Origin of the sequence: Octadecabacter sp. B2R22, assembly GCF_018861045.1 — a bacterium.
Classification (GTDB): Bacteria; Pseudomonadota; Alphaproteobacteria; order Rhodobacterales; family Rhodobacteraceae; genus Octadecabacter.
In genome coordinates, this window is record NZ_JAHKQJ010000010.1 from 508,444 (window position 1) to 566,114 (window position 57,671).

The window sequence follows — 57,671 nt, forward strand, 5'->3', positions numbered from 1 at the left end:
GCGACAACGGGTTCACGTCTTATTACCAATGGATGATGGCTGAGTACGGCTTCACAGTTGAACAACGCGAACCCTACACCTTCAACCCTGCGCCTTTTGTGGCGGATGAAACCAAAGCCATGCAGGGCTACCTGTCGTCCGAACCCTACGTGATCGAAAACGAAGCGGGTTTCGTCCCTGACACGTTCCTGATCGCGGATGCTGGGTATTCGACCTACGCCACAACGGTTGAAACTATGGCAGACACCATTGCTGAAAACCCTGAACAGGTTGCTTGTTTCGTCGAAGGTTCGATCACTGGATGGTACAACTACCTTTACAACGATCACTCCGCGGCGGACGCCATGATCATGGAAGCCAATCCTGACATGACCCCTGACAAGATCGAATATGCGATCGGGAAAATGTTGTCCGAAGGTATCGTGGACAGCGGTGATGCGCTCGAACTTGGTATCGGTGCGATGACCGATGAGAAGATCGAAGACTTCTACAACAAGATGGTCGAAGCCGGCGTGATCGAGGCTGGTCTGGATTATTCTGCCGCCTACACAACGCAGTTCGTGAACGCGATGCTGGGCATGGACCTTAGATAAGTCGTCGAACTTAAGATGTCGCGAGCAGGGGCGGGATTTTTCGCCCTTGCTACCCTTCGAGAAAGCAAGACATGTCAGATCATTCCTTAATACCGCCGATGGGGCAGCGCGACGAACTGCTCCGAATGACCGACGTCGACAAGGTCTTTAATGGCAACGTCGAAGCGCTCAAGAACTTGAATCTGACTGTTAATCAGGGCGATTTTATTTCGCTCCTCGGACCATCGGGCTGCGGTAAGTCCACGGCGCTGCGCCTTATTGCAGGCCTGATGCGTCAGACCTCGGGGCAGATAAAATGGAACGGTGGTTTGAATGAGGGCGACCTTGGTGTCGTGTTTCAAGAACCGACCTTGATGCCTTGGGCGACGGTGGAACAAAACGCCTGGCTGCCACACCGCTTGCGCGGCAAGTCCCTTGACGATGTGCGTGGCGATATCATGTGGGCGCTCAAGATGGTGGGGTTGGAAAAGTTCCAAAAATCCTACCCGCGTGAACTGTCTGGTGGCATGAAAATGCGAGTGTCGATTGCACGTGCGCTTGTGACACAGCCACGGTTGATCCTGATGGATGAACCCTTTGCTGCGCTTGATGAAATCACGCGCCACAAGTTGAATAACGACCTTCTGATGTTGCGTGACAAGCTTAAGTGCACCGTCATTTTCGTGACCCATTCGGTTTTTGAATCTGTGTTCCTGTCTGACCGTATCGTCGTTATGGCCGCGCGTCCGGGGCGGGTTTCGGCAGAGGTTTCCGTTGATGCTCCTTATCCACGAACAGAAGAGTTCCGCACCTCGGCGCAATACGCCGAACTATGCCGAAAGGCGTCCGATGCTCTGCATGGTGCGATGAACCAACATGGCGAAAGGGCATCCGCATGAGCGCCCCAGAGATGCACGCAACACAGGCCCCCGTGGTCGATCTAGAAGAACTCCAGCACGCCCGCGCGCAGCGCCGCGACAAAATCGCGAAGTGGTCGTTGCCTATTCTGATGCTCGGGCTTGCGATTTTCCTATGGGACAGAATTGTTGTCTGGAACGAGATCCCACACTACATCCTGCCGGGTCCGGGACTAGTAATTCAGACCTTGATTGAAGATTGGGGCATGTTGTCGGACGCGCTTTGGGTTACTCTTAAAATTACGCTGATGGCCCTTGGTGTGGCCGTTGTTGGCGGTGTCGGCTTGGCGGTTTTGTTTACCCAGTCACGCTACTTTGAAATGGCATTTTACCCTTTCGCAGTCATCTTGCAGGTCACGCCCGTGGTGTCGATTGCACCGCTGATCTTTATCTATGTGGACAGCCGCCTTGCGGGGCTATTGTTGTGCGCGTGGATCGTGGCGTTCTTTCCGATCCTGTCCAACACAACGCTTGGTCTAAATTCGACGGATCACAACTTGCGCGATCTGTATAAAATTTATGGGGCGACCCGCTGGCAGCGTTTGCGGTATCTGCAACTGCCGACCGCACTGCCGTATTTCCTTGGCGGATTGCGGATTGCGGGGGGGCTATCCCTTATCGGGGCCGTTGTCGCCGAGTATGTTGCAGGCACGGGCGGGATCGGATCAGGCCTTGCGTTTCGTATCTTGGAAGCGGGCTATCGTCTCAATATTCCGCGTATGTTCGCGGCACTCATTCTGATCGCGGCAACAGGTGTGGTGATCTTCACTTTTGCTTCCTTACTTAGTCACGCGCTTTTGCACAAATGGCATGAAAGCGCCATCAAACGGGAGAATTAATGGAATTTTGCGTTTTGCCCAGCGGCGCGAAGACCCTTCGAAATGTCACTGTCCCAGCCTGCCTGATCGGGCAAGACGGTGACCTAATAACCACAGACCTGACCATCACGGATGGTTTGATTACATCAACGGACGCTGGGCAACCGGCCGAAACTGTAATCGATATGAAAGGCGCAATGGCTTTGCCGTGCTTTGTCGATATGCATACGCATCTGGACAAGGGGCACATTTGGCCGCGTGCGTCCAACCCTGACGGGTCCTTTATGGGCGCGTTGACGACGGTCCACGCCGACCACGTAAACTGGAGCGCTGACGACGTAGAAGCGCGAATGGATTTCGCCCTTCGGTGTGCCTATGCCCACGGCACTAAGGCTATTCGCACTCATATCGATAGCGCCGATGATCTTGCGGCATCGTCTTTCGAAGTGGTCTTAAAGTTGCAGGAAAAGTGGGCGGGTAAGATCAGCCTTCAGGCCTCCTGCCTCGTGGCGATTGATCGCGTGTTTCGCGAAGACGGCATCTTTCCCGATATTGCTAAAATCGTTGCGGACACGGGAAACATCCTAGGCGCTGTGACGTATCCTGTGCCCGACCTTCAAGACCGATTGAACGACTTTTTCCATTTCGCACAAACCTATGATCTGGACGTTGATTTCCATGTCGATGAAACGAACGATCCGACCTCTGATACCCTGCGCACGATTGCTGAAACGGTTCTCGCTTTGGGGTTCAAGAACAAGGTCACCGTTGGGCACTGCTGTTCGATTTCTGTCATGCCGGATGATGTTGCGCACGAAATTATCGCGTTGGTCGCCAAGGCTGGTCTGCATGTCGTGTCTTTGCCGATGTGCAACATGTATCTGCAAGACCGCGAGGCAGGGCGCACCCCGCGCTGGCGCGGCGTTACGATGGCTCATGAGCTTAAAGCGGCGGGCGTCAACGTGTCCTTCGCATCCGACAACACACGCGACCCGTTCTATGCCTACGGTGATCTCGATATGATTGAAGTCATGCGCGAAGCCACCCGCATTTGCCATCTGGATCACGGACTGAGGGATTGGCCCGCGTCTTTTGTGGCCAACCCTGCTGCGGCCTGCGGTTTAGAGGCGCCAAGTCTGAACGTTGGCGCACCTGCTGATCTGATCCTATGTAACGCGCGATCCTGGACCGAGTTTTTCTCGCGCCCACAGTCTGACCGGATCGTGTTGCGCAACGGTGATCCGATCGACCGTACTCTGCCTTCTTATTCCGAACTCGATCCAATTGTGAGCAAGCCATGACCCCCAATATCGCCGAAGCCAAAGCCAAGTTGTCCCACCTCGATATGGAGGCAAACCCAGCCACTGTGCGCAACAAATCACGTGATTTCTTTTGGTACTCACCGGTTCTCAAGGACGCGATGGATCACCTTGAGGCGGATTTTGTCATCAACGCCAAGTCCGAAGACGAGATCATTGAAATTTTGCGGGTTTGTTATGCCCACGACGTTCCCGTCACCATGCGCGGCGGCGGAACGGGCAACTACGGCCAAGCCATGCCGCTTGCGGGGGGCTGCGTGATTCACGTCACAAAGATGAACAAGATCAAGGAAATCGGCTCGGGCTTTGTCGTGGTCGAACCGGGTGCGATCATCAAAGAACTCGACGATGAGTTGAAAGAGAAAAGCGGACAAGAATTGCGCATGTTCCCGTCCACCTATTCTCAAGCCACAATTGGCGGTTTTATCGCGGGGGGGTCAGGTGGTGTAGGGTCGGCCAACTGGGGCGCGTTGCGTGACATCGGTAATATCAAACGCCTGCGTGTCGTCACCATGGAGGCCGAGCCGCGCGTTCTGGAGTTCACTGGTGAGGAATTGCATCGCGTCTCTCACGCCTATGGCACCAACGGCATCATCACCGAATTGGAACTCCCCCTCGCGCCGGCCTACGAGTGGACAGAACTGTTCGTGCGCTTTGATACTTTCCGCGCAGCGACCGAATTTGCAGGTGCTGTTACCGCGGAGCCGGGCATCCTGATTAAACTCGCGTCAGTTTATGCCGCACCCATCGCGCACGCGTATTTCCAGCGCGTGAAGCCCCATGTCACTGAAGACGATCATCTTGTTGGGCTGATGGCAGCGCCGCACAACATGGACGGGTTGTTGACCTTGCTGGAACGTTTTGAAGGCAGCGGTGTGATCTATCGCTCCGATGATAACACATGGGAACGCAACCCCGGTCCGATGTATGAATTCGGCTGGAACCACACGACGTTGCGGGCCATGAAGTTTAACAAAGGCCTAACCTATCTGCAGGTGCGTTATGGCGGCGACATCGAGAAAGTCATGGCAGCCTATGAGGCCTTTAAGGGCAAGCTGCACATGCACCTAGAAGTCATGCGCGAAGGGGCGGGGCTGTCGTTTGCTGGGCTGCCGATTGTAGAACCAATGGACAAAGACGCGCTTGATCAATTGGTCGCCGAACATGAAGCGATGGATTGCATGATCTTCAACCCTCATCGTTACACACTTGAAGAAGGCGGGCGGCAATCCACGGACGCACGTCAGCTCGATTTCAAGCGCGAGTCTGACCCCAAGGGCCTTTTGAATCCGGGCAAAATGATCGCGTGGGACGAGCCTGACTTTGATTACGCTGATATGTATTCCTACAAAGGTATCCGCCCAAAACCCGAGGCCACCGAATGACCAGCCCCGCAAGCAAAGGGCGGGTTATGGTCCTGTTCGCTCACCCATGCCCCGAGAGTTTTAATGCGGCCGTGCATGATGTGGTGGTCCAAACCCTGACCAAATCGGGTTGGGAGGTCGACGATTGCGACCTCAACAAGGAAGGATTTCAACCCGTCCTGACGGAGGTCGAACGGCGTGGTTATCACGAAGAGCCCGAAAACATTGAGCCCGTGCGGCCCTATGTTGAACGCGTCAAAGCAGCCGATGCCATTGTTATGGTCTTTCCGGTGTGGAACTTTGGATACCCCGCGATCCTCAAGGGATTCTTGGACCGCGTTTTCCTCCCCGGGATTTCGTTCAAGCTGATTGATGGAAAGGTACGACCGGGTCTGACCAATATCAAAAAACTCTATGCATGCACGACCTACGGTGGGACCCGTTGGCGTGCGATCCAGAACGCCGATCCACCACGTAAAACGGTTACACGGGCGGTTTGGTATGCCTGTGGGATGCCTAAGAAAAAATACATCGGCCTTTACGACATGAACCGCAACAGCGCGGCGAAATTAAAGGCGCATCTAGAGCGGGTTCGTCGTGAGATGGAGGCGTTTTGAGCAATGAAAGCATTGGTTGTCTACAGTCATCCTCGCGAAGGGTCCTTTAACGCAGCGATCCGTGATCTGGTGATTTCGCGGCTGGAGGAACACGGCGTCGAGTATCGCCTTCGTGATCTTTACGCCGAAGGGTTCGATCCAACGATGTCGGCACACGATCACGAAATTTACGAAACCGTGCCCGAAAATCGTGCGCGCGTTGATCGCGATTGCACTGATCTGGAATGGTGCGATGCGCTGATCTTCGTCTATCCGACATGGTGGTATGGGATGCCCGCGATGCTTAAGGGCTGGTTGGATCGTGTAATGGTCCCCGGTGTGTCATTTATCCTGCCTGAAACGGTTGCTGGAGACATCAAACCCGGGCTGACGCATATCAACAAGTTGGGCGTTTTCACGACCTGCGGCGCATCACGTTTGTTGACATTTTTCGTCGGCTCACCGGGCAAACGTACTCTTATGCGCGGCGTCCGTCTGTTGCTGGCCAAACGCGCCAAAACAAAGTTCGCGGCTCATTTCTTGATGGATAGTTCCACCCCTGAAAGCCGCGCCGTACATCTTGATCTGGTCAAAACCCGTCTTGATAAACTTATAACTGCCTAAACCAGAGGACCCGTGACATGGATATTCCTGTATTGGATTGGAACCGCTTCACCAGTGGAGATGACGCTGAGGGCTTTGCCGCTGATCTTGGGGAAGCGTGCCGTGAGACAGGTTTCTTTGTTCTAACTGGGCACGGGATTTCCAAAGATCTGATCGCCGATGTCTTTACCGTCGCGGATCGTTTCTTTGCGCTGCCACCGGAAGAAAAAGCCGAAATCGCCATTTCCAAGAACCCGCACAATCGCGGTTGGGCGCAGCAGGGCAGTGAAGCCCTCGATGAGGCGTCGGGCCTCAAGGATCGCAAAGAAGCTTTCAACGTCGGGCTTGATTTGCCGGTCGACGACCCGCGCGTGATCGCAGGCGAGCCGTTTCGCGGTGTGAACGTCTGGCCGGACCTTGATGGGTTCCGGAGCATCATGCTCGACTATTACGAATGTGCGCTTGATCTTGGCAGGGGATTACACCGCGCGTTTGAGGCTGACCTTGGCCTGCCGCAGGACTATTTTGAACCACACTTCACAGAACCGATGGCGACGTTGCGCGTGCTGTCCTATCCCGCCGCGCCGGATGGCGAAGGGATCGGGGCAGGGGCCCATACCGATTACGGATCGGTAACGTTGCTGATGACGGACGGTGTCGCGGGGCTCCAAGTCAAGCCGCGCGGCGGGGATTGGATGGACGTGCCCCACATCAAAGGGGCTTTTGTCGTGAACATCGGCGATTGCCTTATGCGGTGGTCCAATGACCTCTATGTCTCGACCCCGCACCGCGTTTTGCCCCCGAAAACCGCCCGCCGATCTATAGCATTTTTTCTTGATCCCAACCCAGAGAGCATCATCACCGCATTGCCGGGCACAGGGGCTGCCAAATACGCCCCGATCACCGGAGCCGACTATCTGCGATCCCGACTTGATGCGACCTACACACCGGAGCCCACCCAATGAGACGACTTGATTGGTCTGAGTATCGAACAACTGAATTTGCCGATTTCGATCCCGAGAAAACCATCGTCATCCTGCCCACTGCGGCGATCGAACAGCATGGACCGCACCTTCCTGTTGGGGTGGACACTTTCATCAACGAAGGCATGTTGGCGCAGCTACGCACGACCCTTCCTGATGATATCACGGTGTTGATCCTGCCAGTTCAGGCGGTTGGGAAATCCAATGAACATATCCACGCCAAAGGCACGCTGACTTACACCGCCAAGACCGCCCTTGATGCGTGGACAGAAATTGGGCTGTCGGTGGCCCGTGCTGGTCTCAAGAAGATGGTCATCGTCAATTCACACGGTGGAAATCTTGATCTGATCTCTATTCTTGGGCGCGAATTGCGGGTGCATTCTGGGATGATGGTCGTGAAATGCCAGTGGGGCAATTTCGGCAAACCTGAGGGGATGTTTTCTGAACAAGAGAACGCGTACGGCATTCATGGCGGCGACTATGAGACCTCGCTGATGTTGCATTTTAAACCGCATCTTGTGGATATGACCCAAGCCAAAGATTTCAGATCGAGCGCAGAGACAGCGCCCATTTCTCCGATTGGTCCGGTGAACTTGGCGTGGGTGTCCAAGGACCTTAATGAAGCAGGTACCGTCGGAGAAGCGCACCTTGCGACAGCTCAAAAGGGCGCGACCGTTTGCGAGTTACAAGTCGCGGGTTTTGTTGAGATGCTGGGTCAACTGCGCGACCTGCCGACCGACGGATATGCGCCAACAATTCCGACGATAAACGGCGTGTGACCTAACCAAAACCACGCCTTTACCCCGCGTTGCGACCTGCCGCGCGGCCAGAGAATATGCAGCCGCCCAAGAATGTGCCCTCAAGCGAGTTGTATCCGTGGTATCCGCCTCCGCCAAAACCTGCGGCTTCGCCAGCAGCATAAAGACCAGCAATCGGATTGCCTGACGCGTCGATCATTTGACTGTCTAGGTTGGTTTGCAAACCACCCAAGGTTTTGCGCGTGATGAGGTTTAGGCGTACAGCGATCAGCGGACCGTTGTCCCCATCAAGGAACTTATGCGGCTTGGCGGTGCGGATGAGTTTGTCGCCACGGTAATGGCGCGCCGCTTGAATGGCGGTGATCTGTGGGTCCTTGGAAAACGGGTTGTCCACTTGGGCATCGCGGGCTTCGATCTGGGCACGTAGGTGTGCTTCGTCAATCAGGGCATCCTCGGTTAACCCATTCATTCCTTTGACGAGATCGGCCAGAGTGTCGGCGACAACGAAATCCGCGCCGTGCTCTTTGAAGGCTTCAACCGGAGCGGTGGCAGATTTGCCTGAAAGGATGCGTTCTTTAAGAACCTTGGACCATTTGGCCGATGTCAGATCAGGGTTCTGTTCTGAGCCAGACAGCGCGAATTCCTTCTTGATGACCTTTTGGGTCAGGACGAACCAACTATAGTCAAAACCCGTATCTAGGATCGCCTTGAACGTTCCATTGGTGTCAAAACCGGGCATGGCAGGCGGCGCAAAACGATTGCCGCGCGCATCAAACCACATGGACGATGGCCCCGGCAAAATTCGAATGCCATGGGCAGGCCAGATCGGATCCCAGTTCTTGACGCCTTCGGTGTAGAACCACAGACGATCGCGGTTGATAACGTGGCCGCCTGCGTCCTCTGCGATGCCGATCATGCGACCGTCTACATGGGCCGGCACGCCGGACAGCATGTTTTTAGGGGCGGGGCCAAGGCGCTCAGTCGGCCAGACTTTGCGGATGAGGTCAAAGTTGCCACCGATACCGCCAGAGGCCACAATCACCGCATCTGCATCGACGCGGAAGTCCCCCACAGTGTCTCGATTGGTTTGCGCACCCTGTTGCGCCTCATCGGGTGCCAATGTGGTGCCGCTGACACCCACGGCGGCTCCGTCTTGCATTTCCAAACGATCAACTTGATGGCGGTAAAGATAGGTCAGGCGGCCCGCAGCGGCGTGTTCATTGCAGCGCCGGATGAAGTGCTCAAGAACGCCCGGACCCGTGCCCCATGTGATGTGAAAACGCGGCACGGAATTGCCATGCCCCATTGCGTCTGATCCGCCCCGTTCGGCCCAACCTACGACAGGGAACCAGCGTAGGCCCATCTTGTGCAGCCAAGGGCGCATTTCACCGGCGGCAAAGTCCAGATAGGCAGACGCCCATTGGCGGGGGTAATCATCCTCGGGTCGGTCAAACTGCGCCGAGCCCATCCAATCGTTCAACGCCAGATCGTGGCTGTCTTTGATGCCCATTCGCCGCTGTTCGGGCGTGTCGATCATGAACAACCCGCCAAGCGACCAATGCGCCTGACCGCCCAGATTTTGCGGGCCTTCTTGGTCCACAATCACGACCTGTTTGCCACGATCCCCAAGTTCAGCTGCGGCCGCCAGACCTGACAGGCCCCCGCCGACGATAACAACATCTGTTTTCATGATTTACGGCTCCGAAGCCAAAGGACAAAAGGAATGGCGGTGACATACATGATGACACCGTAAAGTGCGGACGGCAGCCCTATGGTCGGGATGCCACCTGATACACCAACGATAAGCGGGGCGAGGGTGATACCAAGGCTGCCGTTCTGAATGCCGACTTCAATGGAAATGGTTTTGCGTTCAGCCCAAGTCAGTCCCAAGGCCCCCGCGATCAACAGCCCAGCAAGCATCGTGACTACGTTCAAAGACAACAGTGCTGGCCCCAACTTAGCTACGTTTTCCGTCAATAGAGTCCAGTTCGATGCGATGGCGGCAAGGATGATCAGGACGAACAGAACAGATGCAAGTTTGATCAAAACGGGTTCGATACGATCCGCAAGTGGCGTCGCGAAATGGCGCAGAACCATGCCCAGAATAACCGGTAGCATGGTCAGCAAAAACATCGCCAAGGCCAGTGTCGTTACGGAAATTTCGGGGGCATCTTCACCCATGAAATGCACAACCGCCCATCCGATCATCACGGGAACAGTGAAAATAGACACCAAAGATATCAGGGCTGTCAGTGACACAGACAGGGCAACATCCCCCTTCGCGAGCCGCGTCACGACATTGGACGTCACGCCGCCCGGACAGAGCGCAATGAGCATCACACCTGCTGCCAATGCACCGGTCAAACCAAACGTGAGGATAACGAGATAGGCCACGACAGGCAGTAGCACGAGCTGACACAGCGCCCCTACAGCAAAGACCCAGCCCCGTTCCGCCACGCGGTGAAAATCAGCCAGCGTGAGCCCTATCCCGAGACTGAACATGATGATCGCCAGCGACAGCGGCAGAACAACGTTTACAAGAATATCCATGATCCCCTCCCAAGGTCACAAGGCTGTAAAGCCACCACAGCGCAGGTGGTAAATCAAGGGAGCGGGTGGTGTTACGGAACGTTAAGGCTGCCGTTAAAGCAAACTTTCAAGGTGGCTATGCATTTTTGTTGAGTTTCATCCATTGATCGAGATTCTCGATTTGGTCGCTGGTCATACGCAGCCCCAGTCGGGTGCGGCGCCATACGACGTCTACAGCTTGCTGCGCGTATTCGCGATCCATGAGCCATAGGACCTCGCGCTCGGTCAAAGTAGCGCCAAACAACTCCCCCAGATCAGCGGCGGACGTGGCGTTGCCCAGCATGACGCGTGCGTCGGTGCCATAGGCCTTGATCAAACGCTGCGCCCAAGCGGCATCCAGGAACGGATATTCTGTTCGAAGAGCCGTAATTAATGTCTCAACACCGTCGACGGGGAAGTCTCCGCCGGGGAGAGGTACGCCAGCGGTCCAGTCTTTGGTTGCCTGCGGGAAGTAGGGTTCGAATTTGGACAAGACGTTTTCAGCCAGTTTGCGGAACGTGGTGATTTTGCCGCCAAAGACGTTGACCACGGGCGCGCCGCCGTCTGCGTCGTTCAAAGACAAAACGTAGTCACGGGTCGCAGCGGTGGCTGATTTCGCACCATCGTCATAAAGTGGGCGAACACCGGAATAACTCCAGACGATGTCATTTCTTGTGATTGGTTTCTTGAAATAATTGGACGCAAAGGCACAAAGGTAATCGGCTTCTTCGTCCGTGCAGTCTGGTTCATCAAATGCCGAACCGTGTTCTGCGTCGGTGGTGCCGATCAGGGTGAAATCCGTCTCGTAGGGGATTGCAAAGATGATGCGCCCGTCTTCCCCCTGAAAGAAGTAGGCCTTGTCATGATCAAACAGCCGCTTGGTGACGATATGGCTGCCGCGCACCAATCGCACGCCTTCCGAACTGGTTATGTCCAGCGATTGATCAATCACATCACCAACCCACGGTCCGCTGGCGTTAACGAGAGCTTTGGCCGTGACTTCGAAAGTGTTGCCAGTTTGGTGATCAAGCAACGAGATTTTCCAGAGGCCGTCCACCCGATCCGCTGTGATGACTTCGGTTCGGGTCATGATCTTCGCACCGCGAGCTTCGGCATCGCGCGCATTCAACACGACGAGCCGCGAGTCTTCTATCCAGCAGTCTGAATACTCGTAAGCTTTTTCGAACTTGTCTTGAAGCGGCAGGCCGGTGGCGTCGCTCCTTAGGTTTATTGAGCTTGTGCCTGGAAGGATCTGTCGCCCTCCAAGCGTGTCATAAAGGAACAGCCCGAACCGAATAAGCCATGCAGGACGGCGGCCTTTCATCCATGGCATGAAGGTATTGAGAAGCTTGGACGTCGGCGTTTCGCTTTCAAATCGCATGTCTTTATGGACAGGCAACACGAAGCGCATAGGCCAGCTAATATGTGGCATCGCCTTTAAAAGTGTCTCACGTTCTTTTAGGGCTTTGGCAACGAGGCCAAATTCAAAGAACTCAAGATAGCGCAAGCCGCCATGAAACAGTTTTGTCGATGCAGATGAGGTCGCAGAAGCGAGGTCGTTCATCTCTGCCAAGCCGACAGACAGGCCACGTCCGGCCGCGTCTCGCGCGACCCCGCATCCGTTGATGCCGCCGCCAATGACAAAGAGGTCATAAGTGGGGAGGGTGTTGTTGGTGTCAGGCATAGCATGATCCTAGAACTTGAGTCGCGGGAAGGGAACATTTTCGCGCTAAAGCGTCAAGAAAATGCTTGCGAATTTGTTCGTTTAGGCTTTTATGGCTGCTAATCCATTTAGTTTGTAATAAAAGCGAACATTTTTATCGCCGCTCGATGCAAAGTCGAACATTTGAATCCCCAGTCTTGGATCACCAATGTCCCAATCTTTCCGCCAGCAAGAAATCCAAGAGATCGCCAGACGAGATGGTAAGGTGATTGTCGAAGACCTCGCGGCGCATTTTGGGGTGACGGTGCAGACGATCCGTCGAGATTTGACCGATATGGCCGAAGAAGGGACATTGGACCGTGTCCATGGCGGGGCGCTGTACCCATCAGGCGTTTCCAACATCGAATATGAGGAACGCCGCGATCTCAATCAGGATGCAAAATCCAGAATGGCGCGGGCCTGTGCGCGTGCTATTCCGGACGGTGTTTCGGTGTTTATCAACATTGGGACCAGCACCGAAGCGGTTGCAAACGAACTCTTGTCGCACAGCAATCTTTTGGTTGTGACGAATAATCTTAATGTGGCGAATAGGCTGACGGCCAATCCCGATAGCGAAGTCGTCGTTACGGGGGGATCGTTGCGACGAACCGATGGTGGATTGGTCGGGGCGTTGGCGACGCGAACGATTGAGCAATTCAAATTTGATTATGCGGTGATAGGGTGCTCAGCCGTGGATGAGGACGGCGACCTGTTGGATTTTGACATGCAAGAAGTCAGCGTCAGCCAAGCGATCATCAAGCAATCCCGCAAGGTTTTGCTTGTTGCCGATCACAGCAAAATCCTGCGCAGCGCCCCAGCGCGTATCGGATCACTGCGCGAAATTGATGCCTGTTATACAGACCGCCCGTTTCCTGGGGTTCTGAAGCGCAAATGCGATGAATGGGGCACGCAGGTCGTCGTTGCGGGGTAGACCCCCCGTTGCGTTAGGCCGGTTGGGTAAAGCTAAATTGTGACACTTGCCGGTAGACATCGTCTGGATGCAGTTCAGCGGATGGAAATAACGGATTGTGCGGCGCGTCGGGCCATAACTGCGGTTCAATCGCTAAGCCTGAACGCGGGCCGTAGGTTGTCCCGATTAGTCCGGCAGCATTGGCACCGCCAATACCCTGCCCATCATAGATCTGTAGGCCGGGTTCGGTTGTCGCCACCAGCATCGTAACTCGTCCGTCTGCGCCTGTCAGCTCGGCTGCAGGATGGAGGTCGCGCCTTTGGTCCGATAGGCAAAAATTGTGGTCTAACCCATTCGAAGGCTCAACCGACCTGCCTGATCTGAAATCAAAGCGAGTATTAATGACGTCCGCGATGTCTCCTGTTGGGATACCATCCGGCTCAACGGTTAAATACTCGCCCGCCAATACACGAAGCCGATGGCCATCGATGGTTCGCCCGCCATCCAGATTGAAGTAACTGTGATGGGCGAAACTGCACAGGGTCGTTGCGGTTGTGGTCGCTGTGATTTCGATCTCAAGGGTTTGGGCTGGCAGAATTCGGTAGATCGCTTGCACGTCCATCGAACCGGGAAACCCCATGTGGCCATCGGCAAGGCGGGTTTCGAATTGCACATGGGTTGACGAGTGTTCCGCGACTTCCCAATTCAGTGTTGCCGTTCCATCATGCCCGCCGTGAATGTGGTGGCCTTCGGTTGTGTTGCGATCCATCAGGTGGGGCTGACCTGCGATATCTGCCACGCCCCCCTTTAGACGATTGGCAAATCGGCCAACTGTTGCACCAAAGTAATTGGGGTTCTTCAAGTAGGGTTGCAGGCTGGGGTACCCAAGCACCAACGGGCTGTTGTGCCCCGCAAGCCGTAAATCTTGCAAGGTTGCACCCTGTGATATCAGACAGGCGCGAAGCCCGTCGCGTTCAATAGAGATGCGTTGCACCTCCGACCCGTCGGCCGCGACGCCAAAGACCTCAACGTTGGTCACGGCAGATTTGGTGCGGTCTGTCGCACAACTCCAGCGGGCTCAATGGATATCCCGTCAACGGTGACGGGGTGGGCGTTATAATTGAACCAGAACCGCTCAGCGCCGCAATCGCGGATCCGCACGCCGTCAGGTAGGGTAACTGTTGTAACGCCAGCGGCTGCGCAAACATTGCCAATCACCCGCTGAAGGCCCGCGAGGTCCAACCACGCGCCGAGGTACGTGACGGCCCCGTTGGACATTGCGACAGCCGCGCCGTTTTCAGTACTTTCAACGATGGTTGCGGTTCCTTCCAAGGCTTCCATGTAGCAGTGGGAATTGCCGCCACCTTTTAATGGGATCGGCAGGTCGGGCCGCAGGCTTTCGACGTAGGAGACCGTGACGTCCAAATTAGGAATGCTGGGGGGCAGGGGGATTGGAATTGCCATATTCGCATCGCGCGCGCCGCTACGTGGTCCGATAAGGACTTGTGCGCTTGATCCCGTTAGGGCCGCTTTCAAGTCATCGCTCATGTGCATCAAGCCCGGCGCGAGGATCACTTTGTATCCAGCAAAGTCAGCGCTATCTGCGCGTAGGATATCCACCGATAGGCCAAGGCTGCGTAGGGCGCGGTAGGTGTCAAAAACCAGCCCGAAATAGCTGAGTCCCTCACCGTGTGGTTGGGTTGCCCATGCGAAATCGGCGTCATAGTCAAAGATCAGGGCGATTGGGGCTGGGGATTGGACTACGTCTGGCGCGTCTTTCAATTCCGCGGCGACCTGCATGGCCTCGCCCATTGCTGGTGCATCCGCACTATCAGGGCGCAACATCCCTGCATGCATCTGTTCCTGTGCAAATGGGGCCTGACGCCAGCGGAAATAGCAAACCGCTTCGGCACCGTGCGCAAAGGCTTCCCATGACCACAGGCGGACCATGCCTGGTAGCGGCGCGGGGTTATAAGGCGCCCAGTTCACGGGGCCGGGCTGCTGTTCCATGACCCACCAACGCCCCTTACCGACGGCGCGATACAGATCGTGGTGCAATGCCTGAAAATCTGGATCGCCTTGCCGCGCGAAAGTGCGCTGGCGTTCCGCATCTGCGCCGACGCGATCTTCTAGAAAGCCCAGTGGATAGCTGTCCCACGTCGCGATTTCGAGGTCGTCACCAACTTTGAAATGGTCGAAATCCGTGATCCGGCCCATGTAGTTATGTGAAATTGGAGCACCAGAATGAGCGCGTATGATATCGGTTTGTATCCGATTGAACGCCACAACTTGATCGGAGCTAAACCGCCGAAAGGCCAAAGCGTGTGACGGGTTGGGTTCAGTGACCGTCAGGTTGGGTAAATCGATCTGATCGAAGCGGTCGTAGTCCATCGACCAAAACACATTCCCCCACGCCAAATTAAGCGCTGCGATATCGCCATTGAACTGCGTATGAAGCCACCCCTGAAATGCAACACGGGCCGCATCGCTGTATGAAATGGTGGTGTCGTGGCAACCGTATTCGTTGTCGGTTTGCCATGCGGTGACATGTGGGTTTTTACCGTATCGTTCTGCCAGTTTAGTAACGATGGTTGCGCAGTCTTTTTTGTACCCTTCGTGGCTAAAACAGTAATGGCGGCGCGACCCGAATTTGCGCGGGCGACCTTCGACATCGACGGCGATCATGTCAGGGTGGCGGTCAATCATCCAACGCGGCGGGGTAGCTGTTGGTGTGCCAAGAACGACCTTCAGGCCAACGGCGCCAAGAACCTCGATCGCGTCATCGAGCCAGCCGAAATCATATTGGCCCGCGACAGGTTCCAGCCGTGACCACGCAAATTCGCCGATGCGAACCCACGTAAGGCCGGCCTCAACCATGCGCCGTGCATCGTCTTCCCAGATGTCGCGGGACCAATGTTCTGGGTAATAGCAAGTGCCTAGAGTTCGTTTCATGTCAGTATCACGCGATGTTCTGGCTGACCTTTCTGGCCGAGCTGTGTGAAAAAGGTTTGGCCCTGTGTATCGGAAGGGGCGTGCATGCCCTCGGCCGCGGTTGTGGCAAAGAGCGTCGTAAAATCTGTTCCGCCGAATGCAGGGCAAGAGACTTGTTCAGCAGGCATGTCGACATGCAGCATTTCACGCCCCTGCTTGTCATAGCAGGTAACGCGGGATGCGCCCCATTGAGCGTTCCACAGGTTGCCGTCGGCATCAACAACGGCCCCGTCCGGATTGCGGCCTTGGGGTGTCAAATCGACATGCAGGGACGGTTTTCCGTCGGGCCAACCATCAGCCCCAAGCGGTTGGCGCATAATTTGGCGGGTGGGGGTGTCCGTGAAATACGCAAATTCACGATCCGGCGAAAAGCAGATCGCATTCGGAATCGTTAGACCGTCAAACAGCGTGCGAAGTTCGCCATTGTACCAGCGATAGATTGCGCCAGCCTTGGGTTGGGCCTGTTTTCCCATCGTTCCAATCCAAAACCCACCCCATGGGTCAGCGCGGCCATCGTTTGAACGTGTCAGCGGGTTTTCGGGTTCGAGCGGGCAGCGTGGTTTGGACGTTCCAGTTTCAATGTCGAATTCGAAAAGCTCGATATCGCTGGCGATCAGAAGGGTATCGTGGTCAATCCAGCCGGCTGCCGACACATGGTGGTCAAATCGCCAAACCATCTCAACGTCATCAACCCGACTAAGAAGCCGCTTATTGTTGATATCAAACCAAAACAGCTGGCCGCGTTCTGGGTGCCAAAGGGGGCCTTCACCCAGCGAACAGGGGCGTGGATCATAGACCGTGGCAGTCATGCCCCAAAAACTTCGTCGTAGGTCTTAACCATGTGCATAGCTCGCTCGCGAACCTCAGCAGCCGTAAATCCCGGCTTGTAGAGCGCACTGCCAATACCAAACCCATCGGCGCCAGCGGCTTTCCAGTCGGCGAAGTTTTCAGGCCCTGCGCCGCCCACGGCAAGAACTTCGGTGCCCGTTGGCAGCACTGCGCGGATCGCTTTGACACCATCAGGTCCGATCAAGGTACCAGGGAAAAACTTCAATCCATCCGCGCCATGACGCAAAGCGGTAAAACATTCGGTCGGTGTCAAAACCCCTGGAAACGACAACATGCCTGCGGCCTTGGTTGCTTCGATCACCTGAGGATTACAATCGGGCGAAACCACGAGTTCACCGCCGGAGTTTTTCAATCGGGTGACATCATCCGTTGTCAGTACAGTGCCAGCCCCGATTAGCGCGTCATTTCCGTAAGCACGTGCCATCTGCTGAATGCTGTCAAAGGGATCGGGGGAATTGAGCGGAACCTCAATCTTGGTGATGCCGCAGTCGATAAGAGTTTCAGCGATTTCCATCGCTTCGTTCGGTTTGATTCCGCGCAGGATCGCGACGATGTTGCGGGTCATTTTTAGGAGTCCTTCCAACTGGCGTATGCGGCTTTGAGGCCAAGAAGCGTCATGTCGTCGCCGGTGTAAATTTCAGAGGGTGCGCCCTGTTGATCAAGGGCGGTTTTATAAAGTTGGGCCAACGTGGGATCGCCGATCAGTGCGATCTCTCGGCCAAGCCAATAGGGTTTCGCACCTGCGAGTTCGAGGCCAATCAATAAGCCAGACAAACTTGATTTTGCGGTGGTCGAGGTCATGTCATTGAGCAGCGTTTCCGCACGCAAACCAAACAGCCGTGCCGCAAGGTTCTGTGGCCTGCTGAGTGTGTCGTCCACAGCGGTTAAAAAGCTGTCGTTGTCCCAACCGTCGCTTTGGGCGGAATGGCGCAAGACAGATTGCTCGGACAAAAGCCCAAACATCTCACCGCTCATGTAGGTTGAGAAACTGACAACCTCGCCAGCACTGATGTGCACCCATTTTGTGTGCGTGCCTGGCAGGCAAAGAACGCCGTCAAAATCGGGGCGCTGGGATAGGAAACCTGCAATCTGTGTTTCTTCACCACGCATAACGTCGGCAGGATTGGACTGCATCATTCCAGGTAAGATAACTGGGGCGATGCGCGGATCATTTGGCGTGACGATCGTCGCCTCCGCGACAGACGGCGGAACGGCTGGGACGGAAACGTATGCGGCTTCTTGCCAACCCTGTCGCGCACCGACCATGCCGCAGCAAATCACGGGTGTTGGGTTATCGCCCAAATAGGGTGCGATCAGGTCCAAGAGGGCCGGTTCAAACTGATCTGGTGTCAGGCTTCCCATACCTTGGTCTGAGCCCAGTTGCGCGATCAAAGCGTCGCCCGCACCAAACACCCAAGCGCGCAGATTGGAAGTTCCCCAATCCACCGCAATCCATGTTGCCGTCTCTGTCATGTGATTTACCCCGTTGTCACAACGCCGCCGTCAACGACAAGCGACTGACCTGTCATCATTCGGCTAGTATTAGACGCCAAAAATAGAACGGCATCCACCATATCCTGCGGCGCAAGCGTGTCTTTAAGACACTGACGATCAAGGTGCCCTGCGAGGGCTTCGGGTGTGACCCACATTTCCTTTTGCTTGTCCGTCAAAACCCACCCCGGCGCGAGAGCGTTAACGCGAATTTTGTCAGGACCGAATTCCCGCGCGAGCGAACGGGTCATCCCGTTGATGCCCGAATTGGCCGTGGTGTAGGACGGGTAACCTGTGTTGCCCATCATGTAACTGATCGAGGTAAAGTTGATGATAGATCCACCACCCGCCGCGCGCATGCCGTCGATCACCGCCTGACAGGCAAAGAAGTATGCCTTGAGGTTGACGGCTTGCGACCAGTCCCAGAATTCTTCGTCGACCTCTGCTGTCGTGTGGCGTTTGTCATTGGCGGCATTGTTAACCAGAACGGTAACAGGGCCATGGGCCTCGGCGGCCTGTGCGATGCAGGATTTCAAACGTGAAATGTCGGTGATATCGCACTGCATATAAAGGGGGCGCACCCCGTGTTTCTGTTCCATTTCATCGGCAAAATCAGTCGCATCAGATCGCTGAACAAATGCCACTTTGGCCCCTTGCGCCATTAGCCCGTCCGTTAGAAACGCACCAATGCCGGAACCGCCACCGGTGATGAAAACACTTTGACCCGCTAGGTCATGAAAGGTTGCTGTTTGGGTCATTAGTGGCTCTCTCTTGTGACGGGGCGCGTGTCTTTTCCAACGAGAAAATCAAGGTCTGCGCCTTGGTCGGCTTGCAACACATGATCAACATACATCTTGGCATAGCCACGTGTGTAGTGGGGTTCTGGGGGCGTCCAAGCGGCGCGGCGTTTCGCCATGTCTGCGTCAGACACGAGAAGTTCGAGGACACCGCCTTTGGCTGAAATGCGGATGCGATCGCCTGTTTGCACGAACGCAAGCGGCCCACCTGCCGTGGCTTCGGGGGCAACGTGCAAAATGACTGTGCCAAATGCTGTGCCGGACATGCGGGCGTCCGACACTCGGATAATGTCGCGAACACCCTTTTTGACCAGCTTGGCTGGCACTGGCATATCGCCGACTTCAGGCATCCCAGGGTATCCCTTGGGGCCGCAGTTCTTCAGGACGAGGATGGTGTTTTCATCGACAGGCAAATCGTCTCGGTCGATATTGGCTTTCAGGTCTTCGATTGTTTCAAATACATAGGCTTCGGCCTCGTGTTCCAGCAGGTGATCTGACGCAGCAGACGGTTTGACGATTGCGCCATTTGGGGCAAGGTTGCCCCGCAAAACACGCAGGCCAGCAGCGGGTTTTAGCGGCTCGTCATAAGCAAAAATCACATCGCGATTAAAGCATTCGGCGTCCTCGTAATAGGTTGAGATGTCTTTGGACATGACCGTATTCGCAGGCCGCAACTTCGCGGATAATTCCTTTAGAACCACGGGAACGCCGCCAGCATAGCAGAAGTCCTCCATCAAGTATTTTCCCGATGGCATGCAATTGACGAGCAAGGGGATTTCCCCGCCGATTTCGAAATCTTCCAGTGTTAGATCAATGCCGACACGACCTGCCAGCGCCAAGAGGTGAATGACCGCATTGGTTGACCCGCCAAGTGCTGCGTTGGCGAGGATGGCATTCTCGAAGCTTTCTTTGGTTACAACGTCTGATAGCTTTACGTCTTCTTCGACCATCTCGACGATGCGTTTTCCGGTGAGGTGTGCCAATGCCATGCGGCGCGCATCCACAGCGGGAAGGGAGCCGTTCATCGGCAGCGCCAGTCCCATCGCTTCGGTCAAGGACGACATCGTTGAGGCCGTGCCCATGGTCATGCAAACGCCCTTGGATCGGCTCATGCCTGCTTCGGTGGCCATGAAATCCTTGAGCGTCATATCGCCCGCTTTGACGTCCATCGCGAATTTGCGTACGTCGGTTCCCGACCCAAGATCGCGGCCTTTCCATTTGCCGTTCAACATAGGACCTGAACTCACCACGATGGTCGGCAAATCGACTGACGCCGCCCCCATTAGCTGCCCCGGAGTTGTCTTGTCGCAGCCGCCAAGCAAAACCACGCCGTCCATCCCGTAAGCGCGGATGGATTCTTCGACGTCCATTGCCAACAGATTGCGAAACAGCATGGCGGTGGGTTTCATCTGTGTTTCACCAAGGCTCATCACAGGGAATTCTACGGGGAACCCGCCGGCTTCCCAAACCCCACGTTTCACGCCTTCGGCCAGTTCACGCAGGCCCGAATTACATGGTGTCAGTTCTGACCATGTGTTGCAGATGCCAATGACAGGTCGCCCATCAAAAGCATGGTCAGGAAACCCTTGGTTCTTCATCCAAGAACGACGAATGAACCCGTCCTTATCGAGCATTCCATACCAGGCGCGGTTGCGGCGGTCTTTGGTCATACCAAGGTTCCTTCGACAACCCACATGGTATCAGGAAAGGACCATGGCAGTGTTAGGCCGTGTGCCATCAGATAGCCGCCACTTAGAACCAGCGGGCCGGACTTCAAGGCTTGATCCCCGCGCGACAATGCTACGGCATCGCTACGGTTGACCAATTCGATGCGATACTTGGCGTCGGGCGTCAGGCGGGTGAGGGGCAGTGGACGCGGTGAAATTTGATCCGATGTCGCTGCTTTACCAGCAAACACTACGAACTTTTCGCCGCCTTCAGACAAATGCTGTTCTGCAACGATGGCGTCATCTGGGCTGTCGAGGCGCAATATATCAGCGCGGTAGGTCCAATCGCGGTTGGTTTTCCACCAGCTGGTGACGTCTTTCAGAACACCGGCTTCCTCGTCCGTCAGTTCCCGTGGGTCCATTTCAAACCCCATATGGCGCTGGGCGGCGACCCAAGCACGGAACCGGATATCCATGATGCGTCCGGAGGTGTGGCATTTGCGCGGACCGACGTGGCTGCCAGTCACAGCCATGGGCAAGAAAATCGCAGCGTTGTGCTGCATCTTCAACCGCTCCAAAGCATCGTTGCTATCGCTGAGCCATACGCGGTGAGTGCGGGATAGAATGCCAAAGTCGATCCGCCCGCCACCAGAGGCACAGCTTTCGATCTCAACATCAGGAAACGCAGCGCGAAGCCGGTCGATCAATTCATATGATCCCCGCGTTTGGGCTGCGTCGGGCATTGGTAGAACGCGGTTGTGGTCCCATTTAATGTATTCGATGTCGTTATCGCGCAGCACCGCACTGATCCGATCAAACAAAAAGTCCCGCACATCTGGCAGTGCCATGTTCAAAGCCATTTGTTGGCGGCCAAGGATTTGATCCTCACTGCCGAGTGCCCAATGCGGATTGGCGCGGAACACGTCTGAGTCTGGGTTGATCATTTCTGGTTCAAACCAGATGCCAAACGTCATACCGAGGCCGTGAATGTGATCAATCAGCGGCGTCAGTCCATCAGGGTATTTGCGTGGGTCAACTTCCCAATCTGACAAGGCTTGGGTGTCGTCATCGCGGTTTCCGAACCAGCCATCGTCCAGCACGAACCGTTCAGCGCCAAGGGCTGCTGCCCGGTCAGCAATGTCTTTCAGTTCGGGAAGATTGTGATTGAAATAGATCGCTTCCCAGCAGTTGTAATGCACAGGCCGGGGGCGGTCAGGATTGGGAAACGTAACGGTCTCATCGCGCAGGTGGCGTTGGAAAGCGACCCCGCACCCGTTGATCCCATCATCCGAAAACACAGCATAGAGCGGTGCAGTCTCAAATCGAGTCTTGGGTTCGGTTTCCATGCGTGCAGCGTGACCGAACTGAATTTGGCGACGTCCATCGGGTAATTCTTCGGCCACCATTCGGTGCCCGCCTGACCATCCGTAATGGAACGCGTAAGCGTGGCCTTGCGTGTTGGTCGCCCCGCGGCAAGGCACGATCAGCCCCGGAAAGTGTTCATGCCCTGTGCGTCCAGTTCGGTTTTCGCGATACCGAATGCCTGCAGACCACGGCGTGCGGTTCAATTGAAACTCACCACACCAACGGCCCGCGACATCGATCATTTCGTCAGATTGCTGCGAACCTGGGAAAACTGGCGCACTGAGCCAGTGAAGATGAACGGGCGCGGATGCCTCAAGGGTGGCTTGCGCCTCGATCATGTGCGTGCGCGGGTGGATCGAAAATCGCGCGGTATAGGTCAGCGCATTCGTCGTGTCCGTATACACCAACGACAAACCGTGTGTGGTTTCCACCGCCTCACTAAAGCAGAACTTTGGCAACAGGGGCGTGCCATCTGTGGCCCGTGCAATCAGTCCGGGTTGCCCCGGAAAACTGCGGGTCGCTTCGGGGCACAAGGACAGTTCTGGATTGCTGTCCAGCATGCCGCCCGTCACATCAATCGCGTGCGCGTTGTACACAGTTGTCAGGTCTTCGTCATCCGGCAGGCGCGGGCCCCAATAGACCACCTCAGCGAGGCGGTCTTTGTGGGATCCGAGCACCAGCGATTGACGGCTGTCATCCAGTCGCCAGCATTGGATCATTTTACGGCTCCGAGAGTTAGGCCTGCGATGAAGTGTTTCTGCATGAGAAAGAACATCGCCACAGGTGGCAGTGCAGCGACGATGCTGCCTGCTGACATCAAATGATAGGCTGCGCGAAACTGACTGTTAAAGGATGTAATACCGGCAGTAACGGGTTGGCTGTCTGGACCTTGGGTCAAAACGATCGCCCAGAAATAGTCGTTCCAGATGAAGGTGAAGATCAACACAGCAAGGGCTGCCAGCGCGGGTTTCATCAGCGGCAAGACCACGAAAAGGAAGATGCGCCATTCTCTCACGCCCTCAACTCGGGCGGCTTCGATCAGGGCGAACGGCAAGGCGCGGATGAAGTTGCGCATAAAGAGCGTGCAGAACCCTGTTTGAAAGGCCACATGAAACAAGACCAACCCTAGTTTTGTATCGTAAAGGTTCAGCGACAACGTCAGGTCGCGCACAGGTACCATCAAAATCTGGAACGGAACGAAGTTGCCTGCGATGAACATGAAGAAGATCAATAGGTTGCCGCGGAACTTATAAACACCAAGCGCAAACCCAGTCATCGATGATAAGATGATGCAGCCGATCACGGTTGGAACGGTGATCAGCACAGAGTTCCACAAGTATCGTGGCATGTCGGATTCAAAGAACACCTTGCCATAGTTGGTGAAGAACTCGAACGACGATGGCAGGCCCCAGTAGTTACCGTTGACGAAATCTGCTTCCGGTTTGATCGAAAATACAGCGACTGCGATCAATGGCAAAAGCCAGACAATAAGCGTCAGTGGCAATAAGACCTGATACGTGATCTGCCAGCGGCGTGATGACTTTTCTAAAGGTTTGGGAAACATCAGCGCACGCCCTTTTCGTCTTGGTACATCGACCACAAGAAGTAGGCGATGAAGATGAGCATAATGAAGAACAGCACAACCGCGATGGCGGCGCCGTAGCCCATGCGGAACCCGAATTCGGACAGGGATTCTTCGAACATGTAGAACGACAGCACGCGGGTGGAGCCGAAGGGGCCACCGTTGGTCATGACGGCGATAAAATCGAACGAGCGCAGCGCGCCGATGATGGTGACGACGAAGGCGATGAAAGTCGCTGGCTTCAACTGCGGAATGATTACGTACCACAGCATTTTGTGACCCTTTGCGCCGTCCAAACGGGCGGCTTCGACCTGTTCGGGGTCAACCGCGTTTAGGCCCGTGAGGTAGAGGATCATACAATATGCGGTTTGCGGCCAAAGCCCTGCAGCGATGATACCGTAGGTCGCCGTGTTAGGGTTGCCCAACACACCACCTTTGATATCGATCCCCACGAGACCGGTGATCACATCAAATAACCCGTCATTAGGCAGGTAAAACCAAGAGAACACCAAGCCGACGACCACTTGTGAGATCACGAACGGAAAGAAGAACAGCGATTTATAAAGTCGGATGCCACGAACAGTTTGGTTCAGGAATAACGAGATCGACAGGCCCATTGGGATTGCCAGCAGATACAGCACCAGCCACTTGAGATTGTTCCAGAACGAGGTCTCGAATTTGCGATCTCCGCCCAGCAGGCGTTCATAGTTTGCGGTTCCCACCCATGTCTTTTCACCCAGCCCGTCCCATTCATGGAAGGAAATCCAAACCGATTGAAAGATTGGGATAATCACATAGAACGCGAAAAAGAGAATGCCGGGCAGAAGGAAGAGCCACGGCGTCACCGCAATCTCGTTTCGTCTGTACCAGCTTCTGTTTTGAGTGGTGGCCGTTGCCATTGGGTGTCTCCTGACGGGTCAACGCATGTGAAAGACGCGACGCGCGGCTTGCAGATAGGTTGGGTTTGGATGTGATGTGGATAGGGTGGGCGGGCCACTTTGGCCCGCCCGAATAGACGCTTACTGGTAGACGCGCTGACGCGTGTCTTCGAGGCGCTCAAGGATGTCGTCCAGATTGTCTGGGAACACCATGAATTCCTGCAGGCCTTCCATGCCGACCGATGCCATCTCCGCTGGGAAATCGCGATCGAAGAACTGCATGATACCGCCAGATGCGTTGTTGGACAGCATCTCAAAGCCTTCCTGAATGAACTTGTCATCAGAAACGGCTGCTGCTGCGTTCACAGGTAGCTGACCAAGGGCGTCGCCACCGTTGATCGCGGATTGAACGTCAGGTGAAGTCACGTAAAGCAGGAACGCTTTGGCCGCTTCAACGTTCTGTGCACCGCTTGGGATGTGGAACGTATCTGTTGGCGCGTCTTCAGCTGGTGCAACATCAGGGTTGATCTGTGGGAACTGATAAAAGTCCAACTGTTCATCTGTCAGGCCGCCGTCGCGCATCGCAGCAACTGCAAAGTTACCCATCAGGTAGGATGCGGCTTCACCGTCCACCATGAATGGCAATGCTTCTTGCCAGCTGTAGGCTTGGTGGTCTTCGATAAATGCGCCCATATCGATAAGCGTGCGCCAGTTGGCGAATGTTTCGCGAACACGATCATCGGTCCACTCAACTTCGCCATTGGCGAGCTGGATGTGGAAGTCATATCCGTTGGTGCGGGAGTTGATGTAGTCGAACCAACCGCCTGCGGTCCAAAGGTATTTGGAACCGATGGTGTAGCAAGCACGGCCAGAATCGACGATCACCTGACAGTTGGCAATCTCTTCGTCCCAAGTTGCGGGTTCGGAAAGGCCAAGCTCTTCGAAGATGTCTTTGCGGTAGTAAACGCCCCATTGGTAGTATGTGTACGGAACGCCCCATTGAGCGCCGTTCAACGTCATCGCACCTTTTGTGGATGCCAGATCTGCCATTGCAGGGTCTTCCCACAAATCAGAAATGTCCATGAACAGGCCCGCGTCGACGTATGGCGTCATACGTGTTGCCGCGTACCAGTTAACAACGTCTGGCGCATTGGCTGTCAGCGCGTTGCGAATTTGTGTTTTCCAAGCTTCGCGATCAACGATCTCCAGCTCGACGTTAAGGTCTGGGTGCATTGCACCAAAGTCAGCAGCAAGGCCTTCCATCACCGCGCGTGGCGCAGGGTTGGACATGTCAGAGACGATGCGAAGATCGCCAGAAAGCGACTGAGCGGACGCGCCGCCCGCTAGAATGGTTGCAGCAGATAGCGCCGCTATTGTTCCCTTGAATATTTTGCTCATGGTGTCCTCCCCGACACGTTTCAGATAGTGAAATGCAAGTTTGCATGTTGCAACATGAACATAATTGCCCTAGTTTTGTCAACAGCAACATTGCCCGTCGGGATCTGGGCAAAGGGGAGGGGTTGGACATATGTCGACTGGGACAGCCGGAAGCGGAACAGTCAAAAAAGCACTCGAGGTTCTCGAGTTGGTGGCCTCGTTTGAGAGGCCCGTACGCTTTCCTGAAGTTCTTGAAATGTCTGAATTTCCCAAGGGGACTCTCTATCGGTTGATGAAGTCTTTGGTGGAACAATCGATGTTGTCGTTTGATGCCGAAGATCAGACGTACAGCCTTGGTGTTCGCCTCATTCGACTTGCTCATGCCGCTTGGAAAAACGCGTCATTGGCGCCCATCGCTAGACCGTTCATCGAATCGCTGGCAGCGAATGTGGGAGAGACAATCCACCTCGCTCAAGTGGATCATGGGCAGGTTTTGTTCATTGATAAGATCAAACCACCAGAGAGCCCTGAGACCCTCGCGCGGACCGGAAAAGTGGCTCCTGCGTATTGTACGGGTGTCGGTAAGGCGATGCTGGCGTTTATGGCACCCAAACGTCTGGAACTCGCGCTGCAACAGCAGGCCTACTTTAAATACACCCCCGCGACCCATGCATCAGCCGAGACGTTATTGCAGGAATTGCAACAGATCAGAGACGAAGGCATTTCGTTTGACCGCGAAGAACATGAGCAAGGCACAATTTCTATTGCGGCCCCAATTTTATCCGAGAATGGCAGGATGTTGGGGGCGGTCTCTATTGCGACGTCCACGTCCCAGCATTCTCTCGAGACGCTTTGCGAATTCCGTGAGCCTCTCCTCGATGTCACTCAAAAGATAGGCGCTGAGGCTTCGTCCTGGCAGTTCCCGTCTTAACTAGCTTCAATAAAGGAATACGATCATGTCTGGTGTAACACTTCAGAACGTAATCAAACGCTATGGCGATGTTCAGGTGATCCATGGGATCGATCTGGAAATCAAGGATGGTGAGTTCTGCGTCTTTGTAGGGCCATCGGGCTGTGGCAAGTCGACATTGCTGCGCATGGTTGCGGGCCTTGAAGCAACCACCGGAGGTTCAATGGCGATTGGTGAGCGGGACGTCACTGCGATGGATCCGGCCGAACGTGGTGTTGCGATGGTTTTCCAGACGTACGCTCTTTATCCGCATATGACGGTTAAGGATAACATGGGGTTCGGGTTGAAAATGAACGGCCATCCAAAGGCCGAAATCAAAGAGAAGGTCGCGGAGGCCACCCGCATCCTAAAGCTTGAAGAATACCTCGACCGCAAACCCGCCGCTTTGTCTGGCGGTCAGCGCCAGCGTGTATCCATCGGGCGTGCGATCGTTCGCGGCCCGGAGGTGTTCTTGTTTGATGAACCGTTGTCCAACCTCGACGCCGAATTGCGCGTAGAAATGCGGGTCGAGATCGCGCGGCTTCACAAAGAGATCGGTGCGACAATGATCTACGTGACGCACGATCAAGTCGAGGCAATGACCTTGGCAGACAAGATCGTCGTGCTTCGCAGCGGCCGGATCGAACAGGTCGGCGCACCGCTGGACCTTTATCGTGACCCTGACAACAAATTCGTTGCAGGGTTTATCGGCTCACCTGCGATGAATTTCTTGGACGGTGTGGTGAAGAACGGTCAAGTTGAGGTGCCCGGTTTGCAGGTCAGTGTCAGCGTTCCCGTCACGCTCCCAGCCGAAGGAACCGAGGTGACTTTGGGCGTCCGTCCCGAACATATCCAGATTGATCCAGCTGGTGATACGCACAATATCGACCTGACCGAAGCGTTGGGGGGAACGTCCTATGCCTACCTGATGTCGTCGACGGGTGAAAAGATCATCGTAGAAGAACACGGGGATGATCGTTCGCTTGCGGGTGGGCGCGTTGGCATCACGTTCCCTGCGGAACGCACGATGTTGTTTGATCGCAAGACTGAAGCGCGGCTGCGATAACGCCTTAGCGCGGTTAATTTAGTGTGGTCTGGCTGCGTTTCGCGACAGGGTGATGCAAATTGCCGCGTGGCATCCGTATACAACGGTATACTGTAGACCTTTGCGGTTGCGTCGGCTAATAAGCCGTCAAACGTCATGCAAGGGGATTCCTATGTCAGATATCATCTACACCAAAGTCGACGAAGCGCCAGAACTGGCCTCCGCGTCGTTCCTGCCGATCATTCAAAAATTCGCCGCTGCTGCTGGCGTGACTGTTGGCACCAAAGACATCAGCCTTGCTGGCCGCGTCTTGGCAACATTCCCAGAGAAGCTGACCAAAGAGCAGTTTCAATCCGATGACCTAGCCGAACTGGGCCGTCTGGTGAAAACACCAGAAGCAAACGTCATCAAGCTCCCGAATATCTCCGCATCTGTTCCACAGTTGAAAGCCGCGATTGCTGAACTTCAGGCCAAAGGCTTTGACGTTCCGAATTACCCAGATGCGCCAAGCACCGTAGAAGAAAAAGACATTCAGTCCCGTTACGACGGCATGAAGGGCTCCGCTGTGAACCCTGTCTTGCGTGAAGGCAACTCTGACCGTCGCGCGGCCAAGGCCGTTAAGACATTTGCACAAAACAACCCGCACCGCATGGGTGAGTGGTCCGCCGACAGCAAGACCAAAGTATCGTCCATGTCCGGCAATGACTTCTTCTCCAACGAAGTCTCAGCGACGCTCGATAAAGAAGCGACTGCAAAAATCGTTCTTGTCACAGACGCTGGCGAAACAGTCCTCAAAGAGGGCGTTTCCTACCCAGCAGGCACCGTTGTTGACGCAACATTCATGAGCGCCGCTTCGCTGAACGAATTCCTTGCCGCTCAGATCGAAGAAACAAAGGCCGACGGCACATTGTTCTCTTTGCACATGAAAGCAACGATGATGAAGGTCTCCGACCCGATCATCTTTGGTCACGCGGTAAAAACATTTCTCGCGCCTGTCTTTGAAAAGCACGGCGCAGCGATGGCTGATCTGGGTGTGAACCCGAACGCTGGTTTGGGCGATCTGTTGGCCCGTGTTGACGGCAACGCAGAGATCAAAGCAGACATCGACGCCTGCATCGCATCCCGCCCACCGATGTACATGGTTGATTCCGACAAAGGCATCACCAACTTGCACGTCTCTTCTGACGTTATCATCGACGCCTCCATGCCAGCCCTGATCCGCGCAGGCGGCAAAGGCTGGGGCCCGGATGGCAAAGAAGGCGACAGCAACTGCGTCATCCCAGACAATTCCTATGCACCTGTCTATGACGAGACCATCAAGTTCTTTAAAGAGAACGGTAAACTGAACCCTGCAACTGCAGGCACTGTTCAGAACATCGGTCTGATGGCGCAAAAAGCGGAAGAGTACGGCTCCCACCCGACAACGTTCGAGATGGCCGAGGCTGGCACCGTAAAGATGATCCTTGATGACGGCACAGTCCTGCACGAGCACAAGGTAGAAGCAAACGACATCTGGCGTTCTGCGTCTGCGCGCAAAGCGCCGATCGAAGACTGGGTAAACCTTGCGATTGATCGTCAAAAGGCCGAAGGCTGCGAAGCGATCTTCTGGCTGGATGCGAACCGCGCCCACGATGCTGAACTGATCAAATACGTCACGCCAATCCTTGAAGCAAAAGGCGTGGCAGACAAGTTCACCATCATGGCCCCACGCGAAGCGACACGCGCGTCACTGGAAACCATCACTGCGGGCAAGAACTCCATCGCGATCACAGGCAACGTTCTGCGCGACTACCTGACGGATTTGTTCCCGATCCTCGAACTGGCGACTTCCGCAAAGATGCTCTCCATCGTGAAATTGATGAACGGTGGCGGGTTGTTTGAAACCGGCGCTGGTGGTTCTGCACCTAAGCACGTTCAGCAGCTGGTCGAAGAAAACCACCTGCGTTGGGACAGCCTTGGCGAATTCTGTGCGTTGGGCGAAAGCCTGCAGTTCTTGGCGGATGCCAAGGGCAACGACAAGGCCCGCGTTTTGGGTCAGGCCGTTGATGCTGCAACACAAGGCATCCTCGACAACAGCCGTTCACCGTCCCGTAAGGTTGGTGAGCCTGACAACCGTGACAGCCACTACTGGTTTGCACGCTACTGGGCCGAAGCCCTAGCAGCGCAGAACAGCGACGCTGACATGGCTGCGCATTTCGCACCAATCGCAACAGCGCTTGCTGACGGCGAAGAGGCGATCCTCGCGGAACTGGCAGCAGCACAGGGCGGCGCGGCTGATCTAGGCGGCTACTACCGCACAGACACTGCAAAAACAGAAGCAGTTATGCGCCCGTCCACGACGTTGAACGCCATTATTGGCTAAGCCGTTAGACACTTAAATTAAGGCCGCGCGTTCACATCGAACGCGCGGCCTTTTTTGTTTGGGTCGTTCTTCAAAGTGTGATGGAAGTTGTTTGCCGCCTCACATAGGCTCCCTTCAAGATAAGGGAGAGATGAGATGGCAAGACTTTCAGGAAAAACCGCTTTGGTCACAGGTTCGGGGCAGGGGATCGGCCGCGCAAGTGCGCTCGCGATGGCAGCAGAGGGCGCACGGGTCATTGCAACGGATGTGAACCCCGAGACACTGGCCGCAATGGCCGATGAAGGGTTTGAAACCCATCGGCTGGATGTCTGTGATCCAACAAGTATTGCCGAAGCTTTGGACGCGTTGCCCGCTCCGGATGTGCTGTTTAACTGCGCGGGGTTTGTGGCATCAGGAACGATTTTGGACTGTGACGAAGACCAGTGGGAAGCATCTCTCGGGCTAAACCTGACGGCGATGTACCGGATGTGCCGCGCATTTTTGCCAAGTATGATCGCCAATGGCGGCGGATCGGTGATTAACATGTCGTCTGTCGCATCATCCATCATCGCAGCGCCCAATCGGTTCGTCTACGGCACGACCAAAGCGGGCGTTATCGGGCTGACAAAATCTATCGCAGCTGATTTCATCACCCAAGGCATTCGATGCAATGCGATCTGCCCGGGAACCGTCGAAAGCCCGTCATTGGAAAAACGGCTCGCGGATACGGGTGACTACGACAAAGCCCGAGTGGACTTTATCGCGCGCCAGCCCATCGGACGTATCGGTTCAGCCGAGGAAATCGCGGCATTGGTGACCTATTTGGCCTCAGATGAAAGCGGATACACCACGGGTGTTGCCCATGTCATCGATGGCGGTTGGGCAAACGTCTAATCAATCAGCCTTGCGCACTGATTGAGTTTGAACACCCAGACCGTCAATCCCTAGGCGCATCGTTTCGCCACCCTTCAGGTATTTCTGCGGTTTCAGGCCCATCCCCACACCGGGGGGCGTACCTGTTGAAATCAGATCACCTGGTTGCAGGCTCATGAACTGCGAACAATAAGAAATCAGGTGCGGAACTTTGTAGACCATTGTCGATGTGGACCCGTTTTGATGGCGCGTGCCGTCCACTTCGAGCCACATCGCGAGGTCGTCGTGATCGCCAGCTTCGTCCGGGGTCACAAGCCATGGGCCAATGGGGCCGAATGTGTCGCAACCTTTGCCCTTATCCCAAGTGCCTGCGCGTTCAATTTGGTAGGCGCGTTCTGACACATCATTGATAACGCAGAAGCCCGCCACGTGGTCCATCGCGTCAGCCTCATCGATGTAGGATCCACCCTTACCGATGACGATGCCCAGTTCAACTTCCCAGTCGGTCTTCTCAGATCCGCGGGGAATGACGACATCATCGTCAGGGCCAACAATGGATGACGTCCATTTGCTGAAAATCACAGGCTCTGGCGGCACTTCAAGACCGCTTTCAGCGGCGTGATCGGCGTAGTTCAAGCCGATGCAGACGAACTTGCCTGATCGGGCGACGCAGGCCCCAAGGCGCAGGCCCTCTTGCGGGGTGCCGTCCACGACGGGCAAGGTTGAAACATCCAAACCCTTAAGGCGCGCAATTGTCTCTGGCAGCAAAGCATCGCCTGCGATGTCATCGACATGCCCCGACAGGTCACGCACACGACCGTCAACATCTAGGCAACCGGGTTTTTCTTGGCCGATCGGGCCGTAGCGCAATAATTTCATGGGATCCTCAGGTGTTGGTGTTTCTTGTCCGCATCTTTCTGGAACGCAGAGAGCGGCAATGCAAGGAACATGCAGAACTATATTGCCTGCGCTTCAAGTCGTTCAACTTCGCTTCGCAATCCGCTGACGAGCGCCTTAGCAAAGCGCGCCAAACGCTGGTTTCGTTGATCGTCTGCATGGCGGATCAGATAGAATGAACGGGTGAGGCTGATGTCATCGGTCAAAATACGCCGCACGTCCTGCGTTGCGGGCAGCGAAAAGTCATGCATGACACCCACGCCACCTGCTTGTTGGATCATGTTGACCTGCACGGAAACAGAATTGGACGCCATCGGCACGCGGCTTTGTCCAAGTTCAGCAAGATAATCCAATTCGCGGTCAAAAATCATATCGGGGATATAGCCTACCATCCGATGTGATTTGAGATCCGCGACATTGGAAATCGGCGGGCGGGACTCAAGGTAGCGGGTCGATGCGGCCAAATGCAGTTTGTAGTCCGTTATTTTTTGCACAACCAAACGGCCGGCCGTTGGGGCGCTTACGCCGATGGCCATATCAGCTTCGCGGCGGGATAGATTAAAGACACGGGGCAGGGCGACAATCTGGATGTCGAGCTCTGGGTTGTCCTCAACGATGTGCGCGCAAACCTGCGGCAAGACAAAGTTCGCACAGCCATCGGGTGCGCCGATCCGGATTTGCCCACTAAGGTGGTCGCTTTGGTCCGCGACGTCTGCTGTCGCGAGGATCATCGCCTGTTCGGCGGCTTCGGCGCGGGTGAACAGTTGTTCACCTGCCGTGGTCAACGCGTAGCCTTGCGGTGATTTTACAAACAACGCGACCTGTAATGCCTTTTCCAGCCGCGCCACACGCCGGCCCAATGTGGCGGGGTCCAAACGTACGACCTTGCCAGCACCCGACAAGCCCTGTTCGCGGGCGACGGCTAGAAATAGCCTTAGATCATCCCAGTTGTGTGCCACGTCGGTTTCCAATTCTCTGTCAGTCGCGTTTTGCAAAAATGCAAAGCTGTTTTGAAATCTTGCCCCTTTCGCAGGTCTTTTTGCAAGGGTATCGTTGTGCTAAATCTCAAAGGAGCACGGCAATGCAAGAACTCACGCACTTTATGAACGGCGCCCACGTCAAAGGGACCTCTGGTCGTTTTTCCGATGTTATGAACCCGGCAACTGGTGAAGTGCAGGCGAAATGCCCGCTGGCCAGCGCCGAAGAGATGGACCAAGCGGTCAAGTACGCACAAGCCGCGCAACCAGCGTGGGCTGCCACTAACCCACAACGTCGCGCCCGCGTTCTGATGAAATTCGTCGGGTTGTTGAACGACAACATGGACAAACTTGCAGAAGCCCTGAGCCGCGAGCACGGTAAGACCCTGCCTGATGCGGCTGGCGATGTGCAGCGTGGCCTTGAAGTGGTTGAATACTGCATCGGTGCGCCAGAACTGCTTAAGGGCGATTTCACAGATAGCGCAGGCCCCGGCATTGATATGTATTCCATGCGTCAGGCGTTGGGCGTCACCGCTGGTATTACACCATTCAACTTCCCTGCGATGATCCCGATGTGGATGTTTGCGCCCGCCATCGCGTGTGGCAATGCGTTTATCCTAAAACCGTCCGAACGTGATCCGTCCGTTCCTTTGATGTTGGCTGAACTTTTGGAAGAAGCCGGACTACCAAAAGGTATTATTCAGGTCGTTAACGGCGACAAAGAAGCTGTTGACGCAATCCTGCATCACGACGTGATCCAATCAGTTGGCTTTGTTGGGTCAACACCGATCGCTGAATATATCTACTCAACAGGGTGTGCCAACGGCAAACGCGTTCAGTGTTTCGGTGGTGCGAAAAACCACATGATCATTATGCCGGATGCTGACATGGATCAGGCTGCTGATGCGCTGGTTGGTGCTGGTTACGGTGCGGCAGGCGAACGCTGTATGGCGATTTCTGTTGCGGTTCCAGTGGGCGACGAAACCGCGGATCGCTTGATCGAAAAATTGGTGCCACGTATCGAAGCGCTCAAAGTTGGCCCTTATACATCCGGCGCGGATGTGGATTACGGCCCCGTCGTTACTGCCGCAGCCAAGGCGAATATTGAACGTCTCGTGCAAACTGGCATCGATCAAGGTGCTGAGCTGGTCGTTGATGGACGCGATTTCAAATTGCAGGGCTATGAGGACGGCTATTTCATCGGGCCGCACCTTTTTGATAAAGCCACCAAAGACATGGACATCTACAAGCACGAGATTTTCGGCCCTGTGCTGACCTGTGTCCGTGCTCAGTCCTACGAAGAGGCAATCGGCCTCGCGATGGATCATGAATACGGCAACGGTACCGCGATCTATACGCGCGACGGTGATGCGGCTCGCGATTTCGCGAACCGGATCAATGTCGGCATGGTCGGGATCAACGTACCGATCCCAGTACCTTTGGCCTATCACACCTTTGGCGGCTGGAAGAAATCTGTGTTCGGCGATTTGAACCAGCACGGGCCGGATGCGTTTAGATTCTATACACGCACCAAAACAGTCACCGCTCGTTGGCCGTCAGGCATCAAAGAAGGCGGCGAATTTTCAATCCCAGTGATGGAATAATAACCGAAAAGGAGGGCGTCATGGACTTTGCATTAACTGAAGAACAGACCGCGATATTCGACATGGCCTATCAGTTTGGCCAAGAACACATCGCGCCCTTCGCTGCGGATTGGGAAAAACAAGGCACTATCCCTAAAGAGCTGTGGCCGATGGTGGCGTCTCTGGGTCTTGCTGGGTGCTACGTCTCTGAGGAGTACGGCGGATCTGGTCTGTCCCGACTGGATGCAACGATGGTGTTTGAAGCCCTTTCTATGGCTTGCCCGTCGGTCGCCTCGTTCATTTCGATTCACAATATGTGTGCAGGGATGATCGACAAATTCGGGTCCGAGAGCATGAAATCCGAATGGCTTCCTAAACTATGCAGCATGGAAAAGATCGCGTCCTATTGCCTGACAGAACCGGGGTCTGGATCGGACGCGGCAGCGTTGCGCACAAAGGCGGAAAAGAATGATGCGGGCTATGTGCTGTCAGGCACCAAGGCGTTCATTTCCGGCGGCGGCTATTCTGACGTCTATCTTACCATGGCGCGCACAGGTGAGGACGGCCCGCGTGGCATTTCCGCTGTCTTGGTCGAAGACGGCACTGATGGTCTGTCGTTTGGTGCCTTAGAGGAAAAAATGGGCTGGCGGGCGCAACCGACACGGCAAGTGCAATTTGATGCCTGCGCAGTGCCTGCCGCCAATTTGGTTGGCGAAGAAGGCCGTGGTTTCAGCTATGCAATGGCGGGTCTTGACGGCGGTCGATTGAACATCGCTGCGTCGGCATTGGGGGGCGCACAGGCCGCTTTGGATGCGGCGCTGACCTATACCGGTGAGCGTAAGGCGTTCGGTAAAACCATCGATCAGTTCCAAGCCTTACAGTTCAAGCTGGCCGAGATGGAGATCAAGCTTCAGGCGGCGCGGGTGTTCCTGCGTCAGGCCGCGTGGAAGTTGGATACAAGCGCCCATGACCGCGTAAAACACTGCGCCATGGCGAAAACGTTTGTTACGGATGTTGCGTTTGATGTGACCAATGACGCGCTGCAACTTCATGGCGGTTACGGGTATTTGTCAGACTACGGGATTGAAAAAATCCTGCGGGATTTGCGGGTTCACCAAATTCTTGAAGGCACCAATGAAATCATGCACCTCATCGTGTCGCGCCAGATGTTCGAAGACCGCGGTTAAGCGACCGCGCTAAGGGGGCCTTGAAAGTCGAGGCTCGGCGACAACAATATAAGGTCTGCGATGTTGCGTCCGATGATCGTCGCAAGGTCGGGCCTTTCGATGAATGTCGCAGGTGTCGTTATGGCCATTCGCAGCGCTGCTTGTAGGTCTAGTCCAACATCACGCACCAATCGCTGAACCCCTTCAGCTTGGGACACATGTGCGCCCGCAAGGTTGCCCTCTGCGTTGACGAGCTTGCCCTCTTTCACGGAGATCGTGTTGCCGTAGAGATTGAAATGATCAGGCCCTCCGACCGTCGCCATCGCATCCGAGACGAGAAACATCCGGTCAGGGCAGGGACGTGCGCGGATCGCCAGTCCTAGCATTTCGTTGGACACATGGTGACCGTCGCAAATGATGCCAGTGTGGCACTCCGAATTGATTAAGGCCCCGACCGCACCGGGCGCGCGGCCCGTCATCTGGGACATGGCATTGAACAAGTGGGTCCCGCAGGTAGCGCCTGCATCAATAGCAGAGATGATCGTTTGCGCCGATGCATCCGTGTGGCCCAAGGACACTATGGCCCCCGTTGCGGCCAGCGCTGAAATCTGGGCCGGCTGTGCGGCCTCAGGCGCGAGGGTGATCTTCACGGGCATTCCCAATGCGCGTAGTTTTGCAATGATATCCATCGTGCGATCATCCAGATCGCGAATGAAATCGGCGGAATGCGTTCCACGACGTGCCACTGAAATATGCGGCCCTTCGATGTGCAATCCGATGATGCCATTTTGCCCAAAGGCGGCAATTGCGGCGTTCGCGGCTTGGTCCAAAACATCTGGGCGATCGGTGATGACGGTTGGCAGTATGGCGACTGTGCCCAGACCACGATGGGCCGCTGCGATGGATCTTAGCCCGTCTTTGGTCGGGGTGCTATTGACCATAACGCCGCCACCGCCATTCACCTGCAGGTCGACGAAACCAGGTGTCAGGGTGCCGCGAAACGTCAGTGCCGACCTTGGCGCGGGCGCGATTTCAGTTACTATTTGATCTTGCACGCGCACGGCCAAACCGTCGTGCAACGCTGTGCCATCAAAAAGCTGGTCTGGGGCGATCCATGTATCAGTCATTTGCGTTTTGCCATGCGGCATAGGCCGCTCCTCTTGCGCCACTGGCGTCCCCGCCTTGGGCTAAAACGATTGGGGGAATTGCAAAATCACCGATCTGGGCGTCGCGTGTCGTTCGTGCCAGATCATCTGTGATGGATGCAATATTGCTGAGCCCGCCTGCCAAAACAATGACATCAGGATCAGTGGTCAAAATAAGGTTTCGCAAAAGATCGGCGGCCAATGTGAGCCAGACCAGCCAGACCCTCACAGCATCAGGTGTGCCTTTCGCCGCGATCTCGTGGGTTGTCATGGTAGTTCCAGTCAGGGCCAACGCCAGACGTTCCATGCCCGGACCGGATACATAAGTTTCAACACAGCCGACGGCGCCGCAACCACAAGGTACCAATGGCAACCCGTGTTGTGCCACAAGGTCTGCGGGCAGGGACGTATGGCCGAACTCTCCGCCGGTGTGGGTTGCGCCAGATCGCAGCTTGCCATCAACCGCGATCCCGCCACCGATGCCCGTGCCAAGGATCACGGCCATAACCGTCGCATGGGCTTTGCCAGCGCCGAACACAGCTTCTGACAAGGTGAGAGCGCGGCTGTCATTGATGTAGGTTACATCCCGTCCAAGGGCGCGTGCGATGTCCGTATGGATTGTCTGGCCATTGGCGCAGATATTTGCAGTCAGGGCTTTGCCTGTGTGCGGATTGATCAGGCCAGCCGCTCCGATCCCGATGGGTCGTTTCGTCCCTGCTGTGTCGTCCGCCCAAGCCACCAAATCGGTAATAGAGGTCAGCAGCGGGGCATAATCCTTTGGTGTTTCAACGCGCCGTTTGGCCTCGACCTGCCAGTCCGCATCAAAAATCTGCGCTTCAATTTTCGTGCCGCCAAGATCAAGCCCAATCGCAGTCATGGCGCAGCCTTAAGGCAGGCGAAATCCACCAGGAGAGAAGGCCCAATTCTTGTGGAACGTTGCATTTTCATTTGTGCGCCTTGTTGAGGTCAGATGACACATCGATTCAACCCCAAAGCTGAACAGGTGTCGAGCGTTACTGTCGGGGCGGCGCGAGAGTTGGCCTAGTAGTCGCGTTCAAAAAAGATGCCGACGCTGGTTTCGCCATCATTGGCCACGGACCCACGGGCCGTAAAATTGCGGTCGATATCGATGTTGAGGTTGATCTCGGACGAGCCATCCGCGCCCACTGTCACATCGGTGTAAACATTGTCCGAGATGTATTTCCCTGCGCGGACGGCGGCGTTGCCGTCCTCGTCGGTGACAATGTCGAAATCATCCAGATCAAGCCCCTCGCGCAGGTTATTGATCAGCCCACCGTTGCCGTTGCCAGCAAGCGTGGCCACAGCCGACGCTAATTGTACCGCCTGCAATGGTGAAATTGAGGACAGATCACGGCCAAACAACAGCTGCGCAAGAACTTCATCTTGTGGCAGTTCTGGTGAGCTCTCAAAGAGCACTTCGATATCATCCGCCGAACCTTCAACGATGATGCTGATGTCAGTCCCAGTCGCGGCTTCGGTCGTCGCGACAAGTCGCAGGTAAGGCGTGAAATCGCCTTGAAGTTCGGCGTAGCCTTCATCTAGTTCGAAACGTTGTCCCAGAATATTGAGCCGCCCACGGACAAGTTCGAAACGGCCGATTGGAATGATATTGCTGGTGCTTCCGGTCATGCGCAACTGCCCGCCAAGTTCTGCATCCAAACCGCGCCCCCGCACAAAAATGCGCGAAGGTGCGCGTATCAGCAGATCGATCGGATAGTCCGTGCCGCCTTGGGCCGTTTCACTTTCGGATGCTGTAACGCCAACGCTTGCGCGCGCTAGCGTTTGCTGCACGTCCATCGGAACGCCCAAATGGGTGACCGCAGGAAGGCTGCCCAATGCACTGACACCGGTCGATGGGACTTGCACTTCCACGTCCCCGAGATCGATCCGACCGGCGATGGTCGCACCACCCGCCAGTGGGCCGTTCACCGAAACCCGACCCTGTGCCGTGGTTCGGTACAAGGTTGAATCTTGCAGAACATAATCCGAGATATCGACCGCGATCGCTGCTTGGTAGGGGGCGGAAAGGTCGATGGGTCCAGTGATGCTGAGATCGCCACCTGTGGAACCTTGCCCGATGAGATCAAAGCGTGCGGTTCCGCCCGCCAACGTCAAAGTGCCGTTGATGTCCTCGAGGGTTTGTCGAAAGTTAGGTGCAATAAATCGAGCATCTTGGATGCGAATTGGCCCGCGCACCGAGCTGAGTTCTGCAGGCCCTTGAATGGTGAGGTCATACTCTGCCAATCCACTGATTTGGCGTGGCGCGATGTAAATATTTGCCAGCGCCATGAGGGCCGATCCCGCAACAGACATATCGAAAATGCCCGCGTTTGAAACCCGTCCCGTTGCGCGGGCGGATGTATTGTTGGGTCCGGTGGCGTCGCCAGAAACCTGCCAGCCTGCGCTATCTTGTTGGGCGGCGATTTCGGCCACGACGGGCCCTGAAAAGTCGGACACAAACAAAGAAATGTCGCGCAATCTGGCTGATAGGTTCGCCACGGTGTCGCTTCCTGTCGAGGTGATCGCGCCTTGCGCCGTCAAGTTCGGGAACACCACATCCAAAGCATCAATGCGCAAACGACGAGCCTGCGAAAGGCTGACGCCCGCAGTGATCCGCCCAAGCCCAGCCAAAACGGGATCGAGGGCCGTCGACGCCACTTTGATGTTCTGCGTTTGGGCAACCACATCCGCGTCCAGCACACCTGTTTGGGTGACGTATGTTCCATCCAGATCAACCGATAGCCCGCCCGCCATGCGTTGTCCGACAACCGCGCCATAGGCGCTTAGGTCGCTGGCCGACACGGTGCCATCGCCGCGAACAATGTAACCTTCGTCTTGCGGTGTTGCGGTGCCTTGAAAGACCGCGTCAACCCGCGGTGCGGAGGCCGTCGTATCAAGGGTAATAATACCGTTTTGGTCGGTTTCAACATCTAGGTTCAATATCGCGGGGCCAGACAGTGACGGGGTTATCAACGCCAGTTCCGTAAGCGCGGCTTGCAAGGTCGCGGTTGCGCTTTCTGGGGTGATTTCGCCACGTCCCGACGCCTCTACGCCTTGGGACTGCACCTGCACATTGCGCAGCCGCATGCCGCTGGTGTCGCGATCAACGCGCAACGCGACCGTCGATGCGCCCGTCAACAACGGGTCAACCTGATCAATGCCAAATGAGAGGTCCGTCGTCTGACCGCCGATGGACAGCTCAAAAATGCCGTCAAAGGGCTGCACGTCACCAGAAAGCTCAATCTTTCCCGCACCGGCAAGATCGAGGGTCGAGAGTGCGGCAAAGCGGGACAGATCAGCAGCATCCACGGTCATTTGCGCCCGCGTCCAGAAGCGATCATCAGGCCCTTTGACGATTGCGTTTCCGCTCACCAAAAGCCCCGCACCCTCAAGAGTGATCGCATTGATCACAAACGGTTCCTGTTCAAGGCGCCCCATGCTCAGCGTGCCGGAAATATCCTGTCCGAGTGCCTCGGATAATGCGGCGTCCGCAAGCGCGAACCCTCGTGCTGCGTAGTTCAGATCCGCAGTGAACCGTCCCCGCGTTTCGCTCGCTCCCGGGATGATAATGCCGCCACCCGAAAGCGCCAAAGTATCAATCGAAAGACCGTCTTGTTCCAGCGACACGATGTCGAATGCGCCGGTCCATTCGTTCCCATCTTCGACGTCATAAGTCACATCCAATGACATGCTGCGGACTTCGGTTTCGCTTCCTGCGATAGGTAAAAGCACGGGCTCTTGGGTGCCCGATCCGACTTGCCCGCGCAGATCGATTGCCTCCGGCCACCCAGATGCATCAAAGCTGGCCGTGCCGCGCAGGGCAATCTGGTCCGCCGCAATCGTGAGGTCGGACAGGTCGACGCCGCCAGCCCCAAGCTGGGTGCCTTCGAGCCGCAAAACAGTATTTGTTCCAAAGAACGGATCGTATTGGGACTCCAAAAGTGGTCGCACGTCCCCGCTCACGTTGATCGCAAAGTTCTGGTCGAGTGATCCGCTCTCGCGCGACAGGGCAACGGTGCCCGTCACCCGATCAACGTCATCGGTGGCCAACGCGAGGTTTGCAGTGAAGTCATCGAGCGGCGCATCGCCTGCGATATCCAACCGCACGGATGGGCGTTCTGGCAGGTCAAGCAGCCGTGCCGCAATCCCGTTTTCGCCTTCTTGGGCGCTTAGAAAGAGCGCCAGCTGGCGACTTTCGTCCTCATAGGCGACGTCGATGTCAAACGCGCCGACTTTTTCATCGATCCTCTCCAACTGGAGCTTTGCACTCCCTGCGCCACCCCCAAGAACCATTTCGCCCGAAAACTGGGCGCGTATTGCCTCGCCCAACAGGTCCTGCGTCAAGATAATCTCATCAGCGGTCACAGCGTCGATGTCGATGGAGACAGGCAAATCCGGAAGGGTGAACGGTTCAGCGGCAGCTGATGGCAGATCGTTTTCACTGTCTGATGCTGGGACGCGGAACAGTTCGATGCGCTCGGCGCTCAGTTCTTCGATTTCAACACGCCCAGACAAAAGCGCGGATCGGTCCCATGTTATCGTGAGCCCATCAAGGCGCAACCAAACCCCGTCAGCGTCGGCCAAGGTGATTGCGTCAGCTGTCGCTTGGGAACTCAGCGCGCCCTGAAAATTATCCAGCCGAACCGTAAGGTCCTCGCTTGAGACGGTGTCTTCAATTAGGCCGGTAATGAAATCCCGATCATCTTCGTTGGTTTGAGACGCGGCAGGGTCTGGCGCAACACCGACCCAAACAACCAAAGAAATTGCCAGCAGTCTGCGCATCAGAATGCCTGCCCGATACCGATATAGATTTCGAGCTGTTTGCCGGCATCGTCCCCACTGGTGGGCGTAGCAAGATCAAGTCTTATTGGTCCGATGCCTGTGTCGTATCTTACACCTAAACCTGCGCCGCTGTGCCAATCTCCCTCTCCGAGGTTTAGCGGGTCTGACCCGATATACCCGGCGTCATAAAAACCGACCAAGCCGATGGTGTCAGTTACGCCGACCCGTGCTTCCAATTGGGCCCCGACAAAAGCGGTGCCCCCGATTTCATCTCCGCCGCCCAGATCAACGGCCAAAGACTGGTAGGATTGCCCGCGAACCGTGCCGCCGCCGCCCGAATAGAAAAGGTAACTTGATGGTACGTTCTCGGCATCAGCGCCAAAAATCGCGCCTAGCTGCCCCCGCGCGGCGAGGGTAAATCGATCGTCTTGACCGAAACTGCGATAGATGCGGCCATCGCCGACAACACGCGCGCCGCTGTCGGTGTCATTAAAACCGACAAATGGCGTAATGGACAGATTGGCATAAAATCCTGACGTCGCATCAAAGGCGTCGTTGCGCCGATCCAGTGTTCCCTCAATAGGTAGGTAAATCAGCTCGTAGTTGCGATCACCCAAGTCGTCCGAAATCTCACCAACCTCAATCCCCAGCCCGTATTCCAAAATTACATCATCGCGGATGCGGCGAATAATGCCGGCTTCAACGCTGATATCGCGTTCAAAGTAGGTGGGTTCGTCCAGCTGTTCCGCGCTGGCGTTGATGTAGAAATCGGTATCTTGTCGGAACGTGGCTGGCCGCAGGAACGTTGCCCCAAGGCTGTAGTCAATACCGCCTGTGCCGCCTGACAGCCCAGTGATTTCCCCATCGACGCGAAGCCGTTCAGCCCCGCCCAATAGATTACGGTGCAGCCAATAGCTCGACAGTGTTAGACCTGAAACAGAGGAATACTCAGCGCCAAACCCGATACGGCGCGGCGTTTGTTCCACCACTGCAATGGTTACTGGTAGGGTGCCGTCCACAGCGGTGTCGCTTTCGATAACGGCGGCAGAAGTGAACGCCCCCGTGCGGCGCAGGTTGTCCTCGGCGCGATCAATCATTGCAGGATCGAAACCGTTCGTCGGGATGCCCGCAATCGCAAGAACACGTTCTGTGCGCACCGCCGAATTGCCCTCGACGGCGATGTTTCCAAAGGTCAGTTCCGGTCCAGGCTCGATTGCGACAGAAACGTCCAATTCACGATCAGGGTGGCGTGCGGTGATAGATTGTCCAGATGTGCGCGCCAAGGCGTGACCGTTACTGCGCCATGCGGCAACAGCATCGCCGGCCGCGTCGCCTATGGTGTCGGACCGTGCCGTGCTACCCGTGCTAAACGCTTCGGGCAATTCGGTGCCGCTGGCGAGGGGGGCAATATCGGTGCGTCCAAACGTGAACCGTGGGCCGGGATCAACCCGCAAGACGATTGTTGAAACCGTACTGCGTGTGATTAATGGATCAAGGTTTGCGGCCTCGATACCATCCACAAGGATCGAGATCGTGCCGCCGTAGTACCCTTCGGCATAGAGCCCCGTTAACAGGCGGCGATAGTCGGCACGGGCAGCGGCAACATAATCCTGCGGCGATTCAGTGCCTTCGTCTTCCAGTGTCATCGTTAATGATGCGGTGCGCAGCGTCGCCCGTAAATCGGCCGCTGTGTCCGGGAGCTCTAACGTCACATCCTGCGCCACGAGCGCCGAAGGGGCGATCAGCAGGCAGAGTGCTAGTATTCTATGTGAACTGCGCATGTTCCGCTCGCGCCTGATTTGTTTTGTTAGGCCTTACCTACCGCACTGCGCGGGGCTGTGAAATGACAAAGCAGCCGTAAGCGTTGCATTGCCGATCACAATATTGGCGATTCCGTGCGTTTTGACGTCGCCCATGCACTTTACCCGCATCGCAGTCGGGGGCAGGATGACGGCATGGGATATTTGATTGATAATCTGCAATACGCGAACTGGTCCGAGAAGATTTTCCGCCAAATGCGCGAGGGCGGTGTGGACGCGGTGCATGTCACAATCGTTTACCACGAGAGCTTTCGTGAAATGGTGTTGCAGCTAGAAGCATGGAACAAGCGGTTCGAACAATTCCCCGATCTGATCATGCGCGCCGCGACGGCGGCGGATGTGGAAACAGCACGGGCAACGGGGCGGACCGCAATTTTCTTCGGGTTCCAGAATCCTAGCCCGATTGAGGATGACATCGGCCTGATCGAAATCGTCCATCAGATGGGCGTGCGGTTCATGCAGTTGACCTATAACAATCAATCGCTTCTGGCATCTGGGTGTTATGAGGATGACGACACTGGCCTGACTAGATTTGGCCGTCAGGCCGTCGCTGAAATGAACCGCGTTGGGCTGGTTATCGATATGAGCCATTCTGGCGATAGATCGACATTGGAAGCCATCGATGCGTCGTCGCGACCGATCGCTATTACCCACGCCAACCCAAGTTGGTGGCATCCGGCTTTGCGCAATTTTGATGATGCCGTCCTAAAGGCGCTTGTCGCTCGGGGTGGTATGCTCGGGTTTTCTATCTATCCTCACCATCTTGCGGGTGGGTCTGACTGCACCCTCGAAAGTTTCTGTCAGATGATTGCCGATGCGGCTGACCGTTACGGCGCTCAAAACCTCGGGATCGGAACTGACTTGTGCCAAGATCAACCAGACAGCGTTGTTGAATGGATGCGGGTCGGGCGGTGGTCCAAAGCAATGGATTATGGCGAAGGATCTGCCGCTGCTCCAGGATTTCCGCCTATGCCGGTTTGGTTCAATGACAATCGTGATTTTGGAAATGTTGCCAAAGGATTGCTGGCTGTGGGGCTGCCCCAATCGGACGTCGATGGGATCATGGGTGACAATTGGCACCGCTTTTACGCCGAGAGTTTCGGCCCAGAGGTGGGATGACGGGCGGGGCCGCCATAGTTGATTTACGTCCACCATCGGACGTCATGCGCCTGCGCCGCATGGGAGCATCATTCCCGACGAGATTGTCTTTTCTGCGGACCTTGTTGCGGCGTTTGGCCACCGAGCGTGCTAAGGTTTCGCGTCCGATTTGGAACATCGACGCTGAGGGATTTGGCCACGCCGTCTATTGCGTCGATCTGGGTGGATTTACGTATTCTTTGATTGCAGTCTCAACGGATCTGCCGCCAGAGCAACGCACGGACCGCGTAATCGCGACCGCGTGGGATACGACCTATGTCCTATATGATGGCGTGCCTGACGCGGCAGAAATTGCACGCATCGCAATAAACGCCCCGAAACAAGAGGCCGCGCGTTTTACCGAACGCGACCTTGTTCTTAGTCGTGCCAATAAATCGGTTAGGTTGTTTGCACATGTGATTGAACGGCTGCAAGCTGGCCTGCAACCCGACGCGGATTTGGTGGGGCAAACAGGGTATCTCATGCGCACCACCGCCGTTTACGGCAACGGTAAGTTTGGCATCGCGGACCGCAGCGTCATCGCCGATAGGCCAGGGTTGGGCGGACCGTTCATGGCCGAAATGCTCACCGTTTGGTTGATCCGCGAGTTTACCCATGATCTTGTCGAACATATCGCAGGCGCAACGCTTGACCCCAACTTGAAGCGACACCTTGGGATCGGCAATTCGACGGGATTGGGCATGGCTCCGTTCCTTGTGTCCCACCCGAGATTGTTGAACGCATGGATCACAGCCCGCGAAACAGCCTTGGCACGGGTAAGAGCAATTCCCGCGCTGTCATCCGATCAGATCGAACAGATCTATACGCTTACCATTCGCGCCGCTGAACATTTGGCGCAATGGCAAGTACCTGACGCGATTGGTCAATCTCGAATTGACGTGATGCGCCGTGAGTGGCCTCAGGTTGCTGGGCTGATGACGCCTGACCTGATGTCGGGCGTCGATCCTTTGGACAGGCTTTGGCACGCAGCGGCGGGTGTTTCGATCGACACGCAAGAACTGCTCGCTGCGCTGATGATCGAACCCTTTGGGGGGCTGGTGGATGATCTATGTGACGACATGGCAACCGATCAAATTCCTGCGCTTTCCCCGACCATGACCTGCGCCGACCTTCACGCTTTGCTGGCCCGCGATTGGGCGTGGGCTGAGAGGGACTTTGATGCAAAGGACGCGTGCTCTCAGTTCTGGTATGTCTCTGAGGCCAAAGCAGAACCCCGTCTTGGGCTGCGCCACGAAGAACCGGGCGCCGAGCTTGAAAGCCCGTTGGATGTTGCACGACAAGTCTGTCGAATGGGTAAGGATTTGCCCCGCACAGGAACCGTCGCGGATTTTTTGTCGATCCACCCCCATCACCGATCTGCTGTACGGCGCGTTCAATCGCTGGCCCATGCGCCCTATAGCGAAATTCGCGACAACCTGATTGGCGAAGAATGTCTTCCAATTGATATGCTGCGCTGCAAGTTGGCATTTTTTGGTGCCGCAAAGTTCGATCCAAAGTCAGATCGTTGGACGCGGATCACCTTGTGTCAGGGCGCGCCTTTGGCGGATGAGTTGACAGCTGACAACGCCGATGACTGGTGGTTGCCCACTTTCGCAGGGGACGCATGATGGAGCTTTCTGCAAACGAGATCGCGACCCTATTTTTAAAAGCCGCGCGTGGTGGTTCTGTACCGCTGGGCTATTGCGAAGACTTGGCCGCCGCCGCGGCCTATTTGGACCTTGATGCGTTGACCCGCTGCCCGATCTTGGACAGCGCGGCGGTGAACCTACCGACGGCGCTGGATTTGGTATTGGCAGGGCGCGGCCCCCGCGAGGTCGTTACCGAAGACGCGATGATTAAAGCCTATGTCGCACTCTATGAAACACGGCTCGCCAAGACAGTGCATTGGCAGGCCAACGAGACTGGCGCGGTGTTCGAAAAATTCCATCACGCATTGCCAGTGGCCCATGCCCCCCTTGGGCGGCGCGCAATGCCATCCGAACTGATGAAGCACCTCGAGGGGCTAGCCGGCAAAACCCTTGTCCCGGAAACCGAAACCTCACGCGCGGGCGGGGCGGGGGCTGGATTGACGGATAATGATTAGGCGAACGGCGCGTCGGGGTAGGTGACGTCTGCCAGATATAAGCCTTGGGGCGGGCAAACGGGGCCGCATTTGCTGCGATCCTTGGCCTCAAGCGCGGCTGTCACGTCATCGGGCGTCCATGCGCCCGCGCCGACGCGTTCCAAGGTTCCGACAAAACTGCGCACTTGGTTGTGCAGGAAGGATCGCGCCCTGACATGGAAATTGAACTCCAACGCCCCATCACGGCGCGCGACCTGTTCAACACGCAATTCATCCAAGGTGCGCAAGGGGCTGTTGGCCTGACAAATCGAAGACCGGAACGTCGTGAAATCATGCTGCCCCAAAAGGCGATCGGCCCCTGCCTGCATTGCATCCCCGTCCAAAGTCTGGCTCACCTGCCAGACCTTACCCGCCTCAAGCACAAGCGGCGCACGGCGGCACACGAGCCGAAACAGATAGCGCCGTTCAACCGCGGAAAACCGCGCGTGCCATTCATCATCGACCTGCACACAGGCAACAATGGCCACAGGCGACGGTTTCAAATGATAGTTCAACGCTTCTGACAAACGGAACGGGTCCCACGGTTTTTCCATGTCGCAATGCGCGACCTGACCCAAAGCATGCACCCCTGCATCCGTCCGGCCTGCGGCGGCAATTGTGTGATCGCGCTTTTCCAGTTTGGCCAAAGCGTCCTCAACCGCGCCCTGAACCGAGGGCACGTCATTTTGGCGCTGCCATCCAGAGAACGGCACGCCATCATATTCAATTTTCAACGCAAAACGGGGCATACCTGCGGCTTAGGGGGAGATTTGCGCGAATTCAATCCCTACACATCACGGTAAGCCACGCTTATCTTGGGTGGAATTGGATATCAAAAGGGGTTGTCGTGGTGATTGCCGACATTACAGACCGGCTGACAGCACCGTTTGGTGATCAAGTCATTAGGTTGGGGGTCACGGGGTTAAGCCGCGCGGGCAAGACCGTGTTTATCACGTCATTGGTTGCGAACCTGCTGAACCGTGGGCGGATGACACAGTTTCAGGCGGCAACCAGCGGTGCAATCAAGGCGGCGTATTTGCAGCCCCAGCCAGATGATACGATCCCTCGGTTTGATTACGAAAACCACCTCGCTGCGTTGACCGCGAAGGAACCACATTGGCCCAAGGGCACAGAGCGGATTTCCGAATTGCGCCTGTCGATGAAGGTCCAGCCGACAGGGTTGTTGGGTTCGTTTCAAGGGCCGCGCACAGTGCATCTGGATATTGTCGACTATCCCGGCGAATGGCTGCTGGATTTGTCGTTGATGGATAAAGATTTCGCCACTTGGTCGGCTGAGGCGCTGGGCCGTGTCACGGGGCGTCCTGCTGGCGAAGGTTTTACCGAAACGCTTGCAGGTTGTGATCCGTCAGAGGGGTTCGAGGAACCGCAAGCACAAGACATCGCGGCCGCCTATACCGCGCACCTAACCGCTGCGCGCGAGGCTGGGTTTTCAGATTGCACGCCCGGTCGTTTTCTTATGCCCGGCGATCTGGAAGGATCGCCGGTGTTGACGTTCGCGCCTTTGCCTTTGGTCAATAACCCGTCGCGCAAATCACTGTGGCGAGAATTTGAACGTCGTTATGACAGCTACAAACGCAATGTCGTGCGCCCGTTCTTTCGCGACCATTTCGCGCGTTTGGATCGTCAGGTAGTGTTGGTCGATGTTTTGGGGGCGATCCATGCGGGGCCGCAAGCTGTTGAAGACATGCGCGGTGCGATGGCGGATATTTTGTCGGCCTTCCGTCCGGGGCAAAATTCGTTCCTGACGCGACTGTTTCAGGGGCGACGCATCGACAAGATCCTGTTCGCCGCGACCAAAGCCGACCATTTGCACCATCAACAACACCCGCAGCTAACAGCCATCACGCAGGCCTTGCTGCGCGACGCAAAAGACCGTGCGGAATTTTCGGGTGCGACCACACAAGCGATGTCGATTGCCGCCCTTCGCACCACCGTTGAGGACACCCGCAACCACAACGGCGCGGCATTGGGCGTGGTGCGTGGGCACTTGCTGGGCAGCGACAAACACGCGGCCTTCTACCCCGGTGCCTTGCCTGATGATCCCGCACACTTGTTGGGCCCAGCCCGTGCGGGTGCTGAAAAATGGCTGAACGCGGATTACCAAGTCATGAGCTTTGCCCCCGCGCCACTGACCTTAAATCCTGGCGATGGGCCACCACATATTCGGCTCGATAAAGCTGTGCAGTTCCTGTTGGGGGATAAGTTATGACGGAGACATCTAAATCGGGTCCGGTCCTGTTTGACCTTGATGAACCAAACACCACGTCGCCTGCGGATGCCCCTGCGGTCCCTGACGTTGATCTGCCACCGACACCTGCAGCCATGCAACGGGTCGCCAGCCTTGCCGCTGCGCGCCCGAACCGACTGGCGCGTTGGTTCTGGGGGCTGTTGGTCTCTCTCGTTGGGTTCTTCGTTGGTGTTGCGGCGTGGGATTTCGTTATGGGGCTGTTGGATCGCTCTCCGGTTTTGGGGTGGATTGCGGTTGGCCTCACGGGGTTGTTCTGCGGCGTGTTGTTGTTGATTGCTGTGCGCGAGTTTGCGGCGTTTGCGCGTTTGCGTCGCGTTGATCGCATTCAGACGGGCGCGGCCGGGGCTTTGGCGGATGGCAATTTGACCCGTGCACGCAGCGTGACGGGGCAAATCACTGCGCTTTATCGCAATCGAGATGACACCAGCTGGGGCCGCGAGGAGTTTAACAGCAAGCAGGCGGACATATTGGACGCCGATGGATTACTGGGGTTGGCTGAGAGCACGATCCTTGCGCCGCTGGATGCCCGTGCGCGACTGGAAGTCGAAGCCGCAGCCCGCCAAGTTGCCACCGTGACGGCGATTGTGCCGCTGGCATTGGCCGATGTATTTACCGCGCTGACGTCCAATATGCGCATGATACGCCGCATCGCTGAAATCTATGAAGGCCGCGCTGGGACGTTGGGCACATGGCGTTTGACCAAACAGGTGCTGACCCATTTGGTAGCTACGGGTGCCGTCGCGGTAGGGGACGATCTGATCGGGTCAGTTGCGGGTGGGGGTGTGCTGTCCAAAGTGTCGCGCCGCTTTGGTGAGGGCGTGATCAATGGCGCGCTGACGGCCCGCGTCGGCGTTGCTGCGATGGAGGTGTGCCGCCCTCTACCCTTCAACACCGAGCGGAGACCTTCCGTGACCAGCCTTGTGAAACGCAGCCTGACAGGGCTTTTCGGATTAGGGTCGAAAGACGGTTAATCCGCCATATTCAGCGGGTGAGACTCGCTCAAGGGCTCGATAAGACCGCCAAAGGTTAACAAACCTCTGAAAATTCGGGCTTATCCCCGTCAATTTCCGATTTGGACCGTCTTATCCCCAAGAAATGTCTTTACAGGTGTAGCCCGCTCGTCGCACGATATGTAGCAAGGGACGGACTATGTATTCGCCCCGATCGAGCGGGACACCAGATATAGCCCCTGCCAGGGCCGTCTGGATTGGACAGGAGGCGCAGGCCTATGGCACTCACCGAGCATTTCGACAACGTCGATGACATTCATCCGATCGACCTTTGCGAACACATCGCAGAGCATCATGAATGGGAATTTGACCGTATCCACGATGACCAGATTGCCTTTTCTATCGAAGGCCAGTGGCGCACCTATTCCATCACATTGGCATGGTCCGCCTATGACCAGACCCTGCGACTGATCTGCACCTTCGAGATGGAACCACCAGCCGAACGGATGCCCGCGCTTTATGAATGTCTGAACCGCACAAATGATATGTGCTGGGCAGGTGCGTTCACCTACTGGGCCGAACAGCAGTTGATGGTTTATCGCTATGGATTGGTGCTCGCGGGCGAACAAGTCGCCGGACCAGACCAAATCGACACAATGATCAACGCGGCAGTTTTGTCAGCCGAACGTTTTTACCCAGCGTTCCAGCTGGTGACATGGGCCGAACGCACACCACAAGAGGCGTTGCAGGTCGCAATCTCCGAGGCATACGGCCGCGCGTAAGCGGCAGTTCATACAGGAACGACAACAGCTTGAACCCTCGTCTTGTGCGCCCTAACCTGCGCTGAACAAGGCGGGGGTTTTCATGTCTTTAGAGCAAATCGAAACACGTGGCATGGTGCTGCTGGGCTGCGGCAAAATGGGGTCGGCCATGTTGGCAGGCTGGCTTTCTGGTGGATTGGCGCCAGATGCGGTTTGGGTGCTTGATCCGCACCCGTCTGACTGGCTTTTGGCGACGGGTGTGCATGTGAATGCGGGGTTACCTGATGATCCGGCGCTCGCGTTGATTGCCGTGAAGCCGCAGATGATGGGCGAGGCGCTGCCCTCGATGCAGGCGCTTGGTAATGGCAGCACAGTTTTCCTGTCCGTCGCGGCGGGCACATCTATCGCGAGTTTCGAGACCGCGCTGGGCGCTCAAAGCCCGATTATCCGCGCCATGCCAAATACGCCTGCTGCTGTAGGCCGAGGCATCACTGCGATTGTTGGCAATAACCATGCAACGGGCGCGCAGTTGGATATGGCCGAGACGCTGCTAAACGCCGTGGGGCAGGTCGTGCGTCTTGATGATGAGAACCAGATGGACGCGGTTACGGGCGTCTCCGGGTCTGGGCCGGCCTATGTGTTCCATCTTATTGAAACCCTTGCGGCGGCAGGTGTTGCCGAAGGGCTGCCTGCCGACCTAGCGATGAGGCTGGCGAAGGCGACCGTTGGTGGGGCAGGGCAGCTGGCCGAAGACGCTGATGAAACCCCCAGCCAGTTGCGCGTTAACGTGACGTCACCAAATGGGACTACGCAGGCCGCGCTTGAGGTCTTGATGGATGAAGGGAATGGTTTTCCACCGCTTCTGCGTCGCGCCGTAAAAGCCGCCACGGATCGCAGTAAGGAGCTGTCCAAATGAGCGAGATATCCTTTGACGACTTTATGAAGGTCGATATCCGTGTTGGCCGCGTGATCCGTGCAGAACCCTATCCCGAAGCCCGCAAACCCGCGATCAAAATGTGGATCGATTTCGGACCCGAGATCGGCGAACGCAAAACCTCGGCGCAAATCACGGATCACTACACACCCGAGACCCTTATCGGGCGGCAGGTCATGGGGGTGGTGAATTTCCCACCTCGCCAGATTGGCAAATTCATGTCCGAAGTGCTGGTGCTGGGGGCTTATGATGCTAGTGGTGTTGTCCTAATTGCGCCTGACAAAGACGTCCCCATCGGGGAACGCATGTGCTGACCCGAAAGGAAATAACGACATGAAAACGCTGTTGATTACCCGCCCGATTGCCGAGCCTGTGATGGAAAAGGCCCGCGCTGCGTTTGACGTGACCGTTCATGAGGGCGGCGCATTGTCCGAGGCCGAATGCGCCGCGGCATTGGCGTCGTATGATTGCATCCTGCCAACTTTGGGCGATGCCTTTACGCAAGCCAGCTTTGCAGGGGATATCCGTTGCAAGATGCTGGGAAATTTTGGCGTCGGCTACAATCACATCGACGACGCTGCCGCGGCGGCGGCAGGGGTCATCGTGTCCAACACACCTGATGTGCTGACCGATGCGACAGCGGATATTGCGTTAACGCTGTTGTTGGCCACGGCGCGCCGCGCAGGTGAGGGCGAACGCATGGTGCGTTCTGGCGCTTGGGGTGGCTTTGATGTGAAGGGGCTGCTTGGCACGCACGTTACGGGCAAAACCTTGGGCGTAATTGGCATGGGGCGGATCGGGCAAGCGATTGCAGCGCGGTGCCATTACGGGTTTGGCATGGATGTTGTGTTCCACAATCGGTCCCCAAAAGTGACAGAAGTCCCCGCGCGCCAGTTGGAGAGCCTAGAGGCTGTCATGGAAACCGCTGACTTTGTGGTTGTCGCAACCCCTGGCGGGGCAGGCACGACCAAGCTTATCGATGCGGCGGCCCTTGCGGCGATGAAGCCCACGGGCATCTTCATCAATATTTCCCGTGGTGAGGTCGTTGACGAGGCGGCTTTGATTGATGTGCTTGAGAAAGGCGCGATCACTGGTGCGGGCTTGGACGTTTATGAAAACGAACCTCACGTGCCAGAACGCCTGATGGCCCTGGACAATTGCGTGCTGCTGCCGCACCTCGGTTCCGCTACACAAGAAACCCGTCAAGCGATGGGACAAATGGCGCTGGATAACATCATCGCATGGTCTCAGGGTAAAACCCCGCCCCAGCAGGTGAATTAATTAATGGGTGCAGGCGGGTTACACCAAAGTGTCGCCGCCATCTTCTACCGCTTCGCGCCAATGGCGGCGACATAGGCTGACGTAGGATTCATTGCCGCCAATCTGCACTTGGTTGCCGCCTGTCACGACCTGACCTTGCGCGTCTTTGCGCACGACCATCGTCGCCTTCTTGCCGCAGTGGCAGATCGTGCGCACTTCCCGCATTTCATCCGCCAAAGCCAGCAAGGCCGCGGAGCCCGGAAACAGTTCCCCCAAGAAATCGACGCGCAATCCAAAGGCCATCACAGGCACTTTCAGATCATCCACAACGCGGGCCAACTGCCAGACCTGCTCTTTGCTCAGGAATTGGGCTTCATCGATAAAGATGCAGGCGCAAGGGCCACGTGCCAATCGGGTTTCGACCTTACGAAACAGATCATCATTCATATTGAACGTGTCCGCCTCTTCACCAATACCGATCCGGCTGGCGATGCGCCCTTCGCCCGCTCGGTTGTCGAACTGGGCGGTCAGCAGGTAGCACTGCATACCGCGTTCAGCATAGTTGTGAGCGGCCTGCAAAAGCACCGTCGACTTGCCGGCGTTCATCGTTGAGTAGTTGAAATATAGTTTTGCCATAGTGGCGGAAAATGAACCGCCGCCGAGGCTGTTGCAAGGCCCCGGACGGCAGTCTTTTCAGTTTCGCCCGTGAGCGGGAGGGCGGCAAACACGCCCTTACGAAACAACGAGCCAAGGGTCCGGGATACAAATGGATAACCATTCGACCTTGGATGGGGTCCAGCCCCTTGGCTCTTCGGCGTTGGGGACGCCGATCTCTTTGAAAGTTATTTATCTTTTCAACTTCCCTTTGACGTTATATCTGTCAGGAATGGATGCGGCGAGTTATGGGAAAAGTCTGAGGACATTCCCCTCCCGATCGGAACAGGGGATAAAAAATATGGCTGGAATGGGCAGCTACTTGAAGAAACATACAGAAGCGCTCGTGAAGGACGTGGGCATTGAGCCTGCATGCGAGCTAACTGGCAAGTCCAAAGCTACACTTGGACGCTACTACTCTGATTCCGAAGAACATTCTGATCGTTTCATTCCTGTAGATGCTGTTGCGCAGCTTGAAGCCGCAGCCAGCTATCCGCATGTAACATCTGCCTTGGCAGAACTGCATGGCGCGACCTTGAACAAAGACGCGTCGATCAAAAACTCTGAAGGTGGAATCAATTCTGATGTCATCGCGCTAAGCCAGCGTTTTGCGATGTTGATGACGGAATATCAGCAGTCCATCGAAGACGGCATTATCACAGTAAACGAAGCCAAGCGCCTGTTGCGGGAAACGCTAGAGCTTCAAAAGGTGCTGATCGACATGAAACTGCACCTCGAAGAAGAGAACAAGTAAGTCCCGTTAGATAAACGGGACGAACGGGACTCCGCAGGCGGTGAGTGTCGTTAGGGTTATTAGGGCAAGCATAATCTTCATCGTGGTTCCTTACGCGCGTTCTACAAGGACGGACCCGACCGAATAGCCAGCCCCGAACGAACAGATTAGCCCAACATCGCCGGATTTCAAATCCGCTGAGTGCTGCGAGAACGCAATGATCGATCCAGCAGAAGACGTGTTGGCGTAGTCTTGCAGGATATTGGGCTGTTCGTCCTCTTCAGGGACGCGCCCGAGAACTTTTTTGCCAATGTAGTCATTCATGGTTTTGTTGGCTTGGTGCAGCCACATCCGCTTCAGCTCGGTTGCCTTTACACCTTCGTCGTTCATGTGGTCGGCTATGTGTTTGCTGACCAATGGCAAGACTTCTTTGAATACCTTGCGACCGTTCTGCATGAACTGCATATCGCGGCGGTCTTCCATTTGATCGCGCGTGCGGCGCAAGAAGCCGTTGTTGTTTCGGATGTTGTTGGAAAACTGTGTCGCGAGACGCGTTGATTTCACTTTGAAATGTGGGCCTTGCAGGTCCTCGTCGCGTTCAACCAGCACGGCAGTTGCCACGTCGCCAAAAATGAAATGACAGTCGCGGTCGCGCCATTCCAGATGGGCCGAGCAAATCTCGGGGCAGACGACCAGCGCGCTTTTGATGCTGCCGGATTTGATCATATCGCAGGCGGTTTGAATGCCAAACGTCGCAGAAGAGCAGGCGACGTTCATATCAAAGGCAAAACCGTTGATTTCCAACATGTCTTGGATTTCCACGGCAATCGCGGGGTAGGCCCGTTCGTGGTTAGAGGCCGCACAAATCACAGCATCAATATCGTCCGCCCCACGGCCCGCTTGCGCCATGGCTTGCAAAGATGCGTCAACGGCCATTTCAGCCATTAAACTGGGTTCGTCATCGTTGCGCGAAGGCAGGTTCGGGCACATGCGTGCAGGGTCCAGAACGCCCGCCTTATCAAGAACATAACGCCGTTCAATGCCGGATGCTGCAAGGATGAATTCACTACTGGAATGGGGTTTCGCGGCAATCGTTCCGGCTGCAATAGCATCGGCATTTCCGGCGTTAAACAGATCTGCGTGGGCGTTAAATGCGACCACCAATTCATCGTTTGTGATGGTGTGCTCAGGGGTGAAAACACCGGTGCCGGTAATCGCTGCGCTGAACATCTCTAATCCCTTATCTTAACTTCGGATATAGGGACCTATAGAGCGTCAAAATGCAAGCAAGACGCAACGTTGGTACAGCGCGGAATCAGGCTGGGTCGCGAAGTTGTATTTGACCAGACGAAACAACCCTGAAAACCGCGGCGACGAAACGCAACTCGCGCTGTCCTGTAGAAGGGTCGCGCGAGTCTGTCGTCAGAATTAGACCTTATGGGTTAGGCTGTTTTGCGCCGTTTTACATAACCGAACGCGCCCAAACCTGCCAACAGCAGCGGCAAGCCAGCGGGGAGTGGAACTGGCGAAGGCGTGGGCGTTACAGAGGTCGTGGTGAAATCAAACCCGGTAAAGTAACTCCGTGTTAAGGCGCCACCGTTCGAGGCGGTGAACGAGTAAATACTACCTGCTGTCAAAGACAGGCCCCCTCCAACGAAACTCTCGGCGACTGGTACGCCGGTCGACAGGAAAGCGTCCGTTGAAAACGTATTTCCGCTAGAAGATACGCCATCGCCGACGACATCGAAGATTACGCCTGTATTGTACAGTTGGTTAAAACCTAGAAAGGCATTCAGCGTCACATCAGTATCGACCGACATCGTGAATGAGGTTGGGTTTCCTGCGCCGCCACCAAAGGAGAGTGCGGCATTTGCAGGGTCGATTGCTCCGCCCTGCCATACACCGATGTTGCGAAACTGACCTGTTGTCGCAAAGGTAAAGGTGACGCCGTCGGCTTCCTCTTGAAAGCCATTTATTGGGTTGTAGGCATTGTATGTGACGGACCCAGCAACAAAGGTCTCATCAGTCAGGTCAAACGTTGCAGATTGGGCTGCACTTGCAACCAAAATGCCCGCCGCGAGGGCGCTGAATATAGTTTTCATCTATTTATCCGTTCAAAAAAATATCGATCAATCCGAGTAAACGACAATTTTATTGTAGTGTTGTCAAGTACAACGCTTGAACGGTCGCGGTTTCGCTTGCCCTTTGAGCATCCGTCTTTGGTCCCAGAAACCTGTTTTGAAAGTAAAACGATTTCTGGGTGGATCGTTGGTCGGCTTCGATTCCTACCGCAAGATTAGCCTTGCAAGGCCCGCACGTTCACTTCGCCATCGACCTTTGCTTTCATCGCCAGTGCCGCTGCGTGGCTACCCGACAGTGTCGTGTAGTACGGGATGCGGTCGTTTAGGGCGACGGCGCGGATGGAGCGGCTGTCCTCTACGGCGGCTGTGCCTTCTGTTGAGTTGAAGACCAAGGCGATTTCGCCGTCTTTCAGAAGGTCAGCGACTGTGCGACCGCCCTCGTAGACTTTGTTCACCACGTCGGCTTTGATCCCTTGCTCGGCGAGCCAAGCGGCGGTGCCGCGGGTGGCGCAGATGGTCATGCCAAGGTCGGTGACGATTTGTGCGGTTTCAACCAGTTGGTCGGTCTTGTCGCTGTCTTTGATCGAAAAGAACACCGTGCCAGTTGTCGGAAGATCAACGCCTGCGCCCATCTGTGCCTTTAGGAAGGCGCGGCCAAAGTTGCGGGCCCAGCCCATGACTTCGCCGGTTGAGCGCATCTCTGGCCCGAGGATCGTGTCGACGCCCGGGAAGCGGTTGAATGGAAGTACGGCTTCTTTGACGGAGAACCATGGTGTGTTCGGGTCCGCCAGTGTGAAGGCATCGCCCAGCGGCATCACGTCCATCGGGTCCTCGGCGGCTTCGTAAGGCGCGCGCATTGGGAAGTTGGACAGGGGTTCGCCCGCCATTAGGCGCGCCGCGATAGAGGCCACGGCGGAGTCCGTTGCTTTGGCCACGAAAGGCACTGTGCGGGACGCGCGGGGGTTGACCTCGATCAGGTAAACGTCTCCGTCTTTGACCGCGAACTGGATGTTCATCAGGCCAACGACCTTTAGCGCAAGCGCGAGTTCGCGGGTCTGGCGTTT

At 55.9% G+C, this 57,671-nt stretch carries 51 protein-coding genes (2 of these 51 only partly in view); 26 read left to right on the top strand and 25 right to left on the bottom strand.

What is annotated here, in order from left to right:
* The 9 genes from KO486_RS15415 to KO486_RS15455 form a co-directional block, all read left to right on the top strand.
* Positions 1-593, top strand: the 3' portion of a protein-coding gene (locus KO486_RS15415; RefSeq protein WP_216038160.1) for an ABC transporter substrate-binding protein. The gene continues 403 nt to the left of window position 1, outside the view; the window shows 593 of its 996 coding nt (coding positions 404-996); its start codon lies beyond the left edge, outside the window; its stop codon occupies positions 591-593.
* 71 nt (positions 594-664) lie between these two features.
* On the top strand, positions 665-1,471 hold the full coding sequence (locus KO486_RS15420; RefSeq protein WP_252734833.1) for an ABC transporter ATP-binding protein: 807 nt from the start codon (positions 665-667) through the stop codon (positions 1,469-1,471).
* Positions 1,468-2,328, top strand: coding sequence for an ABC transporter permease (locus KO486_RS15425; RefSeq protein ID WP_252734835.1), 861 nt, complete (start codon positions 1,468-1,470; stop codon positions 2,326-2,328). Before KO486_RS15420 ends, KO486_RS15425 begins: the two co-directional genes overlap by 4 nt.
* Positions 2,328-3,608 carry a cytosine deaminase gene (locus tag KO486_RS15430; RefSeq protein WP_216038161.1) on the top strand — a complete coding sequence of 427 codons (1,281 nt, stop codon included), beginning with the start codon at positions 2,328-2,330 and terminating at the stop codon, positions 3,606-3,608. The genes KO486_RS15425 and KO486_RS15430 overlap by 1 nt, the downstream gene beginning before the upstream one ends.
* Positions 3,605-5,011 (top strand): FAD-binding oxidoreductase, encoded by a 1,407-nt coding sequence (locus KO486_RS15435; RefSeq protein WP_216038162.1) that lies wholly within the window; start codon positions 3,605-3,607, stop codon positions 5,009-5,011. Before KO486_RS15430 ends, KO486_RS15435 begins: the two co-directional genes overlap by 4 nt.
* Entirely contained in the window at positions 5,008-5,607 is a 600-nt protein-coding gene (locus KO486_RS15440; RefSeq protein WP_216038163.1) for an NAD(P)H-dependent oxidoreductase, read from the top strand. Before KO486_RS15435 ends, KO486_RS15440 begins: the two co-directional genes overlap by 4 nt.
* Positions 5,608-5,610: 3 nt before the next feature.
* On the top strand, positions 5,611-6,210 hold the full coding sequence (locus KO486_RS15445; protein ID WP_216038164.1) for an NAD(P)H-dependent oxidoreductase: 600 nt from the start codon (positions 5,611-5,613) through the stop codon (positions 6,208-6,210).
* 17 nt (positions 6,211-6,227) lie between these two features.
* A complete protein-coding gene (locus tag KO486_RS15450) occupies positions 6,228-7,154 on the top strand; it encodes a 2-oxoglutarate and iron-dependent oxygenase domain-containing protein (RefSeq protein WP_216038165.1) in 927 nt (308 codons plus the stop codon).
* Complete coding sequence (locus KO486_RS15455; protein WP_216038166.1) at positions 7,151-7,951, top strand: creatininase family protein; 801 nt, start codon at positions 7,151-7,153, stop codon at positions 7,949-7,951. Before KO486_RS15450 ends, KO486_RS15455 begins: the two co-directional genes overlap by 4 nt.
* A 19-nt stretch (positions 7,952-7,970) precedes the next feature.
* Here the strand turns inward: KO486_RS15455 and KO486_RS15460 are convergent, their stop codons facing one another.
* The 3 genes from KO486_RS15460 to glpD all read right to left on the bottom strand — a co-directional run bounded on the left by KO486_RS15460 (position 7,971) and on the right by glpD (position 12,182).
* Positions 7,971-9,620 carry an FAD-binding dehydrogenase gene (locus tag KO486_RS15460; protein WP_216038167.1) on the bottom strand — a complete coding sequence of 550 codons (1,650 nt, stop codon included), beginning with the start codon at positions 9,618-9,620 and terminating at the stop codon, positions 7,971-7,973.
* Positions 9,617-10,480, bottom strand: a complete 864-nt coding sequence (locus tag KO486_RS15465) for a bile acid:sodium symporter family protein (protein WP_216038168.1) — start codon at positions 10,478-10,480, stop codon at positions 9,617-9,619. The genes KO486_RS15460 and KO486_RS15465 overlap by 4 nt, the downstream gene beginning before the upstream one ends.
* Positions 10,481-10,595: 115 nt before the next feature.
* Positions 10,596-12,182, bottom strand: a complete 1,587-nt coding sequence (gene glpD, locus KO486_RS15470; protein ID WP_216038169.1) for a glycerol-3-phosphate dehydrogenase — start codon at positions 12,180-12,182, stop codon at positions 10,596-10,598.
* Positions 12,183-12,369: 187 nt separating this feature from the next.
* On the opposite strand from glpD, the gene KO486_RS15475 reads away from it, so the two are divergent.
* Positions 12,370-13,131, top strand: a complete 762-nt coding sequence (locus tag KO486_RS15475; protein ID WP_216038170.1) for a DeoR/GlpR family DNA-binding transcription regulator — start codon at positions 12,370-12,372, stop codon at positions 13,129-13,131.
* A gap of 13 nt (positions 13,132-13,144) precedes the next feature.
* Here KO486_RS15475 and KO486_RS15480 read toward each other — a convergent pair whose 3' ends face one another.
* The 11 genes from KO486_RS15480 to KO486_RS15530 all read right to left on the bottom strand — a co-directional run bounded on the left by KO486_RS15480 (position 13,145) and on the right by KO486_RS15530 (position 26,128).
* Entirely contained in the window at positions 13,145-14,149 is a 1,005-nt protein-coding gene (locus KO486_RS15480; RefSeq protein WP_216038171.1) for an aldose epimerase family protein, read from the bottom strand.
* The gene (locus tag KO486_RS15485) at positions 14,146-16,062 is read right to left on the bottom strand and encodes a beta-galactosidase (RefSeq protein ID WP_216038172.1); all 1,917 of its coding nucleotides are present in this window, start codon (positions 16,060-16,062) and stop codon (positions 14,146-14,148) included. The genes KO486_RS15480 and KO486_RS15485 overlap by 4 nt, the downstream gene beginning before the upstream one ends.
* A complete protein-coding gene (locus KO486_RS15490) occupies positions 16,059-16,910 on the bottom strand; it encodes an SMP-30/gluconolactonase/LRE family protein (protein WP_216038173.1) in 852 nt (283 codons plus the stop codon). The genes KO486_RS15485 and KO486_RS15490 overlap by 4 nt, the downstream gene beginning before the upstream one ends.
* Positions 16,907-17,515, bottom strand: coding sequence for a 2-dehydro-3-deoxy-6-phosphogalactonate aldolase (locus tag KO486_RS15495; protein ID WP_216038174.1), 609 nt, complete (start codon positions 17,513-17,515; stop codon positions 16,907-16,909). The genes KO486_RS15490 and KO486_RS15495 overlap by 4 nt, the downstream gene beginning before the upstream one ends.
* 2 nt (positions 17,516-17,517) lie before the next feature.
* On the bottom strand, positions 17,518-18,423 hold the full coding sequence (locus KO486_RS15500; RefSeq protein ID WP_216038175.1) for a 2-dehydro-3-deoxygalactonokinase: 906 nt from the start codon (positions 18,421-18,423) through the stop codon (positions 17,518-17,520).
* 5 nt (positions 18,424-18,428) lie between these two features.
* Positions 18,429-19,199, bottom strand: a complete 771-nt coding sequence (locus KO486_RS15505) for an SDR family oxidoreductase (RefSeq protein ID WP_216038176.1) — start codon at positions 19,197-19,199, stop codon at positions 18,429-18,431.
* Entirely contained in the window at positions 19,199-20,908 is a 1,710-nt protein-coding gene (locus KO486_RS15510; RefSeq protein ID WP_216038177.1) for an IlvD/Edd family dehydratase, read from the bottom strand. Before KO486_RS15510 ends, KO486_RS15505 begins: the two co-directional genes overlap by 1 nt.
* Entirely contained in the window at positions 20,905-22,989 is a 2,085-nt protein-coding gene (locus KO486_RS15515) for an alpha-galactosidase (protein ID WP_216038178.1), read from the bottom strand. Before KO486_RS15515 ends, KO486_RS15510 begins: the two co-directional genes overlap by 4 nt.
* Positions 22,986-23,834 (bottom strand): carbohydrate ABC transporter permease, encoded by an 849-nt coding sequence (locus tag KO486_RS15520; RefSeq protein ID WP_216038179.1) that lies wholly within the window; start codon positions 23,832-23,834, stop codon positions 22,986-22,988. The genes KO486_RS15515 and KO486_RS15520 overlap by 4 nt, the downstream gene beginning before the upstream one ends.
* Positions 23,834-24,751: a sugar ABC transporter permease gene (locus KO486_RS15525; protein WP_216038180.1), complete on the bottom strand. Its 918-nt coding sequence runs from the start codon at positions 24,749-24,751 to the stop codon at positions 23,834-23,836. Before KO486_RS15525 ends, KO486_RS15520 begins: the two co-directional genes overlap by 1 nt.
* Positions 24,752-24,871: 120 nt before the next feature.
* Positions 24,872-26,128 carry an ABC transporter substrate-binding protein gene (locus KO486_RS15530; protein ID WP_216038181.1) on the bottom strand — a complete coding sequence of 419 codons (1,257 nt, stop codon included), beginning with the start codon at positions 26,126-26,128 and terminating at the stop codon, positions 24,872-24,874.
* 130 nt (positions 26,129-26,258) lie between these two features.
* On the opposite strand from KO486_RS15530, the gene KO486_RS15535 reads away from it, so the two are divergent.
* From KO486_RS15535 to KO486_RS15550, 4 genes are all read left to right on the top strand, one after another.
* On the top strand, positions 26,259-27,038 hold the full coding sequence (locus tag KO486_RS15535) for an IclR family transcriptional regulator (RefSeq protein WP_216038182.1): 780 nt from the start codon (positions 26,259-26,261) through the stop codon (positions 27,036-27,038).
* Positions 27,039-27,063: 25 nt separating this feature from the next.
* Complete coding sequence (gene ugpC / locus KO486_RS15540; protein ID WP_216038183.1) at positions 27,064-28,122, top strand: sn-glycerol-3-phosphate ABC transporter ATP-binding protein UgpC; 1,059 nt, start codon at positions 27,064-27,066, stop codon at positions 28,120-28,122.
* Positions 28,123-28,273: 151 nt separating this feature from the next.
* Positions 28,274-30,463 (top strand): NADP-dependent isocitrate dehydrogenase, encoded by a 2,190-nt coding sequence (locus tag KO486_RS15545; RefSeq protein WP_216038184.1) that lies wholly within the window; start codon positions 28,274-28,276, stop codon positions 30,461-30,463.
* 135 nt (positions 30,464-30,598) lie between these two features.
* Complete coding sequence (locus tag KO486_RS15550; protein WP_216038185.1) at positions 30,599-31,336, top strand: SDR family oxidoreductase; 738 nt, start codon at positions 30,599-30,601, stop codon at positions 31,334-31,336.
* On the opposite strand, the gene KO486_RS15555 is transcribed toward KO486_RS15550, so the two are convergent.
* Both KO486_RS15555 and KO486_RS15560 read right to left on the bottom strand, forming a co-directional pair.
* A complete protein-coding gene (locus KO486_RS15555; RefSeq protein WP_216038186.1) occupies positions 31,337-32,194 on the bottom strand; it encodes a fumarylacetoacetate hydrolase family protein in 858 nt (285 codons plus the stop codon).
* Positions 32,195-32,271: 77 nt separating this feature from the next.
* Positions 32,272-33,171 carry a LysR family transcriptional regulator gene (locus tag KO486_RS15560; protein ID WP_216038187.1) on the bottom strand — a complete coding sequence of 300 codons (900 nt, stop codon included), beginning with the start codon at positions 33,169-33,171 and terminating at the stop codon, positions 32,272-32,274.
* A 122-nt stretch (positions 33,172-33,293) separates the two neighbouring features.
* Between KO486_RS15560 and KO486_RS15565 the strand changes: the two genes are divergently transcribed.
* Entirely contained in the window at positions 33,294-34,793 is a 1,500-nt protein-coding gene (locus KO486_RS15565) for a CoA-acylating methylmalonate-semialdehyde dehydrogenase (protein ID WP_216038188.1), read from the top strand.
* Positions 34,794-34,813: 20 nt separating this feature from the next.
* Complete coding sequence (locus KO486_RS15570; protein WP_216038189.1) at positions 34,814-35,959, top strand: acyl-CoA dehydrogenase family protein; 1,146 nt, start codon at positions 34,814-34,816, stop codon at positions 35,957-35,959.
* Here KO486_RS15570 and KO486_RS15575 read toward each other — a convergent pair.
* From KO486_RS15575 to KO486_RS15590, 4 genes are all read right to left on the bottom strand, one after another.
* Entirely contained in the window at positions 35,956-37,065 is a 1,110-nt protein-coding gene (locus KO486_RS15575) for an N-acetylglucosamine-6-phosphate deacetylase (RefSeq protein ID WP_216038190.1), read from the bottom strand. The two genes, KO486_RS15570 and KO486_RS15575, sit on opposite strands and share 4 nt — an antisense overlap.
* A complete protein-coding gene (locus tag KO486_RS15580) occupies positions 37,058-37,960 on the bottom strand; it encodes an ROK family protein (RefSeq protein WP_216038191.1) in 903 nt (300 codons plus the stop codon). Before KO486_RS15580 ends, KO486_RS15575 begins: the two co-directional genes overlap by 8 nt.
* A 164-nt stretch (positions 37,961-38,124) precedes the next feature.
* Complete coding sequence (locus KO486_RS15585; protein ID WP_216038192.1) at positions 38,125-41,886, bottom strand: translocation/assembly module TamB domain-containing protein; 3,762 nt, start codon at positions 41,884-41,886, stop codon at positions 38,125-38,127.
* Positions 41,886-43,667, bottom strand: coding sequence for an autotransporter assembly complex family protein (locus tag KO486_RS15590; protein WP_216038193.1), 1,782 nt, complete (start codon positions 43,665-43,667; stop codon positions 41,886-41,888). The genes KO486_RS15585 and KO486_RS15590 overlap by 1 nt, the downstream gene beginning before the upstream one ends.
* 174 nt (positions 43,668-43,841) lie before the next feature.
* On the opposite strand from KO486_RS15590, the gene KO486_RS15595 reads away from it, so the two are divergent.
* Genes KO486_RS15595 through KO486_RS15605 form a run of 3 tightly spaced genes read left to right on the top strand, consistent with a single transcriptional unit; the run spans position 43,842 to position 46,947 of the window.
* Positions 43,842-44,825: a membrane dipeptidase gene (locus KO486_RS15595; protein ID WP_216038194.1), complete on the top strand. Its 984-nt coding sequence runs from the start codon at positions 43,842-43,844 to the stop codon at positions 44,823-44,825.
* Between the two features lie 59 nt (positions 44,826-44,884).
* On the top strand, positions 44,885-46,471 hold the full coding sequence (locus KO486_RS15600; RefSeq protein ID WP_252734837.1) for a hypothetical protein: 1,587 nt from the start codon (positions 44,885-44,887) through the stop codon (positions 46,469-46,471).
* Complete coding sequence (locus KO486_RS15605) at positions 46,468-46,947, top strand: DUF3726 domain-containing protein (RefSeq protein ID WP_216038196.1); 480 nt, start codon at positions 46,468-46,470, stop codon at positions 46,945-46,947. The genes KO486_RS15600 and KO486_RS15605 overlap by 4 nt, the downstream gene beginning before the upstream one ends.
* Here KO486_RS15605 and truA read toward each other — a convergent pair.
* Positions 46,944-47,714: a tRNA pseudouridine(38-40) synthase TruA gene (gene truA / locus KO486_RS15610; protein WP_216038197.1), complete on the bottom strand. Its 771-nt coding sequence runs from the start codon at positions 47,712-47,714 to the stop codon at positions 46,944-46,946. The genes KO486_RS15605 and truA overlap by 4 nt on opposite strands.
* Before the next feature lie 98 nt (positions 47,715-47,812).
* Between truA and KO486_RS15615 the strand changes: the two genes are divergently transcribed.
* From KO486_RS15615 to KO486_RS15640, 6 genes are all read left to right on the top strand, one after another.
* Positions 47,813-49,195 carry a YcjX family protein gene (locus KO486_RS15615; protein ID WP_303435284.1) on the top strand — a complete coding sequence of 461 codons (1,383 nt, stop codon included), beginning with the start codon at positions 47,813-47,815 and terminating at the stop codon, positions 49,193-49,195.
* The gene (locus KO486_RS15620) at positions 49,192-50,205 is read left to right on the top strand and encodes a TIGR01620 family protein (RefSeq protein WP_216038198.1); all 1,014 of its coding nucleotides are present in this window, start codon (positions 49,192-49,194) and stop codon (positions 50,203-50,205) included. The genes KO486_RS15615 and KO486_RS15620 overlap by 4 nt, the downstream gene beginning before the upstream one ends.
* Before the next feature lie 257 nt (positions 50,206-50,462).
* A complete protein-coding gene (locus KO486_RS15625; protein ID WP_216038199.1) occupies positions 50,463-50,966 on the top strand; it encodes a YbjN domain-containing protein in 504 nt (167 codons plus the stop codon).
* Positions 50,967-51,048: 82 nt separating this feature from the next.
* On the top strand, positions 51,049-51,861 hold the full coding sequence (gene proC / locus KO486_RS15630; protein ID WP_216038200.1) for a pyrroline-5-carboxylate reductase: 813 nt from the start codon (positions 51,049-51,051) through the stop codon (positions 51,859-51,861).
* On the top strand, positions 51,858-52,193 hold the full coding sequence (locus KO486_RS15635; RefSeq protein ID WP_216038201.1) for a tRNA-binding protein: 336 nt from the start codon (positions 51,858-51,860) through the stop codon (positions 52,191-52,193). The genes proC and KO486_RS15635 overlap by 4 nt, the downstream gene beginning before the upstream one ends.
* Positions 52,194-52,212: 19 nt before the next feature.
* On the top strand, positions 52,213-53,160 hold the full coding sequence (locus tag KO486_RS15640; protein WP_216038202.1) for a D-glycerate dehydrogenase: 948 nt from the start codon (positions 52,213-52,215) through the stop codon (positions 53,158-53,160).
* Between the two features lie 18 nt (positions 53,161-53,178).
* On the opposite strand, the gene KO486_RS15645 is transcribed toward KO486_RS15640, so the two are convergent.
* Entirely contained in the window at positions 53,179-53,775 is a 597-nt protein-coding gene (locus KO486_RS15645) for a thymidine kinase (protein WP_216038203.1), read from the bottom strand.
* A gap of 319 nt (positions 53,776-54,094) precedes the next feature.
* On the opposite strand from KO486_RS15645, the gene KO486_RS15650 reads away from it, so the two are divergent.
* A complete protein-coding gene (locus KO486_RS15650; RefSeq protein WP_216038204.1) occupies positions 54,095-54,547 on the top strand; it encodes a hypothetical protein in 453 nt (150 codons plus the stop codon).
* 90 nt (positions 54,548-54,637) lie between these two features.
* Here the strand turns inward: KO486_RS15650 and KO486_RS15655 are convergent, their stop codons facing one another.
* The 3 genes from KO486_RS15655 to carB all read right to left on the bottom strand — a co-directional run.
* Positions 54,638-55,756, bottom strand: coding sequence for a beta-ketoacyl-ACP synthase III (locus KO486_RS15655; RefSeq protein WP_216038205.1), 1,119 nt, complete (start codon positions 55,754-55,756; stop codon positions 54,638-54,640).
* A 212-nt stretch (positions 55,757-55,968) separates the two neighbouring features.
* Complete coding sequence (locus tag KO486_RS16500) at positions 55,969-56,628, bottom strand: VPLPA-CTERM sorting domain-containing protein (protein ID WP_252734839.1); 660 nt, start codon at positions 56,626-56,628, stop codon at positions 55,969-55,971.
* Positions 56,629-56,822: 194 nt separating this feature from the next.
* Positions 56,823-57,671: the end of a carbamoyl-phosphate synthase large subunit gene (gene carB / locus KO486_RS15665; RefSeq protein WP_216038206.1), read on the bottom strand. 2,577 nt of this gene lie beyond the right edge of the window; the window shows 849 of its 3,426 coding nt (coding positions 2,578-3,426); the start codon falls outside the window, past its right edge; its stop codon occupies positions 56,823-56,825.

Excerpts from the sequence above, each read along its gene's own strand:
- KO486_RS15625 (WP_216038199.1), top strand. The coding sequence starts at position 50,463 with ATGGCACTCACCGAGCATTTCGACAACGTCGATGACATTCATCCGATC.
- KO486_RS15585 (WP_216038192.1), bottom strand. The coding sequence starts at position 41,886 with ATGCGCAGACTGCTGGCAATTTCTTTGGTTGTTTGGGTCGGTGTTGCG.
- KO486_RS15510 (WP_216038177.1), bottom strand. The coding sequence starts at position 20,908 with ATGACCAAAGACCGCCGCAACCGCGCCTGGTATGGAATGCTCGATAAG.
- KO486_RS15425 (WP_252734835.1), top strand. The coding sequence starts at position 1,468 with ATGAGCGCCCCAGAGATGCACGCAACACAGGCCCCCGTGGTCGATCTA.
- KO486_RS15590 (WP_216038193.1), bottom strand. The coding sequence starts at position 43,667 with ATGCGCAGTTCACATAGAATACTAGCACTCTGCCTGCTGATCGCCCCT.
- KO486_RS15440 (WP_216038163.1), top strand. The coding sequence starts at position 5,008 with ATGACCAGCCCCGCAAGCAAAGGGCGGGTTATGGTCCTGTTCGCTCAC.
- KO486_RS15420 (WP_252734833.1), top strand. The coding sequence starts at position 665 with ATGTCAGATCATTCCTTAATACCGCCGATGGGGCAGCGCGACGAACTG.
- KO486_RS15605 (WP_216038196.1), top strand. The coding sequence starts at position 46,468 with ATGATGGAGCTTTCTGCAAACGAGATCGCGACCCTATTTTTAAAAGCC.
- KO486_RS15460 (WP_216038167.1), bottom strand. The coding sequence starts at position 9,620 with ATGAAAACAGATGTTGTTATCGTCGGCGGGGGCCTGTCAGGTCTGGCG.
- KO486_RS15505 (WP_216038176.1), bottom strand. The coding sequence starts at position 19,199 with ATGACCCAAACAGCAACCTTTCATGACCTAGCGGGTCAAAGTGTTTTC.
- KO486_RS15620 (WP_216038198.1), top strand. The coding sequence starts at position 49,192 with ATGACGGAGACATCTAAATCGGGTCCGGTCCTGTTTGACCTTGATGAA.
- KO486_RS15530 (WP_216038181.1), bottom strand. The coding sequence starts at position 26,128 with ATGAGCAAAATATTCAAGGGAACAATAGCGGCGCTATCTGCTGCAACC.
- KO486_RS15535 (WP_216038182.1), top strand. The coding sequence starts at position 26,259 with ATGTCGACTGGGACAGCCGGAAGCGGAACAGTCAAAAAAGCACTCGAG.
- KO486_RS15525 (WP_216038180.1), bottom strand. The coding sequence starts at position 24,751 with ATGGCAACGGCCACCACTCAAAACAGAAGCTGGTACAGACGAAACGAG.
- glpD (WP_216038169.1), bottom strand. The coding sequence starts at position 12,182 with ATGCCTGACACCAACAACACCCTCCCCACTTATGACCTCTTTGTCATT.
- KO486_RS15640 (WP_216038202.1), top strand. The coding sequence starts at position 52,213 with ATGAAAACGCTGTTGATTACCCGCCCGATTGCCGAGCCTGTGATGGAA.
- KO486_RS15575 (WP_216038190.1), bottom strand. The coding sequence starts at position 37,065 with ATGACTGATACATGGATCGCCCCAGACCAGCTTTTTGATGGCACAGCG.
- KO486_RS15565 (WP_216038188.1), top strand. The coding sequence starts at position 33,294 with ATGCAAGAACTCACGCACTTTATGAACGGCGCCCACGTCAAAGGGACC.
- KO486_RS15570 (WP_216038189.1), top strand. The coding sequence starts at position 34,814 with ATGGACTTTGCATTAACTGAAGAACAGACCGCGATATTCGACATGGCC.
- KO486_RS15515 (WP_216038178.1), bottom strand. The coding sequence starts at position 22,989 with ATGATCCAATGCTGGCGACTGGATGACAGCCGTCAATCGCTGGTGCTC.
- KO486_RS15595 (WP_216038194.1), top strand. The coding sequence starts at position 43,842 with ATGGGATATTTGATTGATAATCTGCAATACGCGAACTGGTCCGAGAAG.
- KO486_RS15645 (WP_216038203.1), bottom strand. The coding sequence starts at position 53,775 with ATGGCAAAACTATATTTCAACTACTCAACGATGAACGCCGGCAAGTCG.
- proC (WP_216038200.1), top strand. The coding sequence starts at position 51,049 with ATGTCTTTAGAGCAAATCGAAACACGTGGCATGGTGCTGCTGGGCTGC.
- KO486_RS15520 (WP_216038179.1), bottom strand. The coding sequence starts at position 23,834 with ATGTTTCCCAAACCTTTAGAAAAGTCATCACGCCGCTGGCAGATCACG.
- KO486_RS15450 (WP_216038165.1), top strand. The coding sequence starts at position 6,228 with ATGGATATTCCTGTATTGGATTGGAACCGCTTCACCAGTGGAGATGAC.
- ugpC (WP_216038183.1), top strand. The coding sequence starts at position 27,064 with ATGTCTGGTGTAACACTTCAGAACGTAATCAAACGCTATGGCGATGTT.
- KO486_RS16500 (WP_252734839.1), bottom strand. The coding sequence starts at position 56,628 with ATGAAAACTATATTCAGCGCCCTCGCGGCGGGCATTTTGGTTGCAAGT.
- KO486_RS15500 (WP_216038175.1), bottom strand. The coding sequence starts at position 18,423 with ATGACAGAGACGGCAACATGGATTGCGGTGGATTGGGGAACTTCCAAT.
- KO486_RS15455 (WP_216038166.1), top strand. The coding sequence starts at position 7,151 with ATGAGACGACTTGATTGGTCTGAGTATCGAACAACTGAATTTGCCGAT.
- KO486_RS15550 (WP_216038185.1), top strand. The coding sequence starts at position 30,599 with ATGGCAAGACTTTCAGGAAAAACCGCTTTGGTCACAGGTTCGGGGCAG.
- KO486_RS15495 (WP_216038174.1), bottom strand. The coding sequence starts at position 17,515 with ATGACCCGCAACATCGTCGCGATCCTGCGCGGAATCAAACCGAACGAA.
- KO486_RS15490 (WP_216038173.1), bottom strand. The coding sequence starts at position 16,910 with ATGACTGCCACGGTCTATGATCCACGCCCCTGTTCGCTGGGTGAAGGC.
- KO486_RS15465 (WP_216038168.1), bottom strand. The coding sequence starts at position 10,480 with ATGGATATTCTTGTAAACGTTGTTCTGCCGCTGTCGCTGGCGATCATC.
- KO486_RS15545 (WP_216038184.1), top strand. The coding sequence starts at position 28,274 with ATGTCAGATATCATCTACACCAAAGTCGACGAAGCGCCAGAACTGGCC.
- KO486_RS15650 (WP_216038204.1), top strand. The coding sequence starts at position 54,095 with ATGGCTGGAATGGGCAGCTACTTGAAGAAACATACAGAAGCGCTCGTG.
- KO486_RS15555 (WP_216038186.1), bottom strand. The coding sequence starts at position 32,194 with ATGAAATTATTGCGCTACGGCCCGATCGGCCAAGAAAAACCCGGTTGC.
- KO486_RS15635 (WP_216038201.1), top strand. The coding sequence starts at position 51,858 with ATGAGCGAGATATCCTTTGACGACTTTATGAAGGTCGATATCCGTGTT.
- KO486_RS15435 (WP_216038162.1), top strand. The coding sequence starts at position 3,605 with ATGACCCCCAATATCGCCGAAGCCAAAGCCAAGTTGTCCCACCTCGAT.
- KO486_RS15430 (WP_216038161.1), top strand. The coding sequence starts at position 2,328 with ATGGAATTTTGCGTTTTGCCCAGCGGCGCGAAGACCCTTCGAAATGTC.
- KO486_RS15580 (WP_216038191.1), bottom strand. The coding sequence starts at position 37,960 with ATGACTGCGATTGGGCTTGATCTTGGCGGCACGAAAATTGAAGCGCAG.
- KO486_RS15475 (WP_216038170.1), top strand. The coding sequence starts at position 12,370 with ATGTCCCAATCTTTCCGCCAGCAAGAAATCCAAGAGATCGCCAGACGA.
- KO486_RS15655 (WP_216038205.1), bottom strand. The coding sequence starts at position 55,756 with ATGTTCAGCGCAGCGATTACCGGCACCGGTGTTTTCACCCCTGAGCAC.
- KO486_RS15485 (WP_216038172.1), bottom strand. The coding sequence starts at position 16,062 with ATGAAACGAACTCTAGGCACTTGCTATTACCCAGAACATTGGTCCCGC.
- truA (WP_216038197.1), bottom strand. The coding sequence starts at position 47,714 with ATGCCCCGTTTTGCGTTGAAAATTGAATATGATGGCGTGCCGTTCTCT.
- KO486_RS15600 (WP_252734837.1), top strand. The coding sequence starts at position 44,885 with ATGGGAGCATCATTCCCGACGAGATTGTCTTTTCTGCGGACCTTGTTG.
- KO486_RS15445 (WP_216038164.1), top strand. The coding sequence starts at position 5,611 with ATGAAAGCATTGGTTGTCTACAGTCATCCTCGCGAAGGGTCCTTTAAC.